Below are 56,771 nucleotides of genomic sequence, written 5' to 3'. Positions count from 1 at the left end.
CGTATTCTGCCCCTGAAGGGTTGTGTCAGGCGTGTTCATTTGCGTGCTCCTTTGGGAGAAACGAGATTGCGAATCTTCGTTTTACTCCAGGGGCTTGCCTCCGCGGCCCTTCATAGTATCTCTCTCCACTCCCGACAATCCGGTGGCGCCAAGACGCATTGCTCGGCGCACGCGAGGCCACGGAACCGGGCCCATCGTACGGCTGATGAGCCCATCCGATCTTGGCCAGACTTTGAAGCCTTTCGTGTTTCTCGACATCTTTGATGCGAGCAAGGCGACCATCCGTACCATGAGCAACATGCCCCTCCATCCGCATTCGGGCATTGCCACCGTGACCGTCATCACCGAGGGCAGGATGCGCTACAACGATCCGGCGATCGGATCCGGGACAATCGGTTACGGGGGCGTCGAGTGGATGCGGGCAGGTGGTGGCGTCTGGCACGGCAAGGAAATGTCCGCGGACGACGTACCCCGCATCCAGGGCTTCCAGCTCTGGCTCGCGCTGCCGCCCGAGCTGGAAAACAACGAGCCGGTAAGCCGCTACATCGAAGCCGAGGACATGGCGCACAGCGGGCCGGCCCATGTCATCGTCGGCAGCTATGAGGGCGTGCAAAGCCCAGTCCCGGCTCCGGAAGGCATCAACTATCTGCTCGTCACGCTGCGGCCAGGGGAACGCTGGACCTACCGTCCGCCTGCCGGCCACACCGTTGGGTGGCTCGCGCTCGCGAAGGGCTTGCTCCATGCCGGTGCTCCCGTCGATGCCGGTGAAATGGTGAGCTTCGCGCAAGGCGAAACACCAATTGTTCTCGAGGCGCTGACGCAGGAAGACGCGGTATTTGTCGTGGGGTCCGCGGTTCCACATCCGCATCCCTTACATCTGGGCTATTACTCGGTCCATACTTCGGCGCAGGCACTTGAGGCCGGAGAACGGCGCATCGCTGAGCTGGGTAGAAATCTGGGGGATGCCGAAGCGCGGCGTACGGCCTCCGGGACCATACCCGTATTGCGCTGACGAACGAATCGCCGGCGTGGCCACACTGGCTAGTGTGTCGAAGAGCTTGGCCCGACGATCAAGGCCGGCACCACGGAAGAAGCGGCCGCCGCAGACATCGTCTTCATCGCCATCCGGTGGGTGAATTTGAAGCATGTCCTTGGCGGGCTACCCGCATGGAACGGCCGCATCGTCGTCGACGGCACCAACCCCGTCGAATGGTTCGACCCCGGTTCTCCGGACGCGAATGACTCAACCAACCCGCTGGCCACCTATGGCATCAGGGCGGTCGATCTCGATGGGCGCCATTCAAGTAGCGTGGTCCGCGAGCTTGTCCCTGGCGCGCGTCTCGTCAAGGCATTCAATCACCTCGATGTGAGCGTCCTGGATGAGCCGGAAGTGTCTGGCGGACGTCGGGTGCTTTTCCATTCGGGCGACGACATGGACGCCAAAGCGACTGTGCGCTCGTTGATCGAGAAGGCGGGCTTCTTTGCAGTCGATCTCGGCACACTGGATGTTGGCGGCCCATTGGCGTCGTTGCCGTTCGGTCCTCTGGGCGGAGCAAGCCTCATCAGAGTCTGAGGCGGCGAATCTTCTCCACGTACCTCGGCGGCGTGGCCGCATCCACAGGAGCGGCCTGCCCATCGAGCCGTGTCGAATCCCAGGCGCCTCATCCCTGGCTCGCCGCGCTGGTACTTCAAGGCACCATTTGTCATTCTATGCATGGCAACGATGCCTTTCAATTCAGGATGTATGCAAATAATCGTTGCTCAAATAGCATCCCCCTAAGCCTGACACCGTCACCATTTCGGGGCGGTCGTTGATGGCAACCGGCCCATTCCGGCCGGCGGAACATGGAGATGGGGATGCTCTTACACCGGCGTTGGCAATCACTGGACGAAGCGGATCTTGGCTGGCTCCACGCGAAATATCATTTCCAGGTCAATGCCGCCGGCAACCCGGCGCATCAGGCACTGGGCTCCCTGGTCGTCTGGAACGACGATGAGATCGCCGTTGGCCGCGGATTTCCCCTGCATGGGCACCGCGACATGGAGATCCTCACCTACGTCCGCCAGGGTGTACTCGGGCATCGCGACACCCTGGGTTCCGAAGGGACGATCCACGCGGGCGATGTTCAGGTGATGAGTGCAGGCGCGGGCATCCGCCACGCCGAATTCAACGTGGGCGAAGTGCCGCTCAAGGTGTACCAGATCTGGCTGCTGCCCCGCGAGACCGGTGGCGAGCCCCGCTGGGGCACAAAACCCTTTCCAAAGAGCGATCGCTCGGGACGCTTTGCGGTGCTGGCCAGCGGCTTCGCCGACGATCGCGAAGCCCTGCCGATTCGCGCGAATGCACGCCTGCTCGGGGCAACGCTGAAGGCCGGGGAACGCATTCGACAGCAGCTCAGCCCGTCGCGCAGCGCCTACCTCGTCGTTGCCTCGGGCCGGATCGAGATTGATGGCGAGCCCATGGGGCCGCTGGACGGGGCCGCAATCACGAACGCGACCGCGGCCGAGATCATGGCGCTCGAGGACTCGGAACTGGTGATGGTGGAAACCAGCTGAGATTCACCTTCCCTATCCTGGGACATGCCTTGCGCAGTCCCAGTGCGCCGGGGATTGCCTGATCGGTCGAGACGGCCTGGGGGGCCGTCGGAGAAGAACGTGTCACGATCCGGCGCGTTGAATCGCGCTTGCGGTTCTACGGTTGGGCGCGAGCGACTGCCGACACGGCCCGTGTCCGGTCAAGCATGTAGGCATTGACCACCCACACCAGCGAGGTCTTGCTGAAGCCGAGGTCCGCGGCGATCGACGGCAAGGCAACATTCACGATCGTCGTATCGAGCACGATCATGAGCACGCCGAGGCACTAAACGATCAGCGCCAGCCAGCGTTTGTCGCCGTCGATGGAATGGGTCACAAGGTTTCCACGCCCATGCGGTGGACCGGCTGCAGTACAGCGAATCGCTCTACAGCCTGGTGCGCGCGGGGCTCGCGGTCGGTCTGTTGTCCCGGCTATACGCCCATGGCATCAACGATGCGGCGCTGCGCGCCGTGCCCCTGGGCAGCCCCAGCTTCAAGCGCCGCGTGGCGCTGATGATGCGCAAGGAACCGGCGCCCCGGATGCCGGCGGCCGCCGGGTGCTTCCGCTTCCTGTCCGGCGTGATCCGGTGCTGACGACGCTCGCGCTATCGGTCATTTGGCTGGGAATCTGCGAGCCTTCTACCAAAGTAAGCGGACGATCGGGTAAGTCAGTGGATGCCTGGGCAGCCATCGGAACGCGAATTTCGTACAACATCGAGTGCCACGAAACTTGGAGAAACGAGCGTGCACACGGTTGTAACATTTGAGTCCGACGGGCTTCGCCTGGCCGGAGCCCTGCATCTACCCCCCAATCTTGCCGCCGGCGAGCGACGTCCCGCAATCGCGGTGCTGCACGGTTTCGGCAGCAACAAGGACGACGGTATGGTGCAGCTGGCGACACGCCTGTTTTCGTCGCTGGGCTATGTCGTCCTGCGCTTCGACATGCGGGGCTGCGGCAGCAGCGAAGGCGAGCTCGGCAAGGTACTGTGCGAGGACCAGGTGAGCGACACCCGCAACGCGGTCGGCTACCTGCAGAGCCTGCCCGAAGTGGACCCCGCGAAGATTGCTGTGATGGGCCACAGCTTCGGTGCGGCGGTGGCAGTCTATGCGGCTGGCGTTGACCCTCGCATCGTGGCCTGCATCTCATCGGCCGGATGGGGCGATGGGGAAGTCAAGCTGCGTCAGCAGCATGCCGGTTCGGCCGCATGGCAACGCTTCGAGGCAATGGTGGAGGAAGGCCGTACCCGGTTGGCCAGGGGCCAGTCAATGCAGGTCTCGCGCTTTGACATCGTGCCCATTCCCCCCGAGATGCGCAGCAATCTGCCTGCGGGAAGCTTCATGGAGTTCCCGTTCGAGGTGGTCGAAAGCATGCTCCGCTTTCGGCCGAACGCAGTGGTCGGCAACATTGCCCCGCGTCCGCTCCTGCTGCTGCATCCGGCGGACGATTCGGTCACCCCTACGGAACAGTCGATCGGACTGTTCCGCAACGCCAGGATGCCGGCCGAACTGCACCTGTTCTCGGGAATCGATCATTTCATCTTCTCCGATGACAACCGGGCCGTCCTGAACCTGGTCACGGACTGGCTGCACAAGTTCTTCCCGGCCCGGCAGGCGCCCTTGGAGGCCGCATGACCGCGCGCCCCCCGACCATGATCAGCGCAGCCCGGCTGCAGGCCTTTGCGCAGGCACTACTTGCCTCGGCCGGGCTGGACGAACCTGGCGCCTCACTGGTGGCGGAGAGCCTGGTGTGGGCGGACCTGCGCGGTTCGCCCGGACATGGGGTTTCGCGCATCCCGCAGTACGCTGCGTGGCTGGAGTCGGGCGACATGAATGGTCGGGCGCAACCGCGCGCGGGGCTCAGCCTGCCAGCCCTGACCGTGGTCGAGGGCGATCGCTGCGCCGGTGCGCTGGGCATGCGAATCGCCGCCGGGCAAGCTATCGCCGGAGCGCGCCTGGCCGGGGCGAGCCTGGTGCTCTTGCGGGAGACAACGCATACTGGCGCGCTCGGCTTTCACACCGCTCATGTGGCCAAAGCGGGAATGTTCGCCATGGCGATGGCCGCTTCGGCACCGCTGATGGCCTACCATGGCGCCTCGGCGGCGGGGGTCTCAACGGCTCCGCTGTCCATGGCCTGCCCGGGGCTCGGCGAGCCGATCGTTTTCGACATGGCTTCGGGCGCCGTCGCCTTCGGCAAGCTGATGCAGGCTCGGGTCGCCGGCCGGCCGCTCGAGCCGGGCTGGGCCATCGATGCCATGGGCAATGCCACCACGGACGCGCGCCAGGCGACAACGCCACTGCCACTGGGCGGCCCGAAAGGCTCGGGCCTCGCCCTGATGGCCGAGATCGCCTGCAGCCTGCTGACCAACCATCCGATCTTGGCACCCGCGCTGCTGGCCCCCGCTGCCGTCCATCGCCACACACAGAACGCGTGGATGCTCGTGATCGATATCGCGCAGGTGCTGGGCCCGTCCCTGTTTCAAGCGCAGTTGACCGAGCTCGCGGCGGCCATCCACAACCTGCCGGCCTCTGCCGAAGGTCCTCCGCGGCTGCCGGGAGAACGCGGCTACGCCGAAGCCCGCGAGCGCGGCACGAGCGGGATTGCCTTGGCGCCTGCGACGGCTGATGCGCTGGAAGCACTTGCCAGCCAGGCGGGCATCCGTGCCCCCTGGGCGTAGCGGGGGCTGATTATCACTTTCAATCGAGCCCCGACGATGGCCGACAGGCCACTTTACCCAGGTCAGGCATAGGCGCCGTCGAGATAGGGATCGACACTGCGCGCGGGTTCAGCCGAGACGCCGGTGCGGTCCCTACCGGCTACGGTGCGGGCACCATCGGTGTAAGGATCGACGCTGCGCGCCGGGTCCGCGGAAACGCCCGTGCGATCCAGGCCGGCCAGCGTGCGTGCGCCATCGGTGAACGGGCTGCGCGGTTCCAGTACCGAACGCGCGCCATCGTTGTACAGGTCGCGCGCATCTTGTACCGAGCGGGCACCGTCGGTGAACGGGTCGCGTGCGCCCACATGGGAGAACCCGGCGGCTTGCGCGCCGGCAGCGGCGGCAGCGAGAGCGACGGTGAAAACAAAACGCTTGGCGATATTGGTAGACATGATTCGGTTCCTTGAATGTTTGCGTGAGGTACTGGCTGGCGGGGCCACTTCGCTGTGTCGTTCCCGCCCGGCCACGGAACGTATTTAAGGAGACCGATGTATCGCTCACGTAGCGAATGCAGGCCCTCTTTGTAAGGTCACATAGCGATGCAGCCGCCTGATACAAACGCATACAAAGAGCGTGCTGACAGGGATCAGGAGGCGGCTTGCTGACTGTCAGTGCGCCTGGTGCAATGGCCTTATGCGCCCCAAATGCCAGCCCCGGCAGCCTCACGGGCGCAGTCGGAAAAGTCGCGGGCGCGCCGTCAGTCAGATAGCCCGACCCTCGCATGCGCGCCCCAGTACCCCCACACACAATTTGTTACGCATCCACGCTTTCCATGACACCGTTCGGACATGGACGGTCGATAGCGTCTCCCAACTGCCCTGTGGCAGTCATCCGAGGAGATATCGTGCGCGTACCTAAAAGGCTTACCCTTGCCGTGACGCTGTCGCTGGCGTGCGGACTGACAGCGTTTGCACATGCGGACGACGACGCCCGTCGACCGCATGCGCAGCATGTCCTGCTGGTTTCTGTCGACGGCCTGCATCAGGCCGACCTGGACTGGTTCGTCAACGCCTATCCGAATTCCGCCCTTGCGCTACTGGCCCGTCATGGCGTTGCCTATACCAATGCGCAAACGCCTTTCCCGTCGGACTCGTTCCCCGGGATGGTCAGCCAGGTCACTGGCGGCAACCCCAGGACCACGGGCATCTACTACGATGACGCCTACAGCCGCAGCCTGCTGCCGCAGGGCACCACCGCGGCCAACTGCCACAGCACCAGGCCAGGCGCTGAAGTGTTTTACGCCGAAGTCATCGCCAGGGATCTGAACCGGCTGGACAGCGGACAAAACATCCCGGGCCTGTACGCCGACTTCTCCAGGATTTTCCAGCTGACCGGGCACCCGCAGGACCTGATCAATCCGGCTTTCCTGCCGGTATCTCCGGTGACCTGCCAGCCGGTTTACCCGCACCAGTACCTCAAGGTGAACACGATCTTCGAGGTCGCGAAAAAGCACGGGCTGCACACTGCCTGGGCGGACAAGCACGCCGCCTATGAAATTCTCAACGGGCCGTCCGGTCAGGGCATCGACGACCTGTTTGCCCCCGAGATCAACAGCTCGGTAACCGACCCATCGCTGCCTGCCGGCCCGGGCGACGACTGGACCAAGGACAACACCAACACACAACGCTACGATAGCTTCAAGGTAAAGGCCGTCCTCAACTGGATCAAGGGCCTCGACCATGCTGGCAACGGCACGCCGGGGACTCCCGCCATATTCGGCATGAACTTCCAGTCCGTGTCGACCGCTCAGAAGCTCAACAAATCGGCCTACTACCCGGATCCGGCCAACACCGGCACCAAGGTGTCCGGCGGCCTGGGCGGCTACACGGCGAACGGCACCACGCCCGGCGTGGTGCTGCAAAGCGCGCTGAACTTCGTCAACAACCAGCTGGCCATGATGGTGAGCGCGCTTGACCAGACCAATACCGTCGTCATCCTGTCGGCGAAACACGGTCAGTCGCCGCTGAACCGCGCCGATCTCACCATCGTCAACGATGGCGACATGATCGATGCGCTCAACTGCGCCTGGGAGAAGTTCGCCGCCACGTGCAAGGACCCGTCCAAATCGCATCTCGTCGCGCACGCGATCGACGATGACGGCATCCTGATGTGGTTCAACGACCGCTCCCCCGCCGCCCTCCGCTTTGCCAAGAATTTCCTGCTTGGCTATTCCGGCAACGGCCTGGGCTCGGACGCAACCGGCACCGCGATCACCAAGACTTTCAGCCAGGCTGGAGCGAGCAAGATCTACGCCGGTGAAGAAGTCGTCGACCTCTTTGGCGTCGGCAGCAACGACGATCGCGTGCCGGACCTCGTCGGCATCGCGCAGCAGGGTACGGTCTATGGCGGCGCAAAGCTGTCGAAGATCGCCGAGCACGGCGGCGGCGCGAGGCAGGACCGTCACGTGCCCATCGTTGTGTGGGGGGCTGGCATTGACCAGAATATCGTCGACGACCCGGTCCAGACCAACCAGATAGCGCCTACCATCCTGGCCTTGCTTGGACTCAGGCCGCACGAGCTGCAGGCGGTGCAGGCCGAGCACACCAAGGTGCTGCCGCATCTGCGTTGAGCCGGGCCGGGACAGCGGGAATCACCGCATGTCCCGGCACGAAGCCCCTGTCAGGACTTACCCGGAGGCCCCCGGCCCAGTATTTCGCTGTGCGGAATACTGGGCCGCTTTCCTTGACGATGCCGCAAGGCGTATGCAACAGTCGGTGAAAACGAACGATCGTGCGGGAACGTACTCCGACACATCGTCACCGGGTGTCAGCGCCACTGTCCATGTCGACCAGGGCACCACCCGGCGAGCCGGGCGGCCGTTGCGCCGCATCGCACAGGAGACAGTCATGCAGCATCTGCAACACGCGTTTGCACACAGGTACCGTGATCCGTCCGGTGTCCCGTCTGGTGACCCTTCCAGCGCCTCGTCGGCAACGGCAGCTCGCGCACGCGCGCCGGAGCTGCCGCTCGCCTGAGTCCCCTTCCCTTTGTTGGCACGGCAGCGCCATGCACTGCCGGCGCCGGTCCACGCACGGCCTTGCGCCGGCGCGTGCCTGGTTTCACGAACCGCACGAGGTACCCCTGTGGCATTGTTCCTTCAACAGTTCCTGAACGGCCTGACGCTGGGCGGCGTCTACAGCCTGGTGGCGCTTGGCATGACGCTGGTCTACGGCATCCTGCACGTGCCCAACTTCGCGCACGGCGCGTTCTACATGGCCGGCGCCTACGTGTCGTACTACCTGATGACATCGCTGGGCGTGAACTACTGGCTGGCGATGCTGGGCGCGGCGTTGGCCGTCGCCGTGCTGTCGATGCTTGCCGACCGGCTGGTGTTCCACCCGCTGCGCAACTCGCCCGAGCTGCACGACATGATCGCCGCCATCGGCATCCTGCTGTTCCTGGAGGCCGGCGCGCAGGCGCTGTGGGGCGCTGACTTCCACCGCATGCCCACGCCCTACGGCCAGATCGTCGACGTGTTCGGGCTGACCGCGCCGCTGCAGCGCCTGCTCATCATCGGCGCGGCCTTTGCGCTGATGGTGCTGCTGCACCTGTTCCTGACGCGCACCATGACCGGCGCCACCATCATGGCGATGGCGCAGAACCGCGAAGGCGCCGCGCTGGTCGGCATCGACGCCACCCGCGTGACGCTGCTGGTGTTCGCCATCTCCGGCGCGCTGGCCGCGATCGCCGCCACGCTCTACGCCCCGATCAACCTAGTCTACCCCAGCATGGGCAACCTGGTGATCACCAAGGCCTTTGTCATCATCATCCTGGGCGGCATGGGCAGCATCCCGGGCGCCATCGTCGGCGGGCTGATCATCGGCATGGCCGAGAGCTTCGGCGGCTTCTACGTATCCACCGACTACAAGGACATCATCGCCTTCGTGCTGCTGGTGGTGATCCTGTCGATCCGGCCGCAGGGCCTGTTTGCCGGCAAGGCAGCCTGAGGAGACTCCAGATGAACGCACTGCAAGGAAAAACCGGCTGGACGCTGCTGCTGGCGCTCGCCATCGCCTTCCCGCTGATCACGCCCAACAGCTACTACCTGACCGTGATGACGCTGGCCTTCATCTATGCCATCGCCACGCTCGGGCTGAACCTGATCACCGGCTACACCGGGCAGCTCAACCTGGCCCACGGCGGGTTCATGGCGATCGGCGCCTATACGCTGGGCATCCTGACGGTGGACCACCAGGTGCCGTTCTGGCTGGCCTTCGTGCTGTCCGGCGTGATCTGCATGGTGGTGGGCTATGTGATCGGAGTGGTGTCGCTGCGCCTGAAGGGCCATTACTTCTCGATCTTCACCATGTGCGTGGGCTACATCATCTACCTGCTGATCGAGAAGTGGGAAAGCCTGACGCACGGCACGGTGGGCCTGATCGGCATCCCGGTGCCGGCCGCGATCGGACCGCTCAGCTTTGACAGCGTGCAGGCGCAGTACTACCTGGTGCTGTTCTTCCTCGCGGTCGGCACCTTCGTGATGCACCGCATTGTCAGCTCGTTGCTGGGCCGCAGCTTCCTGGCCGTGCGCAACAGCGACGCCCTGGCCGAGGCGCTGGGCATCAACCTGATGCGCACCAAGGTGCTGTCGTTCGTGCTGTCGGTGGGCTACGCCGGCTTTGCCGGTGCGCTCTACGCCGGCCAGGTGCGTTTCCTGGGGCCGGACATCGCGCGCACCGACCTGACCTTCGACATGGTGATGTCGATGCTGGTGGGTGGCATCGGCACCATCTTCGGGCCGCTGCTGGGCGCGGTGCTGGTGCCGTGGATCACGCAGTCGCTGCAGTTCATGCAGGACTACCGCATGCTGGTGTTCGGCCCGGTGCTGATCCTGCTGATCATTTTCGTGCCGGACGGCATCGTGGGTTCCTTCCTGAAGAAGCAGGCGCGCAAAGCCGCCGCCGAGCGCCGCGGCAAGCTGGCTGCGCAGTCCGCGGCGCGAGTCGCTGCGCAAGCCGCCACCCCTGTCCCGACCACCCGCGCCGGAGCCGACCATGCTTGAGATCCGCAACCTGACCAAGAAATTCGGCGGCCTGACCGCGGTGCACGATGTCTCCGTGACCTTCGAGCAAGGCCATATCAACGCCATCATCGGTCCCAACGGCGCCGGCAAGACCACCTTCTTCAACCTGATCGCGGGCACGCATGCGCCCAGTTCCGGCCAGATCCTGTTCAAGGGCCAGGACGTGGCCGGCCTGCGCGCCGACCAGATCGCGCGCCTGGGCGTGGCCCGCACCTTCCAGGCCACGGCGCTGTTCGACCGCGCCACGGTGCTCGACAACCTGATCGTCGGCCACCGCCTGCGCACCCGCTCGGGCCTGGGCGACGTGCTGTTCAACACCCGCCGCCTGCGCGAGGAAGAGCGCCTGTGCCGCGACAAGGCCGAAGCGGCGCTGGATTTCGTCGGCCTGTCGCACCTGGCGCACGAGGTCGCTGCCGATATCACGCAGGAGGCACGCAAGCGCGTGGCCTTTGCGCTGGCGCTGGCGACGGATCCGGAACTGCTGCTGCTAGACGAACCGGCCGGCGGCGTGAACCCGGAAGAGACCGTGGGCCTGGCCGAGCTGATCCGCAAGATGGTGCGCCATGGCAAGACCGTCTGCCTGATCGAACACAAGATGGACATGATCATGCGCCTGGCCGACAAGATCATGGTGCTGAACTACGGCGAGAAGATTGCCGAAGGCACGCCCGCGCAGATCCAGCAGGATCCGCATGTCATCGAGGCCTACCTGGGAGCCGACCATGTTGCAGCTTGAACGCGTCTCGCTGTCGTACGGCAGCTTCCGCGCCCTGGACAACATCACCCTGCACGCCGGCGCCGGCGAGCTGGTGGTGCTGCTGGGCGCCAACGGTGCCGGCAAGAGCTCGATCTTCCTGGCGATGAGCGCGATCCACCGCATCAGCGGCGGCAGCATGCGCTTTGACGGGCGCGAGCTGTCGGGCATGAAGCCGTCGCAGATCGTGCAGGCGGGGCTGGTGCACTGCCCGGAGGGCCGCAAGCTGTTTCCGGCGATGAGCGTGGAGAAGAACCTGGTGCTGGGCGCCTATGTGCACCGGCGCGATGGCGCGGGCATCCGCAAGACGCTGGAAGAGGTCTACGAACTGTTCCCGATCCTGCGGCAGAAGAAGGACCACCCGGCCGGCTCGCTGTCCGGCGGGCAGCAGCAGATGGTGGCGCTGGGCCGCGCGCTGATGAGCCGCCCGCGCGCGTTGCTGCTGGATGAGCCGTCGCTGGGGCTGGCGCCGCTGGTGGTCAGGCAGATGTTCGAGATCATCCAGCGCATCAACCGCGCCGGCACCACGGTGCTGCTGGCCGAGCAGAACGCCTACGCGGCGCTGGGCATCGCGCATCGCGCCTACGTGATCGAGAGCGGGCGCATCGTGATGGAGGGGGACCGGGATACGTTGCTGAAGGATGAGGGGATTCGGAAGGCGTATATCGGGGGGTAGTAGACACAGGCATGACGCGGGGGCTTGCCTTGCCGCAAGCATGCTCCCTCTCCCGCTTGCGGGAGAGGGGAGAAAACCGAGGGGTCATTGAAGACAGTCAGACCTAACAAGCGCAGTACTTTCAGGAGACATAGCAATGCTAAGCAAGATCATGCGCCGTATCTTCCCGCTGGCCGCCACCGCCATGGCTGCCATGCTGGCCTCGGGCGCCGCGCTGGCGCAGGAAGTGGTCAAGATCGGCTATACCGGCCCGCTGTCCGGTGGCGCCGCGCTGTATGGCAAGAACGTGCTGTCCGGCGTGCAGATGGCCGTGGACGAGATCAACGCCGCGGGCCTGGAAGTCAAGGGCAAGAAGGTCAAGCTGGAAGTGGTGGCGCTGGACGACAAGTACTCGCCCGCCGAGGCCGCCATCAACGGGCGTCGCCTGGTACAGCAGTACAAGACCCCGGCCGTGTTCGTGCCGCATTCGGGCGGCATCTTCGCGCTGCAGGCCTTCAACGAGCAAGAGAAGTTCCTGGTGATGGCCTACTCGAGCGTGCCGCGCATCACCGATGCCGGCAACCAGCTGACCATCCGCATCCCGCCGGCCTACACCGGCTATATCGAGCCCTTCATCAAGGCGCAGATGAAGCGCTACGGCAAGAACGTGGCACTGGCCCCGGCGGACCATGACTACGCCAAGGCGTGGGTGCAGGCGTTCAAGCCGGCGTGGGAAGCGGCGGGCGGCAAGGTGGTGGCCAACAACCCCATGTCGTACACTAAGGCCACCGACTTCTACAGCGGCGTGTCGCGTGCGATCAGCGAGAAACCGGACGTGATGTTCGTTGGCGGCCCGTCCGAGCCGACCGCGCTGGTGGTCAAGCAGGCGCGCGAACTGGGCTTCAAAGGCGGCTTTATCGTGATGGACCAGGCCAAGATGGATGAGATGGCCAAGGTCACCAATGGCCTCGGCATGCTGGAAGGTTCGATCGGCGTGCTGCCGCTGGTCAACGACAGCCGCCCCGCCACGCAGAACTTCAACGCCAAATACAAGAAGCTGCATGACGGGCGCGATGCCACCACCGAGATGTCGCTGAACTACACCATGGTCTATGCGCTGGCCGGTGCGATGAAGCTCGCCGGCACCACCAGCGACGCCGCGGCAATCCGGGCAAAGATGCCGGATGCGGTCAAGGGCCTGGCCAAGGAGGCCAACCCGAACGAGATCGAAGGCATCGATGCCAAGGGCGGGTCGGTGGCCGACACCGTGGTCGGCTGGGTGCAGAACGGCAAGATCTCGCAGGTGCGCTTGTCGGAACTGGCAAAGTAAGCCTGGCTGAGGCGCCGCCCCACGCGGCGCCGCGCAAACACAAACCCCGGCAGGCCGCGAGGCTTCTTGCCGGGGTTCTTCGTTGTTGCGGGACCGCCGCGGCTACTGCCGGTGATCGCTGTCCCGTCCCTGGCGCGCCTCCATCTGGCTGCGGTCATGCTGCGCGCGTTGCTGTTGCTGTTGCTGCTGTTGCTGCTGTTGCTGCTGGCGCTGCTGGTCTTGCTGGTGACGCTGCTGCTCCTGCATCTGCCGTTGCTGGTCCTGCTGGTGACGCTGCTGCTCCTGCATCGCGCGTTGCTGTTCCTGCGCGGCACGCTGCTGCTCCTGCATGTGGCGCTGCTGCTGTTCCGCCTGCTGGCGCTGCATGGCCTGCTGCCGTTGCTGCTCCTGCATTTGCCGTTGCTGCTCCTGCATTTGCCGCTGCTGCTCCTGCATCTGGCGCTGCTGCGCCATCTGCTGGCGCTGGGCTGCTTCGGCCTGGCGCTGCTGGGCTTCCTGCATTTGCCGCTGTTGCTCCATGCGCTGGCGCTGCATCTCCTGGCCCTGGCGCTGCTGGTCGGCCATCTGGCGCTGTTGATCCACCTGCTGGCGCTGCTGGTCGGCGGACTGCCGCTGCTGCGCCTCGGCCTGGCGCTGCTGGGCCTCCTGCATCTGCCGCTGCTGCTCGAAGCGCTGGCGCTGCATCTCCTGGCCCTGCCGCGGCTGGTCGGCCATCTGGCGCTGGCGATCCACCTGCTGGCGCTGCTGGTCGGCGGACTGCCGCTGCTGGGCTTCGGCCTGGCGCTGCTGAGCCTCCTGCATCTGCCGCTGCTGCTCAAAACGCTGGCGCTGCATTTCCTGCGACTGCAGGCCCGGATCAGGACGCTGCTGCGCTTCGCGTTGCTGGGCTTCCTGCTGTTGCCGCTGCAGCGCCGGCCCCTGCCGCTGCTGCTCGCGCAGTGCGCGCTGCTGTTCCATCTGCTGGCGCTGCAGCGCCTGCTGCTGGTCGTGCTGCATGGCCTGTGACTGCCGTTGCGCGTCGGCCGGTCCGCCCGGCTGGCCCGGCTGGCCAACAAATCCGCGGGCCTCGTCGGGCCGGGCGCTCTGGCCGCGGCCGTTGCCGCGCCAAGGCTCACCCGGGGCGTTGGATATGTTGCGGTCCCCACGATCCGCGCGCGGCTGCGCGGCGATGGCCGCCTGGCTCATGCGCACATCGGGTACCGGCCGCGCGTCGCGTCCGGGCCTGTGTTCGTTGCCGCCGCGCCAGGCAGGGCCCGCGCCCGGCACGACCCCACCCTCGCGCGCAAAGCGGCGGGCCAGGTCGTCCGTGGCCGGCCGGCCCGGCGGGCGGGCGGCGATGGCCTGGCGCTCGAAGCCCTGGCGGGCCTGCGGCGGCAGCGGCCGCATCGGGGCCGATCCCACCAGGCTGCCCTTGACCGGCGCCACCGGCGGCGCACCCCGGGCCTCGCCAGCCGGCAGGTTGCGCCATTCGTCGCGATGCATGCCGCGCGCGGGCCGGCCTTCGACAAAATTGCGTGCGGGCATGCCCGTGATGGCGCCCGGCACGTTGCGGTTGGCATAAGGCGGCGGCCGGCGGTCGCCCATCACGATGTTGTTGACGGTGACCCGGTTGATGCGGGCGACATAGGTCGGGCTGGCCCGGTAGACCGGGCGGTACGTGTCGCGCGGCCCCAGCGGATACCAGGCCACGCCCGGGCCGCCGCCCACGCGCACGTTCCAGTTCGGCCCGCCGGCGCCGACAAAAGCCACCACCGCGGGGGCGTAGCACGGGCGCACGCGCGGCCCGGGCACCCAGCCCCAGCGCGATCCCACATAGGCCCAGCGGCCGTAGTGCGAAGGCGCAAAGCCCCACGGCGCATCATCGATCCAGGTCCAGCCCCACGGTGCGATCCAGGCCCAGTGCCCGGCGCTGTACGGGGCCCAGCCGGCGCTGACCACGCGCGGGAACCAGACCGCGCCGTAGCCGGGGTCTTCCTGCCAGTCGCCGTAGCCGTCCAGCGCGGCATAGCCCGGCATCTCGCGCGGCACATACTGGGCCGACGGTGAAGCGTCTTCGCGCGCGTCGCGCGCCGCGGTCCAGCGGTCGAAGGCGTCCTCCGGCGCGCCGCCGCCGCCGGCATCGGCCAGGTCGGTCCCAGCAAAGCGCATGCGGTCGCCGCGCTGCAGCTCGACCGAGCGGCTGTCGCCGTAGACCACCGCGCTGCCATGGCGCATGGTCACGGTGGTAGTGCTGCCGTCCGGCGCGACGTCCAGCCGGTAATCGCCCGGCTCGCGCGGCACAAAGGCCAGGTTGGGGGTGTCGACTTCCACCGTCTGGCCCGGCGGCAGCGCGCGCACGCGCAACTGCATCGTGCCCTGGGTCAGCTTGACCTGCGTAGCGCTGTCGCCCAGGTTCAGGATGCTGGCGGCGGTGGCGCCGCCCAGCCGCATTGCCACCGTGCCGGCATGCAGTTCGGCGCGCCCGCCCTGGTCCAGCCAGAGCCGGTCGCCGGTGGTCACCGGCCGGTTCAGGCCCGTCGCGGCCCATTCGTCCGACCCGGCGGGCGCAAAGCTGAGGTTGCCGTCGACGGCGGTCAGCGTGGCGATGCGCGAGGAAGGATCGGCTTGCTGGTACTGGCCGTCAGCCGCCGGCGCATCAAGATAAGCCTGGCCGGGGGGGCCGGCGGGAACCTGGGCTAGTGCAGCAGCCGCCACAGCCAGGCCCGCCGCAGCGGCCAGCGCCGTCAGCGCCAGCCGGCTGCGGGGCAGGCCACGAGCGCGGCCGGCGGATTGGGAAGGATCGAACATGGAAGTCAGGATCGGAACTCGGTGCATATCGCGCATAACGCTTCGGGATCGCCCGCCGATGTCAGCGGCTACCCTGATGTCACCATACATGGCCCCGGATGCCGCGGCACGCCTGGCGCCGCAGACTTTGTAAGCACGTATTTCGCCATGTGGCATCGCCATGCAGGCCGGATGGGGATCCCAGGCAGGCTGCGGGCGGGCGGCGGATCAGCGGGCGCTGCGCGCCGGCCGGGTCGCCGTCAAAGGTGGAAACAACTTCGGCAACCGGGCAGGGCCGTGGGAGGGGAACGGACGGTGCAGAGGCGGCTCAGCCGCCGGACTGCCGGCGCAGCATTTCAGTCAGGCGCTCGGCCGGCATCGGGCGGCCGTACAGGTAGCCCTGCGCCTCGTGGCAGCCATTGGCGAGCAGGAAGTCGCGCTGCTCAGTGGTTTCCACGCCTTCGGCCACCACGCCGATGTGCAGGCTGGCACCCACGCTGATCACCGAGCGCACGATGGCCGCGTCGACCGGGTCTTCGGTCACGTTGCGGATAAAGGACTGGTCGATCTTGAGCCGGTCCACCGGGAACGACTTCAGGAAGCTGAGCGACGCGTAGCCCGTGCCGAAGTCATCGCAGGTCAGCGTCACGCCGTCGCGGCGCAGCGCCTGCAGCTGGTCCGCGACCTCGTCGCCCTGCTGCAGCGCGATGGTCTCGGTGATCTCGATCTCCAGGCAGTCGGGCGCCAGCTCCAGCGCGCGCAGCACGTGGCGCACCTCGGTCAGCAGGCGGCTTTCGGCGAGCTGGGCCGCGAACAGGTTGATGGCCACGCGCGGCGGCTGCGCAAACGCCAGCGACCACGCGCGCGCCTGTGCACAGGCCGTCTGCAGCAGCCACATGCCGACATCGCTGGCGATGCTGCTGCCTGCCAGCGCGTCGATAAAGGCGGCGGGCGGCAGCAGGCCGCGGGTCGGATGGCGCCAGCGCATCAGCGCTTCGGCGCCGTGGACGCGGCCGTCGCGCAGGTCGACCTGGGGCTGGTAGAGCAGCTCGAACTGGCGCTGGGCATAGGCTTCGTGCAGCGCCTGCACCAGCGACAGCCGGGTGGTCACGTCCGAGCGCATCTGCGGCTTGAAGAAGCGGATGGTGCGGCCGCCGTCGTGCTTGGCACGGGCCAGCGCCAGGCTGGCGGCGGCCAGCACGTCGGAGCCCTGCTCGCCGGCGGCGGGTGTCACGCAGGCGCCGATGCTGGCCAGCACATGGTGGCGGCGCCCGGCGTGCTCATGCGGGGAGGACAGCATCGACAGGATGGCCGCGCTGACATGGCGCACCAGGGTGGGATCGGCAATGGAAGGCAGCAGCACGCCGAATTCGTCGCTGCCGATGCGGCCGATGGCGGCATCGCGTGGCGAAGCGTCGCGCAGGCGGCGGGCCACGCGCTGCAGGACGATGTCGCCCTCGGCATGGCCATGCATGTCGTTGAAGGCGCGGAAATCGTCGATACCGATCAGCAGCAAAGCAAAGCGGGGCACCGCCTCGCTTTGCAGGCGTGCCTCCAGCCGCTTCAGAAACCCCTGGCGATTGTCAACGCCGGTCAGCGGATCGAGATCCGAGCCTGGCGAGGCGCCAGCCGACTTCGCCCCCGACTTGGCAACCATCCCTGCCCCATCTGTAATTGTCGACATTGTTACCCGCTAGCAATTTAGCAAGTGTGACGAAAACTTGGAAAAAATCAAGCAGTTCCGATATTGGCCCAAACCCCTAGGCGCCGGCGCAACGCCGGTCATCCTGGTGTCGCATTGCGCGTTGAATCGGCTACCGGCTTACAGTACCCTACCGCGCATCGGGCCGTCCCTGCCGCCCTGGCGCCCCTGATTGCCCCCCGAGCGGCGCCCCAGAGGCGGCTTTGCAGGGTAGCGGCCGCTCCTGAACAAGAACATCACCGGGACCTCACCGTGAACGAATGGACCATCCGCACGCGCATTTTGGCAAGCTTCTCGCTGATCCTGCTTGTCATGGCACTGATGGGCGTGGTCGCCTATACCCGGCTGACCGCGATTGAACGCGGAACCACGCTGATGCTGAAGGATGCGCTGCCCGGGCTGAACTACAGCACCGGCATCCGCGGGGTCTGGGGCGAGCGCTACGTGCTGTCGTGGCAGACCGTCAATGCCGCCAACGAGGCCGAGCGCCGCAGCTTCCAGCAACAGAGCCAGGAGGCCGCCAGCCGCCTCGACAAGCTCGAGGAGCAGTACGAGACCTCGATCACGCGCGACGAGGACCGCATCGCCTTCAAGGGCTATCGCGACGTGCGTGCGCGCTACGAACAGGCCGCCCAGGTCCTGACCCGCGAGGGCGAGTGGAATGCCGCCGCCGCCGCGGCGGCGCTGCGCGGCGAAGCGCATGACCGCTGGGTCGAGGCGCGCAAGGCGGTCCAGCACCTGGTGGACGACAACAGCGCGGTCAATGCGCGCGCGGCGCGCGGCATCGACGAAGCCGTCAGCGCGGCCAAGATCGGCATCGAGGCGGCGCTGGTCTTGGCCCTGGTGGTCGCCGTGGTCTGCGGCTACCTGCTGCTGCGCGCGATCACCGTGCCGATGCGGTCGATCGTCAGCCTGCTGACCGGCATTCGCGGCGGCGACCTGCGCCTGCGCATGGCACTGCGCCGCAAGGACGAGTTCCAGGAAGTGGAGGAAGGTTTCAACCAGATGACAGGCGAGCTGACCTCGCTGGTGGGCCAGGCGCAGCGCACCGCGATCCAGGTCACCACCTCGGTCAACGAGATCGCCGCCACGGCGCGCCAGCAGCAGGCCACGGCCACCGAGACCGCGGCCACCACCACGCAGATCGGCGCGACCTCGCGCGAGATCTCGGCCACCGCGCGCGACCTGGTGCGCACCATCCATGAAGTCTCCAGCGCCGCCGAGCAGGCCGCCGGGCTGGCCGGCACCGGGCAGGTAGGCCTGTCGCGCATGGAAGGCACCATGCAGCATGTGATGGATGCCGCCGGCTCGGTCAATGCCAAGCTGGCCACGCTCAACGAGAAGGCCGGCAATATCAACCAGGTGGTGACCACCATCGCCAAGGTGGCCGACCAGACCAACCTGCTGTCGCTGAACGCCGCGATCGAGGCCGAGAAGGCCGGCGAATACGGCCGCGGCTTCGCCGTGGTGGCGACCGAGATCCGGCGCCTGGCCGACCAGACCGCGGTGGCCACCTACGACATCGAGCAGATGGTGCGCGAGATCCAGTCGGCGGTGTCGGCCGGCGTGATGGGCATGGACAAGTTCTCGGAGGAAGTGCGCCGCGGCATGTCCGACGTCACGCAGGTGGGCGACCAGCTGTCGCAGATCATCGCCCAGGTGCAGTCGCTGGCGCCGCGCGTGCTGATGGTCAATGAAGGCATGCAGGCCCAGGCCGGCGGCGCCGAGCAGATCAACCAGGCGCTGATGCAGCTGTCCGAGGCCGCGCAGCAGACGGTGGAGTCGCTGCGCCAGTCGGGCCAGGCCATCGACGAGCTGACGCTGGTCGCCAACGACCTGCGCAGCGGCGTGTCGCGCTTCAAGGTCTAGGCCCCGCCACCAGGGCCTGCACACCGCCGCCATGAAACTCTTCCTGCTGTTCCGCCTCGGCGCTGACCACTACGCGCTCGATGCCGCCGAGGTGGCCGAGGTGCTGCCGCTCACGCGCCTGAAGCAGATTCCCGGCGCGCCGGCGTGGGTGGCGGGCCTGATGGAACGGCGCGGCCAGCCGGTGCCGGTGATCGACCTGCCCGCGCTGGCCACCGGCGTGCCGGCGGCGCTGCGCACCAGCACGCGCACGGTGCTGGTCCACTACCGGCGCCATGGCGGCGAGCCCGGCCGGCTGCTCGGCCTGCGCCTGGAATCCGCCACGCAGACGCTGCGTTGCCCGCCAGAGTCGTTCGTCGACGGCGGCATCGCCGGCGCCAGCCCGCGCTACCTGGGGCCCGTGCGCAACGACGCGCGCGGCCTGGTGCAATGGGTCCGGGTCGAGGCCCTGCTGCCGGACGAGGTCCATGCCATGCTGTTCGCCGACACCGCCGCGGAGGCCGCGCCATGAGCACTGCCGAGCACATCGAGGCCCTGCTGAAGGCGCGCATCGGCCTGGATGCCGGCGCCATCGGCACCGGCGCGGTGGCGCGCGCCGTGCGCGAACGCCAGCAGGCACGGCAGGCGCCCGACACCCAGGCGTACTGGGACCTGCTGCAAGGCACCGCCGACGAATTCCAGGCGCTGATCGAGGCCGTGGTGGTGCCGGAGACCTGGTTCTTCCGTCATCGCGAAGCCTTGCTGGCGCTGGGCCGCTTTGCCGCCGAGCGTGCCTTTGCCGACAGCCGGCGCACGCTGCGCCTGCTGAGCCTGCCCTGCTCCACCGGCGAAGAGCCTTATTCGATCGCCATGGCGCTGCTCGATGCCGGCGTGCCACCCGGGCGCTTCTATATCGACGCGGTGGACATCAGCGCCCGCGCGCTGGCCCGCGCGCGCCAGGGCGAATACGGCGCCAATGCCTTCCGCAGCGCACCGCTCGATTTCCGCGACCGCTATTTCACCGCCACGCCCACCGGCTACGTGCTGGATGCGCGCGTGCGCGCGCAGGTGCGGCTGCTGCAGGGCAACCTGGTCGAGCCCGGCCTGCTGGCGGGCGAGCCGCCCTATGACTTTGTGTTCTGCCGCAACCTGCTGATCTACTTCGACGCACCCGGGCAACGGCAAGCGGTGCAGACGCTGGCGCGCCTGACCCTGGCCGACGGCCTGCTCTTCGTCGGACCTGCCGAGGCCAGCGTGCTGAGCGCGCAAGGACTGGAGCCGGTCGGCATGCCGCTGACCTTTGCCTTTCGCAAGCCGGCCCCCTCGGCACCGCGAGCAGGCGCCCCGGCCTGTCCCCCTGTGCATACCACGCAGCCGCCCCGCATGGCAGCCCCGCCGCGGCTGCCCATGCCACCGGCCTCGTTGCGCCGTGCCGCCGTGCGTGCGCCCACGGCAGCGGCACGCCCGGCCGCGGCCGATGCGCGCCGCGAGGCGCTGGCCGGCATCGCGGCCCTGGCCGACCGCGGCGAACTGGAGGCGGCCACCGCCGCGTGCCTGGCGCTGCTCGACCGGGCCGCGCCGGATGTCGCTGCCGATGCCGACGCCTATTGCATGCTCGGCGTGCTGCACGACGCCGCCGGCCGCGCCGCGCAGGCGCACGCCGCCTACCGCAAGGCGCTGTACCTGGACCCGGCGCACCAGGAAAGCCTGTATCACCTGGCCGCGCTGCTCGATACCGAAGGCGACCATGACGGCGCCACGCGCCTGCGCCAGCGCGCGCAGCGCCACACCCGCAAGCACCATGGCTGAGATCCAGGCCCCTCTTTTAGCCACCCCTTCAGCTACCACTCCGGCCACCCTTGTGCGCACGCAAGGCATCGACGACTGCTGGCGGCGCATCGGCGTGCGCGGCGACGGCACCTGCCCGGCGCTGGCCGAGCATGCCCACTGCCGCAACTGCCCGACCTATGCGCAGGCCGCCGCCATGCTGCTGGACGCCCAACAGCTGGAACAGGCGCTGCAGGAACTGCCGGAGGCGGCCAGCCTCAGTCGTGACGACCAGGAGGCAGCCGCGGAACGCGGCGCCGCGCTGGCCTGCCTGGTATTCCGTATCGGCGATGAATGGCTGGCGCTGCCGACCGCCGCGTTGGGCGAAGTCACCGCACCCTGCCTGGTCCATTCGCTGCCGCACCGGCGCGATGCCGCCATGCTGGGGCTGGCCGCGGTGCGCGGCAACCTGCTGGCCTGCCTGTCGCTGGCACGGCTGTTCGCGGTCGACGCGGCCCACGGCGACGGCAATGCCAGCGGCAGCCGCTTCCTGATCCTCGGCCAGGGCCGCGCCGCGATCGCGCTGCCGGTGGCCGAGGTGGCCGGCATCGCCCGCGTGCCCAGGGCCGCGCTGCTGCCGCTGCCCGCCACCATGGCGCGTGCCTCGGCGCGCTATACGCAGGCGCTGTTTCTCGACCAGGGCCGCAGCGTCGGGCTGCTCGACGCCGCGCAGGTGCGCCAGGCGCTGGCACGGAGCCTGGCATGAATCCCGAGCAATTGCGCGACGCCTCGCTGCTCGAGCTGTTCGCGCTCGAAGCCGATTCCCAGGTCGAAATCCTCAATGCCGGGCTGCTGGCGCTGGAGCGCAACCCGGGCGCGCCCGAGCAGCTGGAGGCATGCATGCGCGCGGCCCACTCGCTCAAGGGCGCTGCCCGCATCGTCGGGCTCGATGGCGGCGTGCGGGTGGCGCATGCGATGGAGGACTGCCTGGTCGCGGCCCAGGGCGGCATGCCGCTGAGCGCCGCGCATATCGATGCGCTGCTGCAAGGCACGGACCTGCTGCTGCGCATCGGCCATCCGCCCGGCGGCGACCCGGGCTGGGCCGACCACGCCGGCCGCGCCCAGATCGATGCGGTGATACAGCGGCTGGGCTCGCTCGATGGTGGCGCTGCGCCCCCCGAGACACCCATGGCGCCAGCGCCCGAGCCAGCACCGGCCCTGGCGCCGGACGCCGAGCCCGCGGCGCCAGCCCCGCTGGCCAGGCAGGCCGAGGACCCCCACGAGCGCATGCTGCGCGTCAATGCCGATGCGCTCGACCAGTTGCTGGCGCTGTCGGGCGAGGCCATGGTCGAATCGCACTGGCTGCGCCCCTTCGGCAAGTCGCTGCAGAAGGCCCGGCGGCAGCAGGCACGCGCGCTGCGCGCCACCGACACGCTGCAGCAGACCCTGCACGATGCGCTGGATGGCAATGGCGTGGGTGCGGCACAGGCGGCACAGGCCGCGCTGGCCGAGCTGCGCCAGTTGCTGGACGATGGCCAGCAACAGCTGGCCGCACGGCTGGAGGAATTCGACCAGTACGACCATCGCGCCACGCGGCTGGCACGCCGGCTCTATGACAGCGCGCTGGCCTCGCGCATGCGCCCGCTGTCCGATGGGCTGACCGGCTACGCGCGCATGGTGCGCGACCTCGGCCGCTCCCTGGGCAAGCCGGTGCACCTGGAACTGGCCGGCGCCGGCACGCAGGTCGACCGCGACATCCTGGAAGCCCTGGACGCGCCGCTGGCGCACCTGCTGCGCAACGCGGTCGACCACGGCATCGAACCGCCCGAAGTGCGCCTGGCGCAGGGCAAGCCGGTGGAGGGCTGCGTCACGCTGCAGGCGCGCCACAACGCGGGCCGGCTGCTGATCGAGATCTTTGACGACGGCGCGGGCGTCGACCTGGAAGCGCTGCGGCGCGCCATCGTGCGGCGGCGGCTGGCCTCGGAAGATACCGCGGCGCGAATGTCGCAGGCCGAGTTGCTCGACTTCCTGCTGCTGCCGGGTTTCAGCATGCGCGACACCGTCTCCGAGGTCTCCGGGCGTGGCGTTGGCCTCGATGCCGTGCAGGAGATGGTGCGCCGCGTGCGCGGCAGCCTGCGCCTGACGCAGCAGCCGGGGCAAGGCCTGCACTTCTGGCTGGAGCTGCCACTGACCTTGTCGGTGGTACGCACGCTGCTGGTGGAGGTCGCGGGCGAGGCCTATGCCTTCCCGCTGGGCCGCGTGCTGCGTGCAACCTCGGTGGCGCGCAGCGAGATCGAACAGACCGAGGGCCACCAGCATTTCCGCCACGAAGGCCGCGCCATCGGGCTGGTCAGCGCGGCGCAGGTGCTGCAGCGCCCCGAGACCGACGCCGCCAGTGAGCGCGAGCAAGTGCCGGTGGTGGTCATCGGCGAGGCCGAGCGCATCTATGGCCTTGCCGTCGACCGCATGCTGGGCGAGCGCCTGCTGGTGGTGCAGCCGCTGCCCGCGGCGCTGGGCAAGGTCCGCGACATCGCCGCCGGCAGCCTGACCGACGATGGCACGCCGGTGCTGATCTTCGATGTCGAGGACGTGATCCGCTCGGTGGAGAAGCTGGTGTCCGAAGGCCGCATCGAAGGTGTGCGCCAGGTGGCCGCGGCCAGCGTGCAGGCGCGCGCGCGGCGGGTGCTGGTGGTGGATGACTCGCTCACCGTGCGCGAGCTGCAGCGCAAGCTGCTGGCCGGGCGCGGCTATGATGTGGCGGTGGCGGTCGACGGCATGGACGGCTGGAACGTGCTGCGCGCCGAGCCCTTCGACCTGGTCATCACCGACATCGACATGCCGCGCATGGACGGCATCGAGCTGGTGCGCAGGATCCGGCAGGACGCCGCGCTGCGGCAGCTGCCGGTGATGGTGGTGTCGTACAAGGACCGCGAACAGGACCGCCAGCGCGGCCTGGAGGCCGGCGCGGACTATTATCTGGCCAAGGGCAGTTTCCACGACGCCGCGTTGCTCGACGCGGTCCAGGACCTGATCGGCGAGGCACGTCCATGAAAATCGGCATCGTCAACGACTCGCCGCTTGCGGTAGCCGCACTGCGCCGCGCGCTTGCGCTGGATCCGTCGTTCGAGATCGCATGGGTCGCCGGCGACGGCGAACAGGCGGTGCAGATGGCCGCGCGCCAGACCCCGGACCTGATCCTGATGGACCTGCTGATGCCGGTCATGGACGGGGTCGAGGCCACGCGCCGGATCATGGCCGCCACCCCCTGCGCGATCGTGGTGGTGACCATGGACCTGGGCCGCAATGCCTCGCAGGTCTTCGACGCCATGGGCCATGGCGCCATTGACGCGGTCGACACCCCCACGCTGGCCGAAGCCGATGCGCAGCTTGCCGCCGGGCCGCTGCTGCGCAAGCTGCGCAATATCGGCCGCCTGCTGTCCGGCCGGTTGACCCCCCAGCACACGCTGACGGCGGCCCCGCGCGCCGTCGCCGCGCCGCGGCTGGTGGCGATCGGCGCCTCCGCCGGCGGCCCGGCCGCGCTGGCCGCCCTGCTGGGCGCGCTGCCGGCGGACTTCGGTGCCGCGGTGGTCGCCGTGCAGCATGTGGACGAGGCCTTTGCCGCCGGCATGGCCGACTGGCTCGACGGACAATGCGCGCTGCCGGTGCGCGTTGCCCGCGCCGGCGACACGCCCAAGGCCGGCACCGTCCTGCTGGCGGGCACCAACGACCACCTGCGCCTGGCCAGCCCCACGCGCATGGCCTACACCGAGCAGCCCAGCGACTACCTGTACCGCCCCTCCATCGACGTGTTCTTCGAAAGCGTGGTGGAGCACTGGCGCGGCGACGTGGTCGGCGTGCTGCTCACCGGCATGGGCCGCGACGGCGCGCTGGGCCTGAAGGCGATGCGCGATCGCGGCTTCCTGACCATCGCCCAGGACCGCGCCACCAGCGCCGTGTACGGCATGCCCAAGGCCGCCGCTGCCATGGGCGCGGCCGCGGAGATCCTGCCGCTGCCGCGCATCGCCCCACGGCTGGTGCAGGCATGCGGCCACGCGGCACTGTCCTGAGCCAGCCCGACAGAATGCAATGGGTCCCGGCCGGCACGGGACCGTCACACCCAGGAACTGAACATGCAACCCGAATCCCCCAACCAACCCGCAGCGCCTGCTCCGGTGCCGGCCCCCGACAGGCAAGACTACCTCGCCATGGTGCTGCTGGTGGACGACCAGGCCATGGTCGGAGAAGCCGTGCGCCGCGCGCTCTCCACCGAGTCCGATATCGATTTCCACTACTGCTCGCAGCCCGACGAAGCGGTGGCGGTGGCGCAGCGCACCAAGCCCACCGTGATCCTGCAGGACCTGGTGATGCCGGGCGTGGACGGCCTGACGCTGGTGCGGCGCTATCGCGATAACCCCGCCACGCGCGATATCCCGATCATCGTGCTGTCGACCAAGGAAGAAGCCGCGACCAAGGGCGCGGCGTTTGCCGCTGGCGCCAACGACTACCTGGTCAAGCTGCCCGACAGCATCGAGCTGATTGCGCGCATCCGCTACCACTCGCGCTCGTACCTGAACCAGCTGCAGCGCGACGAAGCCTACCGCGCGCTGCGGCAAAGCCAGCAGCAACTGCTCGAAACCAACCTGGAGTTGCAGCGGCTGACCAACTCGGACGGCCTGACCAGCTTGTCCAACCGGCGTTATTTCGATGAATACCTCGGCGCGGAATGGCGCCGTGCGCTGCGCGAGCGAACCCAGCTGGCGCTGCTGATGATCGACGTCGATGCGTTCAAGGCCTACAACGACACCTACGGCCACGTCGCCGGTGACGAGGTGCTGCGCCGCGTGGCCTCGGTGATTCGCGACAATTGCACGCGTGCCACCGACCTGCCCGCGCGCTTCGGCGGCGAGGAATTCGCCATGGTGCTGCCCTTGACCTCACCGGGCGGCGTGCGCCTGCTGGCCGAGAAGGTCCGGCGTGCCGTGCAGGCGCTGGCCATCACGCACAGCGGTTCGCTCACCGCCGACTGCGTCACGGTCAGCATCGGCGGTGCCGTGCTGGTGCCCCAGCCCGACGAGCCCTCGAGCCGGCTGGTGGAAGCGGCCGATACCGGCCTCTACCAGGCCAAGCGCAATGGCCGCAACCAGGTCGTGATGGTCTAGATACTATGAAGGGCCGCGGAGGTAAGCCCCCTGGAGTAAAACGAAGATTCCAAGTCTCGTTTCTCGAGGAGCACGCAAATGGACGCGCCTGACACAGCCCTTCACGGGCAGAATACGACGATCACTGGCTGGCTGTACATAGCCTTCGAACTGGGCGACAAGAGCTGGAAGCTGTCGCTGGGCGACGGCGTGCGCGGGCCGAGCCGATGCTCGGTGGCGGCCGGTGACATGACATCGGTCCTGACAGCAATTGCCAAGGCCAAAGCCCGGTGTCATCTGCCCGCCGATGCGCCGGTGCGCTCCTGCTATGAAGCCGGCCGCGACGGTTTTTGGCTGCACCGCTGGCTCAGCACACACGGCATCGTCAATCTGGTGGTCGATTCCGCCAGTATCGAAGTGAACCGGCGGGCGCGCCGTGCGAAGACCGACCGGCTCGACAGCGACAAGCTGTTGTCGATGCTGATGCGTTACTACGCGGGCGAGCGGCGGGTGTGGGCAGTCGCGCGGGTCCCAACCGAAGAGCAGGAAGATGAGCGGCGCGTGCATCGCGAGCTCGGGCGCCTGCGCCAGGAGCGCACCGCCCACAGCAACCGGATCCGCTCGCTACTGGTCTTGCACAACCTGCGGCCCGAGCACATCGGTGGGCGCTCGTGGGCATGCTGGTGGGCCCAGCATGCTGCGCAGCTCTTGCCAAGTTTGCGCGCCGAGATTGAACGCGAGTTCGAGCGGCTGTTACTCGTCGCCAAGCAGATCAGGACACTGGAGACGCTCCAGAACCACCAAGTTCACGGCGGTACACAACCCGCGATCGCTGTGCTGACACGGCTTGCAGGTATCGGCACTGGCAGTGCATGGACCCTGGTCAAGGAACTGTTTGGCTGGCGGCAGTTCCACAATCGCCGTGAACTCGCCGGCTGCCTGGGCCTGGCGCCGACCCCTTACGCAAGCGGCACCAGCGAAGTCGAACAGGGCATCAGCAAGGCGGGCAACAAACGGGTGCGCTGGCTGCTGGTGGAACTCGCGTGGAGCTGGTTGCGCTTTCAGCCGGCGAGCCAGTTGAGCCAATGGTTTAGGCAACGATTTGCCGGTGCCGGGAAGCGAGCGCGACGCATCGGCATTGTCGCGCTCGCTCGCCGCCTGGCGATCGTACTGTGGCGCTACCTGGAGTATGGCGAGATTCCGCTCGGGGCAAGGCTCAAGTCGCTCCGCAGCAACGCCGTCGTGAGCTGAGTGAACTGAGGAGTGAGCTGAGTGAGCGTCAGTCGACGAACGGTTTGAAGGTTAGCGCGCCCGGACAGTAAGAGGGTTACCCCACGGATAACCGTAGTTTTAGATGGGGCGCGTCGGTAAGGGAGTGTTCCAGCGCTTCGGCGCATGCGGTATGTGGTGACCGGCCCCGGCGCCGGCACGGATAGAAGTTGGACCGGGCAACTGCCCCGGTATCAGACACTCCGACCTCCATCCCGTTGCAGTCACGGGATATTGAAAGGACACCAAACTGAGACCACGTGCCTTTGCTGGGCAAGTTACCCACCGCTGGTCCAGCGTCGTGGTCGTGACGGGCGACCCGCTGACCAGCCGTGGATAACTTGCAGCACGTCTCAACAGGAGATAACTGCCCAACGAAAAACACAGCAGTAGGTGCTTGACTTTCAACGCCCCATAGAAGGGTCTGTTCCTGATTCCCCGCCATCAGGACAGCGCGGCGCCAGCCGCGCCACCCCTCACACGTCACTTCTGTCGGAATCGTCCGACATCGGATTCGGATGCAGGCACCTGCCTGCTCCCGGCCTTACTACCTATCGTTGCATCACAGCGAGCGTATTTGCCGCACCTCTAAGGCATGCGCCGCCGCATCTGAACTCTGCCCCCGCAACCATGCCGCGCAGTGCGCGGCGGCGCGCCGGCAAGTCCAAACACCAACGAACAGAGGTGACACATGTTCCGATCCAAGACCAGTCTTATCTTCGGCCTGGCGCTGGCCGCTGCCACCGTCCTGTCGGCCTGTGGCGGCGGAGACGACAGCATCGGTGCCCGCATCGGCGTCAGCGAGCCCACCGTGCGGGTGATTCATGCCATTACCGGCGGGCCCAATGTGGATGTGCTGCAGAACGGCGCCAGGACAAGCCTGCTGAACGAGCCCTACAAGTTTGTCTCGAAGTACTTCAACGTGGACGAGGGTAGCCAGACGTTTTCGTTCAACGTTGCCAACACGGCAACCGAACTCGGCAGGACCACGGTCAGCACGCACACCGGCCACAAGTACACGGTGGTGGCCCTGCCTGGTGCAACGGCGGCAGACGTGCTACAGATCGACGATCCGTTCGAAAAGGGCCTGCTCTCGGACAAGGCGCGCGTGCGCAGCCTGAACGCATCGTTCAATGCGCAGAATGTCGATATCTACCTGACCGTCCCGGCCGCTGACCTGGCCGCGGCAACGCCCACCTTTGCCGCAGTTGCGTACAAGTCCGCGGTACCTGCATCGGGCAGCGACTCGATCAACGTGAACGGCGGCACCTATCGCCTGCGCATCACCACGGCCGGCACCAAGACCGTCATCTTTGACTCGGGCGCGCTGACGCTGGCCGATAATGCAGACTGGCTGATCACTACCATCCCGGTCGACGGCATTGGCGCAGCGATACCTAACAAGATCAAGGTGCTGGTTGCCCGCGGCGACGACGAGTCGCAAGCTGGTCTTGAGCTCGTGACGCAATAACAGCGTGCTTGCATCTGCCTGCGGCAGGCGGGCAGCGTGCAAGAGGCCGGTCCGAAGGACCGGCCTCTTTTTGTTTGGGGCGAGGCGGCTGACCGCCTCTACTTTTCTTGCTCCGGCTCCAGCTCCGCCTTCAGCACAGCCAGCTGGGCCATATAGGCCTCCAGCTCCGCCCGCCCTTGCTCAGTGATGCAATACACGCGGCCGCTGCCCTCGACCAGTTCGGCCGTGATGGCCCGCGCGATCATCAGGCTGCGCAGGATCGGCCGCAGCGAGCGGATATTCTTGTCGATGCCGCGCTCGCGCAAGCGGTCGACGAGGCTCAGGACGGTGGACGGGCTCGACTGGACGAGCTTGAGCACATAGATACGTGAGAAAAACCGGTCAAAGGTAGGCGGTTTCATGGGCGCTGTCGGCGCACCCGATGGTGCGGGAATCGTGATCATCATGCGCAGCCCATGACTGCTGCCGCAGTCGGGCACTCTCTGTCGTCAGAAGAAAAACGGGGTGCACGAAGGCACCCCGAATGCTTGCGTTGTGTGCGCCGTTGCTGACGGCGCAATTGCGGGGCCTCCGGCCGCTATTCTTCCTGGAACGCTTCTTCGCGCTTGGCCTTGATCGAAGGCAGAGCCACCACCGCCACCAGTGCCGCGGCTGCAATCAGCAGGCCCATCGACAGCGGACGCGTCACGAACACGGTGAAGTCACCACGCGACAGCAACAGCGAGCGGCGGAAGTTCTCTTCCATCATCGGCCCCAGCACGAAGCCGAGCAGCAGCGGTGCGGGTTCGCACTTGAGCTTCAGGAACAGGTAGCCGATGATGCCGAAGCCAGCCGCCATGAACACGTCGAAGGTCTGGTTGTTGACCGAGTACACGCCAATGCCGCAGAACACGAGAATGGCCGGATACAGGAAGCGGTACGGCACGGTCAGCAGCTTCACCCACACGCCGATCATCGGCAGGTTCAGGATGATGAGCATCAGGTTGCCGATCCACATCGAGGCGATCAGGCCCCAGAACAGCGCCGGGTTGCTGGTCATCACCTGCGGGCCGGGCTGGATGTTGTGGATGGTCATCGCACCCACCATCAGCGCCATCACCGCGTTGGGCGGAATGCCCAGCGTCAGCAGCGGGATGAAGGAGGTCTGCGCCGCGGCGTTGTTGGCCGATTCCGGACCCGCCACGCCTTCAATTGCGCCCTTGCCGAACTCATGCGAGTACTTCGAGGTCTTCTTTTCCAGCGAGTAGGCCGCGAACGACGCCAGCGCCGCACCGCCGCCCGGCAGGATGCCCAGCGCCGAACCCAGGAACGTGCCGCGCAGCACGGCCGGGATCATGCGCTTGAAGTCTTCCTTGGTTGGCCACAGGTTCGTCACGCTGTCGGTGAACGTCTCACGGGCTTCCTTCTGCTCCAGGTTCGCGATGATTTCCGCGAAGCCGAACATGCCCATGGCCAGCGCCACGAAGTCGATGCCGTCGGTCAGTTCCGGCACGTCGAACGAGAAGCGCGCGGCGCCCGAGTTCACGTCGGTGCCGATGAGCCCCATCAGCAGGCCCAGCACGATCATCGCCACGGCCTTCGGCAGCGAGCCGGAAGCCAGCACCACGGCTCCGATCAGGCCCAGCACCATCAGCGAGAAGTACTCGGAAGGGCCGAACTTGAATGCCAGTTCCGACAGCGGCGTGGCAAAGGCGGCCAGGATCAGCGTAGCCACGCAGCCGGCAAAGAACGAACCGAGACCGGCAGTGGCCAGTGCCACGCCCGCTCGCCCTCGCCTTGCCATCTGGTAGCCGTCAATGGTTGTCACCACCGACGACGATTCGCCCGGCAGGTTCACCAGGATGGCGGTGGTCGAGCCGCCATACTGTGCGCCGTAGTAAATGCCGGCCAGCATGATCAGCGCGGCCACCGGCGGCAGCGTATAGGTCACCGGCAGCAGCATGGCGATGGTGGCCAGCGGCCCCAGGCCCGGCAGCACGCCGATCAGGGTACCCAGCACGCAGCCCAGGAAGGCGTAGGCAAGGTTTTGCAGCGACAGCGCCGTGGAGAATCCCAGCGCGAGGTGATCAAGCAATTCCATTCTTGCTGCTCCTTAACCGGTGATGAATGCAGGCCACACCGGCATCTGCAGGTTGATGCCGTAGACGAACGCACCCAGGCTGATCAGCACGAGCACCACGCTGTTGAGCAGCGCGCCCTTCCAGCTGAACTCATGGCTGGCCATGGACGACACCAGCACCAGCACGAACACCGACAACACCATGCCGAGCGGCTTGAGCAACAGGCCGAACAGCACCACGGAACCCAGGATCCAGAGCAGGGTCTTCAGGTCCCAGCGCGCGAGATGGTCTTCTTCGCCCTTGGACGACAACGAACCGATCAGCACCAGCACACCAAGCAGTGCCAGCACCAGTCCGAGCAGGAATGGGAAGTATCCGGGTCCCATCTTCGCGGCCGTTCCCATGGAATAGCCGCGTGCGACCCAGGAAAAGCCGAATCCGACCAGGACGAACATCAGGCCGGAGGCAAAGTCCTTTTGGCTGCGTATGCGCAAAATGATTCTCCTCAAAGTTCACGAAATGCCGTGCCGGGGGGCGCACTGGCTCGGGCGCGGCAAAACATGCGCAACGCATGCTCCCCGACGGTTGATCCGAACCTTAAAGACGGGAACTTTCAGGTGCCTTTCATTTGTCTTGGTTTAGGGGTATTCACCGATACCCCATAAACCTAGGCAAATCCGGCCGACGTGTGCGGACAAATACATCATGACGCGATGTATTCAACGTGAAGAAGAAGGCGGGGGAAGGTCGACAGGAAGGTCTGACGCACAAGACGGCTCGCGCACTTGCGTCAGGGCAAGGCGCGGCCGGAAAGACGCGCGCGCCTGCTCTGGCTGCCAGGCCACGCGTGCGCTGGGAGGGAGTGCCAGCGACGACACAATGACATATCGATCTTTCGAATGGCTTTCAGTGCAGCCAGCGCGACGACGGGCCGCAGCCGTCACCGCGCGGCTGCGGGTTCTGGCGTTGCCGCATCCGTCTCCTCGACGACCTCGCCCGCGTCCTCGCAGGGCGTGCCCATGCTGGTATCGGGCGCCTGCCCCATGGCCTGCGCCGGATGCGGCGCCGTGGGCAGGATATGGCTGCGGCGCCAGTTGCCGAAGCGGTAGTAGCCGATCGCCAGCCCCAGCGACACCACCGAACCCAGCGGGAAGCTCCACCAGATCGCTTCGGCGCCGATGCGCGGGCCCAGCGCCCACGCAAACGGCAGCCGGATCACCCACATCGACAGGAACAGGATCACCAGCGGCGCCATCACCGCGCCGGTGGCGCGCACCGTGCCGAAGATGACGATGGTGAAGCCGAACAGGATGAACGACCACAGCACCACCACGTTGATATGCTGGGCGATGCCGATGGCCACGCCGTCAGTACCGAGGAAGAGCCCGAGCGAATGCCGGTTGAACACGTAGATCAGCGCGACCAGCGCGCCGGTCATGGCCACGTTGAACAGGAGCCCCACGCGCGTGATGCGCGACACACGCTGCCACAGCCCCGCGCCGACGTTCTGCGCCACCATCGACGACACGCTCGCGCCGACCGCCAGCGCGGGCATCTGCACATAGGTCCAAAGCTGCGAAGCCACGCCATAGGCCGCGGTCGTCTGCGAGCCGTAGGCGTTGACCATCGCCATCATCACGATGGCGGACGACGAGATCACCACCATCTGCAGCCCCATCGGCAGGCCCTTGACCACCAGCGCGCGCAGGATCGCCGGGTCTGGCCTCAGCAGCGCCAGCTGGCCGCGATGCAGCAGCAGGAAATGCCGGCGCCGGTACAGCAGCACCATCATCGCCGCCAGGCTCACCAGCTGCGCGATCAGCGTGGCCAGCGCCGAGCCCGCGATGCCCAGCGGCGGGATCGGGCCCACGCCGAAGATCAGCACCGGGTTGAGCACCACGTCCAGCGCCACGGACAACAACATGAACCAGAACGGCGTGCGCGAATCGCCGGCGCCACGCAGCGTCATCATCACGAAGTTGTAGAAGTACATGAACGGCAGCGCCAGGAAGATGATGCGCAGGTAGGCCACCGCCAGCGGCGCGGCATCTTCCGGGGTGTGCATCGCGGCCAGGATGTCCGGCGTGTAGAAGTAGCCCAGCGCCGAGGCCAGCACCGACAGCCCGACGAAGAAGGTGGTGCTGGTGCCGACCACGCGGCGCGCCTCGTCCAGGTCACGCGCGCCGACCGCCTGGCCGATCATGATGGTATTGGCCATGCTGATGCCGAAGACCACGCCCAGCAGGAAGAACAGGATGATGTTGGCATTGGAGGTTGCCGTCAGCGCGGCCTCGCCCAGGAACCGGCCGACCCAGATCGAGTTGATCGAGGCGTTCAGCGACTGCAGGATGTTGCTGCCAAGCACCGGCAACGAGAACAGCAGCAGGGTCCGGCCGATCGGGCCGGTGGTCAGTCTGGCGTCTGGCTTCATGGGGTGTCGCGCATGGGAAATCCGCCCAGTCTATTCCTGCCCCGAGGTGCCTACAAGCACGCATGGCAACTCCCGGTCGGGGCTGTAACGCGCGCCTGGCCCGATTCTGCCCCGCTTTTTACCTGAATGAGTTATTCCCCGGCGATTGCGGCCGATCGCATACTCGGCGCGGGACCACCGCGTCCCAGGCCGGCTGCCGGACGGGGTCATCTGTATTTTCCGGCGTGCGCGTGCTCCCTTCGGTCGCAGTCATAACGAGGAGGTGGGGTCATGTTTGTCGGTTTCCAGCCTGTTTCCGGCGCCCTGGTGCCGTTTGCCTATGACTGGCCGATGGTGGGCCTGTCGTTCCTGATCTCCGTCTGCGGCGCCTACGTGGGCCTGCGCTGGTCGCGCCGGGTGCGCCTGCCGGACGGGCGCCTGGACGTGGACCGGCTGCTCTGCGCCAGCGTGGCGCTGGGCGGCGGCGCGGTCTGGTCGATGCATTTCATCGGCATGGTGGCCTATGAGACCCCGACCCACCGCGAGTTCGGCCTGTTCCTGACGCTGGCCTCGCTGCTGGTCGTGATGGTGCTGGCCGGCGCGGGGCTGGCAGTGGCCTCGCGCCCGCGCGGCAGCCGCACCGACAACGTGGTCAAGGGCGGCGTGCTGACCGGGCTGGGCGTGGTGGCAATGCACTACACCGGCATGGCGGCGATCCGCTCCAACACCCGCTTCGACTGGGACCTGGCCATCATCGGGCTGTCGGTGGTGATCGCGGTGGTGGTGTCGGTGGTGGCGTTGTGGCTTGCCACCACGGTGAAGACCCGCGGCAAGCAGCTGGCGGCGGCCGTGGTCATGGGCGTTGCCGTCTGCGGCATGCACTACACCGGCATGTCGGCGGGGACGATGGTCTGCACCAGCCCGACCTACGCGCCCAGTCTGTTCGCCATCGAGGGCGACAGCATCGGCTACGCGGTGTTCGGCCTGACGCTGATCACCCTGATGGTGATCCTGGTGGTGGAAGCCACCCGCACCGGCGCTGAAGCCGCAAGCGTGGCCCGGGCGCGCGATACCGCCTGAACCGCCTGCTCCGCCTGAACGGGCCGCGGGGACATTCCCCCACATTCGTGCGGGCAATGCGCCCGGCGCGCTGCATGAACGCGGCAGCCGGGTTAAGCTTGCGGTTTCACCGCCCACCAGGAGAACACGCATGTACCAGGATCTCGCCCTCTACATCGACGGAGAATTCATCAAGGGAGGGGACCGGCGCGAGCAGGACGTCATCAACCCGGCCACGCAGGAAGTGCTGGGCAAGCTGCCGCACGCCAGCCGGGCCGACCTGGACCGCGCGCTGGCCGCCGCGCAGCGTGCCTTTGAAACCTGGAAGAAGACCTCGCCGCTGGAGCGCGCCGGGATCCTGCGCCGCGTGGGCGAGCTCACGCGCGAGCGCGCCAAGTCAATCGGCCGCAATATCACGCTGGACCAGGGCAAGCCGCTGGCCGAGGCCATCGGCGAAGTCATGGTCTGCTCCGAGCATGCCGACTGGCACGCCGAGGAATGCCGCCGCATCTACGGCCGCGTGATCCCGCCGCGCCAGCCCAATGTGCGCCAGATCGTGGTGCGCGAGCCGATCGGCGTGTGCGCCGCCTTCACGCCGTGGAACTTCCCGTTCAACCAGGCCATCCGCAAGATCGTGTCGGCGCTGGGCGCCGGCTGCACGCTGATCCTGAAGGGTCCCGAGGACTCGCCCAGCGCGGTGGTGGCGCTGGCGCAGCTGTTCCACGATGCCGGCCTGCCGCCGGGCGTGCTCAACATCGTCTGGGGCGTGCCCAGCGAGATCTCGACCTACCTGATCGAATCGCCGATCGTGCGCAAGATCTCGTTCACCGGCTCGGTGCCGGTGGGCAAGCAGCTGGCGGCGCTGGCCGGCGCGCATATGAAGCGCATGACCATGGAGCTGGGCGGCCATTCGCCGGTGCTGGTGTTCGACGATGCCGACATCGACCCCGCCGCCGAGATGCTGGCGCGCTTCAAGCTGCGCAACGCCGGCCAGGTGTGCGTGTCGCCGACGCGCTTCTATGTCCAGGAGAAGGCCTACGACCGCTTCCTGGCGCGCTTTACCGAGGTGATCGGCTCGATCAAGGTGGGCAACGGCCTGGAGGCCGGCACCCAGATGGGCCCGCTGGCGCACGAGCGCCGCGTGCTGTCGATGGAGCAGTTCCTGGACGATGCCAGCCAGCGCGGCGGCAAGGTCGTGACCGGCGGCGCGCGCGTGGGCGACAAGGGCTACTTCTTCGCCCCCACCGTGGTCACCGACCTGCCCGATGACTCGCGCCTGATGACCGACGAGCCGTTCGGCCCGGTCGCGCCGGTCACGCGCTTCAAGGACACCGCCGAGGCGCTGCGCCGCGCCAACAGCCTGCCCTACGGCCTGGCGTCGTATGTGTTCACCAACTCGCTGAAGACCGCGACCGAAGTGTCCAACGGACTCGAAGCCGGCATGGTCAACATCAATCACTTCGGCATGGCGCTGGCCGAGACCCCGTTCGGCGGCATCAAGGACTCGGGCATCGGCAGCGAAGGCGGCCAGGAGACCTTCGATGGCTACCTGGTGACCAAGTTCATCACCCAGGCCTGAGCGCCCTCACCAGAACGCCCTCGTCGCAGAGCCGTCATTGAGCCGTTCACGCTTGCGTGAACGGCTCAATTTTTTCCGCTCACTGGTCTCCCCTCGCCTTGCGGTAATCCTCCGCATACGCCTTCCATTGCGCCATCGACACCGCGCAGCCATGCCGCGCCAGCCGCAGCACGCCGCTGCGCCAGCGGGTGCCGGCGGCAAACGCCTGCAACTGCTCGATCCGGTCCGCGGCATGGTGCCCGCAGCCGCGCAGGTGCGCCCACGCCGCGGCATGCGCCATGGTGACCAGCACCTCGCGCAGCTGCGCAAACCCTTTGCATTGGGCCAGGTCGACCCGGTCATTGGTTGGCTGCAGGCTCTTCACCTGGTAGGATGCCTTGCCCATGTCGACCGCGGACAGCAGCGCCGGCGACGCCGCCTGCATGATCTGCTGCGCGGCCACCACGCGCTTTGCATCGCTGCCCCAGCGCGGCTGCGGGCGATTGGGCAGGTCCTGCCACGCGCTGGGCGCCGCGCGCTTGACGTCGATCAGGCGCTGCATGCCGCCCAACTCGTCGCGGGCCAGCACCACATAGCGCTCCAGGCCGAGGCTGCCGATGCCGGCCACGCGCCGCGCCGCGTCGTCGGCGGTGAAGCGGTGGCCGTGGTGACTCTGCCTGGAATAGGCGGCAAGGATGGCGCGCGCGTGCTCGCGGCCGGCCTTGTCCGCAGGCAGTGCGTGGCGGCCGTCGCAGAGCAGGCGCCGCCTGCCCTTGCGCAGGGTGGTGCGCTCGGCCAGCAGTTCGCCCCGCCTGCGGCGCTTGACCCGGGTCAGCAGCGTGGCCACCATGCCGATCGCCGTGGCACGTTCGAGCCAGCGCGCCTTGCCCGTCTGCAGCACGGCGGCGTAGGTCGAAAGCATTTCCTCGCACGCGCGCGTGGCATTCGCCTCGGACAGACCCAGCTGGCCCGCGGCGACCAGCACGCTGGACAGCACCCGGATCAAGTCCACGGTAAGCGGTGCGACCAGCGCGTCGTCAAAGTCGTTCAGGTCGAAATAGACCAGCCCGTTGTCGCCCTTGAAGCTGCCGAAATTCTCCAGGTGCAGATCGCCGCAGACGTAGGTGGCGGGCGCATCGTGCAATGGCGCCTCATCGCGCAGCGATGCGGCATAGAGGTGGTTGGTGCCGCGAAAGAAGGCGAACGGGTCTGCCGCGATGGTCGCAAGCTTGCGGGTCAGCCGCTCGGGATCGCGGCCATGGTTGAAGGTGAGGATTGCCTGCGTGGCGGCGTGCATAGGCTCTGCTTCCGTTCAGGGTTGAAATCCGGCAGCGGCGCGGCCGGCCGGCACGCGCTCCGGGTTCCGGACCTGGTTCAGCGGAAGAACAGGCCGCGCGTGAGGAAAGTGTGGTTGGCTTCTTCGGCCATCAGCCCGACCAGCACCAGCAGGCATAGTGGCGGAATCAGGATAGCGCAGATCAGCGCCATGCGCTCCCATGCCATGTGCATGAACACCGCCACGATCAGTCCGGCCTTCAGCGCCATGAACAGCAGGATCAGCGTCCAGCGCAGGTAGCCGGTGAAGTGGAAGTAGTCGACCAGGTACGACATGGTCGACAGCACGAACAGCAGCAGCCAGATCTTCAGGTACAGCCCGATGGGATGCTGCTGGCCGGAGTGCGCGGCATGCCCGGCATCCAGGCCGGTGCCATGCGGCGTGCCCTGCGCGGGCGTTGCGGGAGTTGCCGGATTCGATGCCATGGCCGCCCTCACCAGAGATAGAACAACGCAAAGATGAATACCCAGACCAGGTCGACGAAGTGCCAGTACAGGCCCGCGATCTCGACGATCTGGTAGTTGCCGGTGGCCTCGTAGCGCCCGCGCAGCACGCGCGTGGCCACGATCAGCAGGTACACCACGCCGCACGACACGTGCAGGCCGTGGAAGCCGGTGATCATGAAGAAGGTCGAGCCGAACTGCGCCGCGCCCATGGGGTTGCCCCACGGCCGCACACCCTCGTCCAGGATCAGCTTGGTCCATTCGAAGGCCTGCATGCTGACGAACATCACGCCGAACAGCGCGGTCACCAGCATCAGCAGCGCGCACTCGCGGCGCGCGCGCCGGTAGGCAAAGTTGACCGCCATCGCCATGGTGCCGCTGCTGGTGATCAGCACGAAGGTCATGATGGCGATCAGCAGCAGCGGGATGTCGGCGCCGCCCACGTGCAGCGCAAACACCTCGCTGGGGTTGGGCCATGGCACCGTGGTCGACATGCGCACGGTCATGTAGCCGGTCAGGAAGCAGCTGAAGACGAAGGTGTCGGACAGCAGGAAGATCCACATCATCGCCTTGCCCCACGACACCTTGAAGGCCTGCTGGTCCGACGACCAGTCGGCCAGCAGGCCGCGCAGGCCGCCCACCGGGGGCGCAGGCGCCACGCCGGGTGTGGCCGATGGTGAAGACAGTTGCGTTGACATGCCGGTTCTCCTTGCCGCCGCCGCTAGGCCGTGCCGCAGATGTAGCGCACCAGTTCGGGCGTGAGCCACCCCAGCGCGGCCAGCAGCACCAGCCACACCGCCAGCAGGAAATGCCAGTAGCGCGCGCACAGCCGCATGCGCAGCACCGCGGCCTCGCCGCTGCCGCGCGACGACATGGCAACGCCCCAGCCGGCCAGGCCACCCAGCACGTGCAGGCCGTGCATCGCCGTCAGCAGGTAGAAGAAGCTGCCGGCCGGATTGCCGGCAGGCATCACCTGCATCGCGCCCAGCGCCTGCCAGGCCCACAACTGCGAGGCCACGAAGCCGGCCGCGCCCAGGCCGCCCAGGCGCAGCGCCTGCCGGGCCACGGCCATCTCGCCCCGGCCCGCGGCGTGCGACGCCACCGCCATGGCCACGCTGCCGGCCGCCAGCAGCGCGGTCGACAGCCACACCTGCCACGGCAGCCCGATGCGGTGCCAGTCCGGGCTGTCCATGCGCAGCGCATAGGCCGTCAGGAACAGCGCAAACAGCGAGGTGACCACGCCCATGAACACCCACAGGCCGATGCTCGCCGGGGCACGCCCGCGGGGACGGTGGTTGGCGGCGTTCTCGCCGGACGGGTTGCCGCCGAAATCGTCGCGGCTGACCTTGTACAGGGCTTCGGCATTCATGCGACGGCTCCGCGGCTGGCATGCGGCTCGGGCTCGGCCCCGCCCGCCTCGGGCGGCGCGTTCTGCGCGATGAAATCCTCGGGCGCGCCCGGCACGCTGTAGGCATAGGCCCAGCGATACACCACCGGCAGGTGCGGTCCCCAGTTGCCGTGCGCCGGCGGCGTCTGCGGCGTCTGCCATTCCAGCGACGCGGCCCGCCACGGGTTGGCGTCGGCCTTGCGGCCGCGCCACAGGCTCCACACCAGGTTGAAGACAAAGAGCAGCTGCGCCGTGGCGACGATGAACGCGGCCACCGAGATATACATGTTCATCACATGCGCCGATTCCGGGATAAAGGCGTAGTTCTGGTAGGCGTAGTAGCGGCGCGGCATGCCCAGCACGCCCAGGTAGTGCATCGGGAAGAAGATGGCGTAGGTGCCGACGAAGGTGACCCAGAAGTGGATGCGGCCCATGGTGTCGTTCAGCATCCTGCCGGTTACCTTCGGGTACCAGTGGTAGATGCCGCCGAACACCACCAGGATCGGCGATACGCCCATCACCATGTGGAAGTGCGCCACCACGAAGTAGGTATTGGACAGCGGGATATCCACGCTGACATTGCCCAGGAACAGCCCGGTCAGCCCGCCGATGACGAAGGTGCTGATAAAGGCGATCGCAAACAGCATCGGCACGGTGAAATGGATATCGCCGCGCCACAGCGTGATGACCCAGTTGTAGACCTTGATCGCGGTGGGGATGGCGATGATCAGCGTGGTGGTGGCAAAGAAGAAGCCGAAATACGGGTTCATGCCGCTGACGAACATATGGTGCGCCCACACCACCACCGACAGCACCCCGATCGCCAGGATCGCCCACACCATGGTGCGGTAGCCGAAGATGCTCTTGCGCGAATGCACGCTGACCAGGTCCGAGACGATGCCGAAGGCCGGCAGCGCGACGATATACACCTCGGGATGGCCGAAGAACCAGAACAGGTGCTGGAACAGCAGCGGGCTGCCGCCCTTGTACTGGAGCTGCTGGCCCATCGATACGATCGCCGGCATGAAGAAGCTGGTGCCCAGCGTGCGGTCCAGCAGCATCATCACGGCCGACACGAACAGCGCCGGGAACGCCAGCAGCGCCAGGATGGTGGCCATGAAGATGCCCCACACCGACAGCGGCATGCGCAGCAGCGTCATGCCCTCGGTGCGCGCCTGCAGCACCGTGGTGACGTAGTTCAGGCCGCCCATGGTGGCCGCGACGATAAAGATCGCCAGCGACACCAGCATCAGGATGATGCCCCACTCATAGCCTGGGGTGCCGGGCAGGATGGCCTGCGGCGGGTACAGCGTCCAGCCCGCCCCGGTAGGCCCGCCGGGCACGAAGAAGCTGGTCAGCAGCACGATCACCGACAGCAGGTAGACCCAGAAGCTGAGCATGTTGAGGAAGGGGAACACCATGTCGCGCGCGCCCACCATCAGCGGGATCAGGTAGTTGCCGAAGCCGCCCAGGAACAGCGCGGTCAGCAGGTAGATCACCATGATCATGCCGTGCATGGTGACGAACTGGTAGTAGCGGTTGGCGTCGATGAACTCGAAGCGCCCCGGAAAGCCGAGCTGCATGCGCATCAGGTTGGACAGCGCCACGCCCACCAGGCCCACCACGATCGCCACGATGGTGTACTGCACGGCGATCACCTTGTGGTCCTGGCTCCAGACATAGCGGGTCCAGAAGCTCTGCGGCGCGTGATGGGCGGCATCGTCGGCGTAAGCCATGCGGGTCTCCTCACTTCCTGGCGGGCGCGGGCGCCGCCGAGGGCGGCACGGCCACGGCCGTCGAAGTCGTATAGGTGCCGGACGCGGCCCCGGGCGTGGCTGCCGGCGCGGCCGGGCCGGCGGCTGCCGTGGCGGCGGCACTGGTGGCGGCAGCGGGGCCTGCGGGAATGTCCGCCGGCGCGACCGTGCCTGCCGCAGCGGCTTCGCTGCCGGCTGACTTGATATAGGCAATCAGCGCCGACACCTCGTCCTCGCTCACCGGCAGCGTCGGCATCAGCGGTCCGAAGCCCTTCACCAGCCGCGCCTGCGGATCGGTGATCTCCTCGTGCAGGAAGGCATCGTCCACCCTGGCGCTGCTGCCGTCGGCAAAGGTCTCGGTCTTGCCGTACAGGCCCTTCCAGGTCGGCCCGACGCCCGGATTGCCGTCGATGCTGTGGCAGCCGACGCAGCCCTTGCTCTGCGCCAGCGCGCGGCCCTTCTCGATGGTGCCGGCGTCGCCCGCGGCGCCGGGCGCGGCAGCCGCCATGGCCGCCGGCGGGGCCGCGGCCTTCGCCAGCGTCACGGCAAAGGTCTGCTGCCTAGCCAGCCAGGCTTCATAGGCGGCCGGCGCTTCCACCACCACCGTGCCGCGCATGTTGTAGTGCCCCACGCCGCACAGCTGCGCGCACAGGATCTCGAAGCGCCCCGCCTGCGTCGGCGTGAACCAGAACGATGTCACCATGCCCGGCACCATGTTCATGCGCGCGCGGAACGGCGGCACGTAGAAGTCATGCAGCACATCCTTGGAGCGCAGCAGCACCTTGACTGGCTTGTTCAGCGGCAGGTGCACCTCAGGCCCGACGATGACGATATTGTCCAGGCCGCGCGGATCGTCGGGGTCCAGCCCGAGCGGATTCGCCCCGGTGACGAAGCGCGGATCGGAAGCCCCCAACTGGCCGCTCTTGCCGGGGAAACGGAAGGCCCATGACCATTGCTGCCCCACCACTTCCATCACCATGGCATCGCGCGGCGGGCGCACGTAGTCGGCGTAGACGAACAGGCCCGGCGCCAGCAGTGCCACCACGCCCAGCGTGGTGCCGCCGATCAGCCACAGTTCGAGCTTGCTGTTCTCCGGGTGGTAGGAAGCGCGGTGCCCGGTGCCGCCATTGGGATGCGGCGCCTCATGGCGGTAGCGCCAGACGATGTAGCCGACAAACAGGTTGATGCCGATGAAGAAAATGCCGGTGATGACGAGGGTAATCGTCAACGTGTCGTCCATCTGCTTCCAGTTGGACGCCAGCGGGGTCGCCCACCACGGGCTCAGGAAATGGAAGAGCACCGAAGCGACGACCATGACTACGAGTGCGATGGCCAACGCCATATCCACCCTCCTCCTCGCGCGTGGCGAGGGATGCGCAAGTCACGCAGGTAGAGATAAGACTAGTGCATGTCGTCAGGTCACTGCAAGGCTACTTGGGGGGGCTTTCTGCTCATTGGGTTGGGTATGTAGGTCGGGGTCGATGTTGTCGTAGGTTTAAGCGCCTGGTTCCGCCCTGCTGGGCGGGTCACTTTTTGTCCGAGCGACAAAAAGTAACCAAAAAGCGCGTCGCCTCAGGCGGCTGGCCACCAATTTGGTGGTGTTGGTGGTTCGGGCGGCGGTGCTTGCCATTTGGCGTGGTTGGCCGTTCGACCCTGCTACGCACCCTGTCTGTGCCCACATCAACGGACTATTGGACGAACCCGACTTTAGGTTATTGGCAGCCTGCTAAGCACCGCGTCGGTGGGACGCCTTCGGCTGCGCTGCGCGCCGGCCCTAACGTGGCAGAGATGCGGACCACGTCCTGATTTGCGCTTTTTGGCCCGGCATCACGAGAACGCCGTGCGAGCGCAGCGACGCACTCCGGCCAGTGCCTTCGACCTACGATACTGCGTGCGCGCAGCGCAGCCGTAGGCGTCCTACCGATGACCTCGTTAGCAGGCTGCCAATAGCCTAAAGTCGGGTTCGTCCAATAATCCGTCGACGTAGGCACCGGACAGGGTGCGTAGCAGGGTCGAACGGCCAACCACGCCAAACGGCAAGCACCGTCGCCCGAACCACCAACACCACCAAATTGGTGGCCAGCCGCCAGAGGCGACGCGTTTTTTGGTTACTTTTTGTCGCTCGGACAAAAAGTGACCCGCCCAGCAGGGCGGAACCAGGCCGGCAAATCAGCCCCCTCAATGCCTCACATCCTTACTCTCCAACTTCCAATAGCACCCCGCCGCAGCCACACCAAAGATCAGGTGCCCGATGAACGTATGCCAACCCCGCACCTCGACAAACCAGGGGAAGGCCCGCGTCATCGCATGGAAATTGAAGAAGTACACCACCAACCCGAACACCGCTCCCGCCACCATGGCCATGCCGAGGCTCGAATCCAGCGTGAACGGTGCAATGATGGCCGCCAGGATCATCCCCAGCACGGCGCCCAGCACGAAGTGGATCACCAGTGCCGCGGCCACGGTGCCGACGCTGAACAGCGAGGTCTGCAATACATCCGGCCCCATCACGATCGCCGCGATCATGCGCGTGGCCACCCAGGGGTTGACGCCCGACACCATCGACGACCAGAACAGTTCCAGCACCAGCAGCAACGCGCCCGCCGCCAGCCCCGAAACCGCTGCCGCGGTCCAGTCCGGCAGTCGTCGCACGTAGTGGTGCGATTGCATGTGAAGTTCCATAGCCACCTCCGTCTCTCATTCGGTCGGCGGGGCATCGGACTTGAGTGGGAACAGGCCCCGCGTCTCTGCTCAGCATAGGACACGGGTTTCCCGCTTCGGGGCCAAAAGGGTGAAAAAGGTGTGGCATGCGTACGCGGCGCAACGCCCGGCTCACCATATGTGCGGGCATCGGTACCTGTGCGCCATCTGCCCGGCACCGATTGGGGACAATCCCGATGCGAGCGGACGTGCATCCGGCACACACTGCCTATACTGGAATCACAAAAGAGAGACAGGAGACCGCCATGCACATCACCGCGCATGATCTAGTGTTCCTGATTCCGATGGCGCTGGTAGGCGTGATCGCCATGGGCTCGATCCCGGTGACCGCCAAGTTCCTGCGCATCAGTTGCCGGACCATGGGTGCCCTGATCGGCGCGCTGGTCGCGGTGTTGGTGCTTGAAGCGTTACCGCTGCTGATCTGACTCCGCAGGAGTCGGACAGGCGGTGTCAGGGAGGAGGGCCGCTATGTCGATCGGCCTGCTCGCCGCCGTGATGGCGGCGCTACTGTTCATTACCGTGCTGCGGGCGATCTGGCGGTGCAGCCATCCGTATCGGATGCGCTATCGGCGCTGCGCTGCACAACGCCAGCGTGCGGGGTTGTGCCGGCATGCGGAGCGAAGGCACGGCTAGAAACCATCAGGCCCGCTTGCCCCATGGCCCCAATGCCTCGTTGCGCTAGCCGCGCAACGGGCCAACACGCCGTCGGCGCGCGCAACGCCGCCAGCGGCGCGTTCACGGACTCCCCCAGCCGCTCCATCAGCGAATATCGCGCCACGTAGTGCCGGAAGTGTTCGAGGAATGCCGCCTCGGCCGGCGTCTGGCGCCGCTCCGGATTCCACAGCAGGTACATGTCGATATCGGCCACGCCCTCTTCGGGCGGCAGGCGCCACAGCCGCTGCTGCGCGACGTCGTCGGCCACGATATGTTCCGGCAGACAGCCAATGCCATAGGCTGCGAACACCAGCCGCCGGATTTCATCGAAGCTGGGCGAGGTCGCAACGATGCGGCCCGAAAAACCGTGCTGGTCGCGGAATACGGCCAATGGCGCCAGCACATCGCCAAGCTGGTCGCTGCTGAATGACACGAAGTTCTCGGCCAGCAGGTCGGCAATGGCAAGGCCGGTGCGGCCGAACAAGCGGTGATGGCGCCCGCAAAAGATGGCGTAGCGCTGGCGCAGGAAGAGCATGTGCGCGAGCTTGTCGCCAGACTGCCGGTACAGGCTCAGGCCCACACCGCCCGCCTTCTGCGCGAGGGCGTCTGCGATCTCCGTGCTGCGCATCACGTCCACCTGCAGCGTCACGCGCGGATGCTGGCGATGGAAGGCGGCCAGGCATTCGTCGTAGACGCCGGAATGGATCCAGGCCCGAGCAACTCGAGGCGGGCGCCAATGTGCTGCTCGCGGCAATGCTGGCGCAGGCCCAGGGCTGAGCCCGCCAGGATCAGACAGACCGGGAAGTGCCTGCGGCGTTACAGCTCGATCATTGCGAATTCGGCCTTGCCGACGTCGCATTCGGGGCAACGCCAGTCATCGGGGATGTCTTCCCAGCGCGTGCCGGGGGCGATGCCGTCTTCCGGCCAGCCCTGTTCTTCGTCGTAGACCCAGCCGCAGATCACGCATACCCAGGTCTTGAAGGCCACGGCGGCTTCGATTTGGTCCTGCTGCAAAACTCACTCCTGATTCGGCTATGGAACGGATTGTCCGGGCCGAATCATACCGGTTTTCCGGGCAGGGCCTGTGGCGGTGCCGCGCCAGGCGGCACCGCACTCCGGCCTAGCCGCGGATGGAAAAGTCCACGCGGTTGGGCGCGCCCTTGTCCTTGATGCCCTCGGCACTGAGCTTGGGCGCAGTCAGGAACAGCCGGCTTTCCGGCACCTTGCCCTCGCGCTCGAGCGACTGCTTGACCACCAGCGCGCGTTGCTCGGCCAGGCGTTTCAGGTCGGCATCGGTGACGGTGGCGTTGGCCATCAGCAGCTTTTCCATTTCCTCCGGCGGCAGGGACTTGGCGAAGCCGACGAAGTTGCGCGGCTTCTTCATCGAGGTGCGCTTGTAGACCTGCTCCAGGTACTTCGGGTACTCCGCCTTCGAGACCTTGACCTCGGCGCCCTGCTCGCCGGCTTCGTCCTCGCCGGCCTCGCCGCCCGCCTGCGCGCTGGCGCGCTGCTCGCGCCGCTTCTGCTCGGCCACACGCGCATCCAGCCACGCGCGGCGCGCGCCGGCCTCGTCGGTGGCCGGATCGATGCGGCCGCTGATTTCCAGCCGCAGCGACGGGCGGTCATTGAGCGCCTGGCCCAGCTTGGCGATCTTGTCCTTTGCCACCGGCGTCAGCGTCGCGGTGCCGGGCGCGAACTCGACATAGCCCAGTTCCTCGCCGCCGCCGCCAAAGGCCGAGGCAATCAGCGAGAACGGTGAAGTGATCGCCTTGGCCAGCAGGTTGACGATCACGCGCACGATCACGCCGCCGATGCTGAACTCGGGGTCCGACAGCGAGCCCGACACCGGCAGGTTCACGTCGATCACGCCGTTGCGGTCCTTGAGCAGCGACACCGCCAGCAGCACCGGCAGCTTGGTCGCATCCGGGCTGTCGACACGATCGCCGAAGGTCAGCTGGTCCAGGAACAGGTGATTGCGCGCATCGAGCTTGCCGTTCTCGATCTTGTAGGCCACGTCCACGGTCAGCTTGCCCTTGGTGATCGGGTAGCCGGCGTACTTGGCGGCGTAGGGCGTGAGCCGCGTCAGCTCCACGCCCGAGGCCTTGGCGGCAATGTCCAGGAACAGCTGCTCGCCCAGCGGATTGAGCTTGCCGCTGATATTGACCGGCGCGTCGTCGTCGATGCGGCCGTCCAGGACCAGGTCGGCCGGCGTGGGATCGCCCGACGACACCTTGGACACCGAGCCCTTCATGCCGGTCAGGTTGGCGGTGTAGTTCGGCTTGACGAAGAAATCAGAGAAATTGATGTTGCCCTTGTCGACCGAGATGCCGCCGATGCGCATCTGCGGCTTGGGCCCGCCCGGCTTCTGCTCGACCTGGGCCGTGCGCGTATCGCCGGCCTGCACTGGCGGCGTGGCCGGCGCCGAGGCCGGCTGGGCCTGCGTCAGGCTGGTGGACGGCGCGGCCTCGCCCTTCGCGGCGCCGCCGGCCATCACGTCCTGCAGGTTCAGGCGGCCGTTGGCGTTCAGGATGACGCGAGCATAGAAGTCCGACAGCGCGACATTGCCCAGGCTCACGCGCATCGGCCCCTTGCTCTCGTCCATCGCAAAGTCGATGCCCGACACCGCCAGCGAGCGCCAGCGCAGGAAATCATCGCCGGTGATGCGGTCCACCGTGCGCACATTGTCGGCCAGCACGTTGCCGTTGAATTGCGCGGCGATCGGCTTGCCGGTTGGCGCGTCGACATTGAGCTTGCCCTTGACGGTGAGCGTGCCGGTGCGCAGGGCGGCATTGAAGCGGTCAGCCATGTACGGCTGCAGCGGGCTGACCTCAACCTGGCGCAGGTCCAGCTGCAGCCGGCTGGCGGGGACCGCCGGCAACACCGTGCCATCGACGCCGATCACGCCACTGCGGCCGGATTCGGCATGCAACTTGAGCGACACCGGCGCCGGCGTCAGCGGCCAGGCGACGGCGCCGGTGGTCAGGGCGATATTGCGGAACTGGTGGATCACCGGGCGGCCGCGGTTGGCCTCGGCCGGCTGGTAGTCCGCCAGCCGGGCGCTGCCGCCTTCCACGACGACCTTGCCGATGTTGGCCTTCCAGCCGCCGCCCGCCGCGGGCGCGCCATTGGCGCTGGCCGCCGCCTTCGCCGGTGCCGGCTCCGCGCGCCGCGGCGTGCCGCGCGCCTGCTGCGCGGATTCGGTCGCCCATAGCCGCGCCATCTCGATCAGCTCGCCGCGATGGTCGCGCGTGGCCGCGATCTGCGGCTGCGCCAGCGTGACCTGGCTGGTGGCAAAGGTCTGTTTGGCGAGGTCGAACTGGATATCGTCGAGCACCAGCTTCTGGGCCTGCAGCAGGGGCAGGTTGGCGCCATCGCGGTCGGCGGCGCGCTCACGCGCACGGCGGCCGCCGCGCTGCGCGCCACGGCCGTTGTCCGCGGGCTGCGCATCGGCGTCGCTGCCGCTCGCGGCGGCGGCGGTCGGCATCACCACGGGATCGCGCGCGGCAACGTAGAGCGGCGCCAGTTCCAGGCGCGATTTTTCCAGCACAAACTGGAACTGCGGCGTGCCCCATGCCATGCGGTAATGCAGCTCGGCATTGACCGCGGTCGTGCCGAACTGGCTGCGCAGCGCGGGCGGCCACCAGGCGGCAAACCCCTGCGGCCGCAGCCCGGTGGTTTCCAGCGTGCCGGCCATCGAGCCCTCGCGCAGCAGCAGGTCGCCGGTGTGGTGCAGGGTCTGGCCATCGGCCACGGTCAGCGTGGCCTCGATGTGTGCCGGCTTGTCGCCTTCGGTGCCGGTAAAGCCCTTGACCTCGGCATCGAGCGGCCCGAGTGCGAGCTTGCCCGGGCCCGACGGCGCCAGCGCATCTTCAAACCCCAGCCTGGCCTGCTTGACGACAATGCGTTCGACCGCGTAGCGCCACGGCTCGTCCTTGGGCGCAGTCTTGGCGGGTGCGGCTTGCACGCCCGAGGCTGCCGCCGGGGCAGAGGCCGGCACCGCCGCGGGCGCCGGGGCCGGGGCCACGCCATCGGTGGATTTGCTCGCCGCCTGCGGCAGGAACGCCGTGGCCAGGTTCAGCGAGCCGTCCGCGCGGCGCGCGGCCTCCACCGCCAGCCCTTCGATCTCCACCCTGCGCAGTTGCGCGCGGTGGGCCAGCGGCTCGAGCTTGCCGATATCCACCGCCAGCCGGCCGCTCTTGACCAGCGGCTGCCCGGCGCGCGTGCGCATGTCGGCATCGCGCAGCGCGGCGGTGCCCATCACCACCATCTCCTGCGTGTCTTTCTGCTGGCGGAACGCCAGCGTCAGGCGCGTATCGAGCTTGCCGGACTTGACCTCGGCATCGCGCAGCGGCGGCGCGAACGCCATCAGGCGCGCCACCTCGAGTCCGTCCAGGTTGACGTTCAGGCGCGTCTGGCGTGAATCGGCAAAGGGCAGCACCTCGCCGTCCAGCGCCAGCGGCGTGCCGTTGACCTGCGCGCTCAGCGTGGGCCGCGTCACGATCTCGACGTCATGCGGCAGGTTGGACAGGAACGGCAGGGTCAGCGTCAGGTTGTCGACGCGCAGGCTGGAATTGAGCAGCTTGTCGTCATAGCTGAAGCTGCTGCCGGTGACCGCGATGTTATTGACCGAAAAGCGCGCCGGCTTGGCATCGGCGGGCTTGGGCGGCAGGGCCGCGAACTTGTCCTGGACATCGGCAAAGCTCATGCGGGCGTCGGCGCCGCGCACCACGTGCACGGCGAGCCGGTCGACATGCAGGTTGTCCACCACCGGCGCCAGGTGCCAGATCGAGGCCACCGAGGTATTGGCCTCGACCTCGCCCAGCGTCAGCGCCGGGGTCTTGCCGTCGCGCTCGTAGATGGTCAGGTCAGTGAGCGTGGCCGCCAGCTCGAACGGCCGCACATGGGCGTGGCCCAGCGTGACCTTGCGCCCGAGCGCCTCGGTCGCATTCTTTTCGACCAGGTATTTGAGCAGCGGCGGGCCGCCGAAATACCCCGCCAGCCCGAACACCGCGAGCGCCGCGACCACGCCGCCCGCGACACGCGTCGCCAGCCGGCCGCGTGGCGTGGCAGCCACTGCCAGGATGGATTGCTTGAAAGCCATGACGTTCCAGAAGATCTGACCCCGCACTCCGATGCTGCACGCTGCTTTGTGCCCCGGATTTCACATTTTTCGTCATTATGGCAACGGTTTTGGACAAAGCAAAGAAATCAGATTTGACCTCTCAACGGGCAGTGAGGCGATCTGGTATCTTTACGTCCTTTGCGAAGCGTTTCGTCGCAAGCCTGCGGCTTACCCGCCACATCGTGCCTGCCTCTCCTGCGCTGTACCCTCCGGCCACACCCATCACGTATTCCGTGCTGCGCGCTTCGCATGCGATCCCTTCCATGCGAGTCCCCTCATGTCTACCACTAGCAGTACCGCCGCGGGTGCCGGCACGCCGCGAGCCGGCGCGCGCGCGCTGACCGGCCAGGATTACAAGACCCTTTCCCTTGCCGCGCTGGGCGGCGCGCTCGAGTTCTACGACTTCATCATCTTCGTCTTTTTCGCGACGGTGATCGGCCAGCTGTTCTTCCCGCCGTCGGTGCCCGACTGGCTGCGCCAGCTGCAGACCTTCGGCATTTTCGCGGCCGGCTACCTGGCCCGACCGCTGGGCGGCATCATCATGGCGCACTTCGGCGACCTGCTCGGCCGCAAGAAGATGTTCACGCTGTCGATCCTGCTGATGTCGGTGCCCACGCTGCTGATGGGCCTGATGCCGACCTACCAGTCGATCGGGCTGGCCGCGCCGGTGCTGCTGCTGGTGCTGCGCATCCTGCAAGGCGCGGCCGTGGGCGGCGAAGTGCCCGGCGCCTGGGTGTTCGTGTCCGAGCACGTGCCGCCGCGCCATGTCGGCTATGCCTGCGGCACGCTGACCGCGGGCCTGACCGCCGGCATCCTGCTGGGTTCGCTGGTCGCCACCGGCATCAACAGCATCTTCACTCCGGCCGAGCTCACCGAGTACGGCTGGCGCGTGCCGTTCCTGATCGGCGGCGTGTTCGGCATCGCCTCGATGTACCTGCGGCGCTGGCTGCATGAAACGCCGGTCTTTGCCGAGCTGCAGAAGCGCAAGGCCCTGGCGGCGGAGATGCCGCTGAAGTCGGTGATGCGCGACCACGGCGGCGGCGTCGCGGTGTCGATGCTGCTGACCTGGATGCTGTCGGCCGGCATCGTGGTGGTGATCCTGATGACGCCAACCTTCCTGCAGAAGGTGTACGGCTTCGATGCGCGCACCGCGCTGGTTGCCAACAGCGTGGCCACGCTGTGCCTGACGGTCGGCTGCATCGTCGCGGGCGCGCTCGCCGACCGCATCGGCGCACGCCGCACGCTGTTCGTCGGCGGCCTGCTGCTGGCAATCTGCAGCTACGTTTTCTACACGACCATCTTCACCCGCCCCGACCTGCTGCTGCCGCTCTATGCGCTGGCCGGCTTCCTGGTCGGCACCATTGGCGCGGTGCCGTTCGTGCTGGTCAATGCCTTCCCCGCGCAGGTGCGCTTCTCGGGCCTGTCGTTCTCGTACAACGTGTCGTATGCGATCTTCGGCGGGCTCACGCCGATGGTCGTCACGCTGATGCTGAAAGAAGATCCGCTGGCGCCGGCCCACTATGTGGTGGCGCTGTGCGTGCTCGGCATGGTGACGGCGCTGTTCGTGAAGGACGGCTCGCGCGGCTGACGCGGCGGCTGCAACAACAAAGAAGGGAGGGCTGATGCCCTCCCTTCTTTTTTATGCGGTTTCCTGCTCGCCGCGCGTCAGCGCCGGTGCTGGCGGAAGAATTGCCACATCATCCTGCTGGCATCGGGGCCGATTTCGCTGTGGTAGCCGTAGCTGGCATCGCCCCCGCTCCAGGCGTGGTCCAGGCCCTCCACTTCCACCAGCGTCACCAGGTCGCGGCGCCAGCGGCCGAAGCGGTATTCATGGGACCGGCCCGGCGTTTCGCCGTCCGGGTCGGGTGGCGTGGGCGTACCGGCGAGCCGGTCTTCGAGGCCGTTGTAGGCCAGGAACTGCCGCGCCAGCAGGCGGCCATTGACCGGATGCACCGCGTCGTCGGCCAGGCCGTGGATCACCAGCGCCGGCATCTCGGGTCCGCCCGGCGTCGCGCCGGCGGCATCGAGCAGCCAGGACGGCTCGGACGCCGACCCCTGCTGCATCGCGCGCAAGCCGGCGCGTGGATTGTCGGCCGCGCCGATGACCACCCCCGAATGCAGGGCCACGGCCGCGACCTTGCCCGGGTAGCGCAGCGCCACCACCGCGGCCATGGCCGCACCGGCGGACATGCCGGCCAGGTAGATCTCGCGTTCGCGCACGTCGTGGCGCGCCGCCAGCGCATCGATCAGCATGGCCACCGCCTGCGCCTCGCGCCCGCCTTCGGCAGCGCCCAGGTCGAACCACTGCCAGCAGCGCTGCACCTGCCGGCGCAATGGCTGTTGCGGGTAGGCCACGATAAATCCCTCGCGTTCGGCCAGCGCGTTCATGCGCGTACCCGCGGACAGCTCATCGGGCGTCTGGCGGCAGCCATGCAGCATCACCACCACCGGCAACGGACCGCGATGGGCCTTGGACGGGATGTACAGGTGATACGAAAGTTGCGGTACCAGCTCACCGGGCTGCGGCGCCAGCCGCAGCCGGTGTGCCTGCCAGGTTCCGGGCAGGCCGCCCGGCGCGGAGGCCGGCCGAGGTGCCCGGGCTCGGCCGGGCGGGCCATCCGGGCGCGCCGGCGTGAGCGGATTCAGCGAATCCATGCGGTCCAGCCAGGATCTCACCTGGGCTTCCGTGCGGGCCTGCACACGGCTCAGTCGCCGGATCTGCGCATGCCAGTCAGCGGCAAGACTTTTGGTCATGAGGACTCCTATGTGACGGAATCTCCCCCTGTGCCTTTATTGTTGCATTGCAGCATACCACACTCGGGAGGCGTCCTCCCGCTCTGCCCGGTAACAGGGCGTAAGCGTCGCCATGGTCTTTTCGCCCGACACGAAATTACTAAAGCAGCCATACGAAAGTACGCAGATCGCGGTGAGATAGCTTGCGTTGCCGGCGTTTTGTACTTTGTCATCACTTTTTGGGAAAAACCACAACCATGCCGGACAGCGGCGCACCAGCCTGCTCGCTCTGCCTCTTTCGCCATGTCTGCAACGGCGCCGGCAAGGACCCGCGGCGGCCGCTGGCGTTGCATCCGGACCGCGTGGAAGTACGGGTGCTGCTGGTGGCGGTGGGATCGATGCGGGCGACGCAGCGGCTGGCCATGCGGCGCGCTTTGCCGCGGTCGGGCTGATCTCGGTGCGCCAGCGGCACCTGCGGATCATCGACCGCGATGGGCTGGCCTCGGTCAATGCCGACCTGGACCAGGCCCCGCGCCGGGACGAGGTGGCAAATCTAGCCGAGTACGGCGCGGCGCCAGGCGAGCGGCGGCTGGCCTAGACGGCGGCCAGCCGGCGGGTCAGCGATCAGCCACTCGCTTCCAGCCGTCCGGCGAGAAGCTGCGGATGGCAGTGGCGCGGGATGCGGTGCCGGGCCCGAGGTCGCGCTCATAGAACACACGGTCGCTGCCAAGCATGAAGGTGTGCACGCCAGTATCGCCATAGCGGGCGGGCCAGGCAATCAGCCCATATTTGGCGTCACTGCCCTTGCCCGGCGGCAGGATCCGATAGTGGTAGCCGTAGAAGGCATCCGCGGCGGGCGTATCGGGGCCCATCGCCAGCGCATCCGGGCCGACCGGGCTGGCGTCCTGCTCGCTGGCGGCGGGCCAGTACAGCCCGTTGGTCTTGCCCGGCGAGCTGATCAGCCGGGCGGCGTAGCGCCCCTGCCCGACCTGGTCCGCGTAGCGCTGCTGGGCATCGGCCAGTTGCAGCAGCGTTTCCATGGTCACCAGCTCATTGCGCCCGAGACGGCGGCGGTGCACTTCCTGCTTGCCGGCGCGCAGGTCGAACTGCCAGCCGTCCTTCTGCTTTGCCAGCGGCACGGGGAAGGTCCATCCGCTCTGCCCGACCGCAATCAGCGCGCGGCGCTCGCCATCGGGCTGCACGGCATGGTGGCGCGCCCAGGCGCCGAGAAACGCATAGACATCATCCCGGTCGATGGTGCCCTGCGGCACCAGCGACTGGTATTGCTTGCCCAGCACCCGCTGCAGCGCGTCGCCGTCGCTGCGCGCAATGGCATCGCCCAGCGCCTCGGCGGCCGCGTCGGGGCTGGGGAAGACCTGCTGGGCCATCGCCGGCAGCCCCAGCGACAGGACCGCGGCGGCCACCAGCGCGCGCACCCCGGTTGCGGAGAAAGCGGCAGAGAAGGGATTGCCCGTCATGCGCATCATGATTTACCTCCGACCATGGCCGAAATGTTCGCCGCCGCCCAGCCGGCCACCACCACCACCACCACCCAGCCCGCCACCCTGGTTGAGCCCGGCCGGGCGCGCTTGCGGCGCCTCCCGCTGCGACAACCCTGCGCGCTGCGTCTGCTAGTGCACCCGCTCGCCGTTGCCGGCATCGCGCAGCGCACTGTCGCGGTTGGCATTGTGGGCACGGTCACGTGCCGCTGCCTGGTCCGCGCGCTGGCGGTCAGCGCCGGCCGGCCGCGGATTCTGCACGCCACCACCGGCCGCACCCGGCCGCGAGCGCTCCGCCGCGCCGCCCGCATGGCCCGGTATGGATTGCCCGGTGCGGCCTTCGAACGACTGGGCCGCGCGTTCGCGCGCCTGGTCACGCTGGGAAGGCTCACGCTGCACCCCGCCGGCGCCACCCACGCGCTGCCCCGGCTGCGCGCCCGCCGGACGGCTGGCCAGACCGGCCTGGCGCTGCTGGTCGTAGCGCCCGCGCACCGCCGCGTTGTTGTAGGGCACGTTGCCGCGGTGGGCGGGATTGTGCTGCCAGTTCACATTGGCGCGGTTGACGTCCAGGCGCTGGTTGACGTTGATGTTGTTGTAGCGGTTCACATTGATGTTGACGTCGTGGTCATGCCAGTTGAACCCGCCCCACATCGCATCGACCGCTGCCACGCCAAGCCCGAAGCCGATGCCCGCTACCATCGCCGTGGCAAACGCCGAGCCAGGCGGCGGCGGATAATAGGCCGGCGGATAGGCCGGGTACGCCCAGGTACCGTAGACCGTGGTCGGGTTGTAGGTCGGCACGTACACCACCTGCGGGTTGGCCGGCTCGATCTGCACGACGGTGGTGCCGCCGGAGCTCTGCGTGACAACCTTCTGCTGCTCGGTCGTCTACAGCGTGCCCGCGTTGTGCGCCTGCACGCGCAAGCGCTGCACCGAATCCATCACATCGTTGGGCTGGGCCAGGAAGGCATCGCCGATCGACTGCACCCACTGCGGCTGGCGCCCCATCATGTCGAGCACCGAAGGAAATGCCGCCAGCGATTGCACGCTGGGGTCCCAGGACTGGCTGGCCACCGCCTTGGTCGCGGCATCGCCAGACAGGCTGGGATTGGCCTTGGACCACTGCGCCGCAGCGGCGACGTCGGCCGGATAGGTGGCCGCCATCAGCACCTGCGACAGCAGCGCATCCGGATACAGCGCGACCGGCGCGGCAAGCTGGTCAAGCTGCGCATTGCTCAGCTTGGATTGCGCCAGCGCTGGCCCCAGGGGCGCCATCAGCATCAGTGCCAGGCACCATGCGCAGAGATGTTTGAAACGATGCATGTCGACGCTCCACAAGTACGCAAGTCACGGCACTGCTGCCCCGGGCGCGACCCTCAGCGGCGCTCCTGCGCGCACTGCTGGCGATACGCTTCTTCCAGGCGCTTGCGATCCGCCTGGCGCTCCAGTGTCGGGTATGTGCGCCCGTCGGCGGTGGTGACCGACGATTTGCCGGTGGACCACTGCGAACCGCCGGGCTGTGCGTTGATCTGGTCCAGCAACGACTGGCAGTGCTGCCGCTGCGACGCGGACAGCGTGCCGTCAGGTCCTTCCACGACAGCCGTGGCCTCGTCCAGCATCCGCGGCGGCGGCGGGGCCACCATTGGCGTGCCGGCCGCTGCCGCTGCCGCTGCCGAGGCTGCCGAGGCATTGCCGGCTGCCCACAGCGGGGCTGCCACCATGGCGGCGCATGCCAGCATGCCCGCCTTGATCAGAAACTTCGTCAATCCAATACTCCAGAGCCGTCCGCGGGCATCCATCCGGCGCCGCGGCGGGTTGCAGGAACCGTCCGCCGCTAGCGATCCTTGCCACCGCCATTGCGACGGCCGGTACGGTTGCGCATCAGCTCAAGCTTGAGCAGCGCGTCCGCAAGCATACTCTTCAGCCTGGCGTTCTCTTCCTGCAGCTCGCGCAGCTTGCGCCCGTCACGCGCATCGCCGTGACTGGGCTGGCCGTAGCGGGCGCGCCATCCGTAGAACGATGCATCGCTGAAGCCATAGCGCGCGCACAACTCGCGCACCGGCACACCGCTGGCTGCTTCGGCCAGGTAGCCGCGGATCTGTTCTTCCGAATACCGTCTGTTCACGAATCTCTCCGCTTGCCAACGGCAGGCCACAAAACGGCGGGCCACAAGCAGCGCACAGCCGCGCCGCCAACCGTGCCGACTCTGGGCGTACGTTAGCCCAGGGCTACCGCAAAAGGCAATTCAGTGTCTTCGGTGCCCGAGTTAAGAAAATTATCTCGGCGTGCGTTGCTGCGGCGCCGGGCACGCATTGCCAGATTTCGTTATTCCAATTTGGAATCTGCTTAGACTGATTGCCGTCGTATTTCACCCAGGCGGGGGATGTAAGCCGATATTTAGCATGCTTGTGATGCCGGGAATTACCCGGAAACCTTGATTTCAAGCCATGTACGGGGGTCAATACAAAGCCGCGGAAAACAAAATTAGAAGTCTGTCATCAATTCAAGTTTCTATCACTTTTCTTTAGCTTGTATTAAGCTTCCTCGGCACAACTAAATTTCGCGCATCTTCGCTCGGCGGCCCTCGCGGCGCCGGCAGAGGCGCGGCCCGGCAGCCCGCACCAGCCAGCATGCAGTCCAGTAGTGGGGTAATCCGGTGCGCCATCGCGCACCCTGCGCGCCTTGTCTGGCGCACTACTGCAGGCATCGGACAAACAATAAAAAGAGAAACAGAGTCATGAATCGGGAGAAGTCGGAATGCGTCACGTCAGCACGAAGTTGTTGCATGTCTTTGTCCTCGTCATGGAGTACCGCGACCTGAGTGCTGTCGCGGCCTGCACCCAGGGACGCGTGCCCACGGTGGCCTACAGCCTCGCGCGCTTGCGCGAGATCACCGGCGACCAGTTGTTCGTCAAGCGCAACGGCATGCTCGAGCCCACGCCGCATGCGCTGCGCCTCGAGCAGACAGCGCGCCAGATCCTGGCCAAATGGAACCAGCTGGTGCGCCCCGGCGAGCCGGGCCTGAGC

At 67.2% G+C, this 56,771-nt stretch carries 47 protein-coding genes and 4 pseudogenes (1 of these 51 only partly in view); 28 read left to right on the top strand and 23 right to left on the bottom strand.

What is annotated here, in order from left to right:
• Positions 1-205 precede the first annotated feature (205 nt).
• From DN412_RS18390 to DN412_RS18380, 3 genes and pseudogenes are all read left to right on the top strand, one after another.
• Positions 206-1,012 (top strand): pirin family protein, encoded by an 807-nt coding sequence (locus DN412_RS18390; protein ID WP_115212908.1) that lies wholly within the window; start codon positions 206-208, stop codon positions 1,010-1,012.
• Positions 1,013-1,063: 51 nt separating this feature from the next.
• Positions 1,064-1,573 (top strand): annotated as a pseudogene (locus tag DN412_RS18385) (NADPH-dependent F420 reductase); the annotation flags it as partial.
• Positions 1,574-1,857: 284 nt separating this feature from the next.
• A complete protein-coding gene (locus DN412_RS18380; RefSeq protein WP_115212906.1) occupies positions 1,858-2,556 on the top strand; it encodes a pirin family protein in 699 nt (232 codons plus the stop codon).
• A 181-nt stretch (positions 2,557-2,737) separates the two neighbouring features.
• Here DN412_RS18380 and DN412_RS18375 read toward each other — a convergent pair.
• Positions 2,738-2,911, bottom strand: a pseudogene (locus tag DN412_RS18375) (MFS transporter); the annotation flags it as partial.
• Positions 2,912-2,931: 20 nt separating this feature from the next.
• On the opposite strand from DN412_RS18375, the gene DN412_RS18370 reads away from it, so the two are divergent.
• The 3 genes from DN412_RS18370 (at position 2,932) to DN412_RS18360 (ending at position 5,249) form a co-directional block, all read left to right on the top strand.
• The gene (locus DN412_RS18370) at positions 2,932-3,168 is read left to right on the top strand and encodes a LysR substrate-binding domain-containing protein (RefSeq protein WP_115212905.1); all 237 of its coding nucleotides are present in this window, start codon (positions 2,932-2,934) and stop codon (positions 3,166-3,168) included.
• A gap of 81 nt (positions 3,169-3,249) precedes the next feature.
• The gene (locus DN412_RS18365; protein ID WP_115212904.1) at positions 3,250-4,206 is read left to right on the top strand and encodes an alpha/beta hydrolase; all 957 of its coding nucleotides are present in this window, start codon (positions 3,250-3,252) and stop codon (positions 4,204-4,206) included.
• On the top strand, positions 4,203-5,249 hold the full coding sequence (locus tag DN412_RS18360; RefSeq protein ID WP_115212903.1) for an Ldh family oxidoreductase: 1,047 nt from the start codon (positions 4,203-4,205) through the stop codon (positions 5,247-5,249). Before DN412_RS18365 ends, DN412_RS18360 begins: the two co-directional genes overlap by 4 nt.
• A 62-nt stretch (positions 5,250-5,311) precedes the next feature.
• Here DN412_RS18360 and DN412_RS18355 read toward each other — a convergent pair whose 3' ends face one another.
• Positions 5,312-5,680: a hydroxyquinol 1,2-dioxygenase gene (locus DN412_RS18355; RefSeq protein WP_115212902.1), complete on the bottom strand. Its 369-nt coding sequence runs from the start codon at positions 5,678-5,680 to the stop codon at positions 5,312-5,314.
• 452 nt (positions 5,681-6,132) lie between these two features.
• Between DN412_RS18355 and DN412_RS18350 the strand changes: the two genes are divergently transcribed.
• The 6 genes from DN412_RS18350 to DN412_RS18325 all read left to right on the top strand — a co-directional run bounded on the left by DN412_RS18350 (position 6,133) and on the right by DN412_RS18325 (position 13,050).
• The gene (locus tag DN412_RS18350) at positions 6,133-7,857 is read left to right on the top strand and encodes an alkaline phosphatase family protein (RefSeq protein WP_115212901.1); all 1,725 of its coding nucleotides are present in this window, start codon (positions 6,133-6,135) and stop codon (positions 7,855-7,857) included.
• A 514-nt stretch (positions 7,858-8,371) separates the two neighbouring features.
• Entirely contained in the window at positions 8,372-9,235 is an 864-nt protein-coding gene (locus tag DN412_RS18345; RefSeq protein ID WP_115212900.1) for a branched-chain amino acid ABC transporter permease, read from the top strand.
• A gap of 11 nt (positions 9,236-9,246) precedes the next feature.
• Entirely contained in the window at positions 9,247-10,290 is a 1,044-nt protein-coding gene (locus DN412_RS18340) for a branched-chain amino acid ABC transporter permease (RefSeq protein WP_078200863.1), read from the top strand.
• The gene (locus DN412_RS18335) at positions 10,283-11,047 is read left to right on the top strand and encodes an ABC transporter ATP-binding protein (RefSeq protein ID WP_115212899.1); all 765 of its coding nucleotides are present in this window, start codon (positions 10,283-10,285) and stop codon (positions 11,045-11,047) included. The genes DN412_RS18340 and DN412_RS18335 overlap by 8 nt, the downstream gene beginning before the upstream one ends.
• A complete protein-coding gene (locus DN412_RS18330; RefSeq protein ID WP_115212898.1) occupies positions 11,034-11,741 on the top strand; it encodes an ABC transporter ATP-binding protein in 708 nt (235 codons plus the stop codon). The genes DN412_RS18335 and DN412_RS18330 overlap by 14 nt, the downstream gene beginning before the upstream one ends.
• A 136-nt stretch (positions 11,742-11,877) precedes the next feature.
• Positions 11,878-13,050, top strand: a complete 1,173-nt coding sequence (locus DN412_RS18325) for an ABC transporter substrate-binding protein (protein ID WP_115212897.1) — start codon at positions 11,878-11,880, stop codon at positions 13,048-13,050.
• 102 nt (positions 13,051-13,152) lie between these two features.
• Here DN412_RS18325 and DN412_RS18320 read toward each other — a convergent pair whose 3' ends face one another.
• Positions 13,153-15,837: a DUF6600 domain-containing protein gene (locus DN412_RS18320; RefSeq protein WP_115212917.1), complete on the bottom strand. Its 2,685-nt coding sequence runs from the start codon at positions 15,835-15,837 to the stop codon at positions 13,153-13,155.
• A gap of 307 nt (positions 15,838-16,144) precedes the next feature.
• The gene (locus DN412_RS18315; protein ID WP_115212896.1) at positions 16,145-17,473 is read right to left on the bottom strand and encodes a putative bifunctional diguanylate cyclase/phosphodiesterase; all 1,329 of its coding nucleotides are present in this window, start codon (positions 17,471-17,473) and stop codon (positions 16,145-16,147) included.
• 297 nt (positions 17,474-17,770) lie between these two features.
• Between DN412_RS18315 and DN412_RS18310 the strand changes: the two genes are divergently transcribed.
• The 9 genes from DN412_RS18310 to DN412_RS18270 all read left to right on the top strand — a co-directional run bounded on the left by DN412_RS18310 (position 17,771) and on the right by DN412_RS18270 (position 29,008).
• Positions 17,771-19,387: a methyl-accepting chemotaxis protein gene (locus DN412_RS18310; RefSeq protein ID WP_115212895.1), complete on the top strand. Its 1,617-nt coding sequence runs from the start codon at positions 17,771-17,773 to the stop codon at positions 19,385-19,387.
• 31 nt (positions 19,388-19,418) lie between these two features.
• Positions 19,419-19,895: a chemotaxis protein CheW gene (locus DN412_RS18305; RefSeq protein ID WP_115212894.1), complete on the top strand. Its 477-nt coding sequence runs from the start codon at positions 19,419-19,421 to the stop codon at positions 19,893-19,895.
• A complete protein-coding gene (locus tag DN412_RS18300) occupies positions 19,892-21,172 on the top strand; it encodes a CheR family methyltransferase (protein ID WP_115212893.1) in 1,281 nt (426 codons plus the stop codon). The genes DN412_RS18305 and DN412_RS18300 overlap by 4 nt, the downstream gene beginning before the upstream one ends.
• Positions 21,165-21,896, top strand: a complete 732-nt coding sequence (locus DN412_RS18295; RefSeq protein ID WP_115212916.1) for a chemotaxis protein CheW — start codon at positions 21,165-21,167, stop codon at positions 21,894-21,896. Before DN412_RS18300 ends, DN412_RS18295 begins: the two co-directional genes overlap by 8 nt.
• Positions 21,893-24,181 (top strand): hybrid sensor histidine kinase/response regulator, encoded by a 2,289-nt coding sequence (locus tag DN412_RS18290; protein ID WP_115212892.1) that lies wholly within the window; start codon positions 21,893-21,895, stop codon positions 24,179-24,181. The genes DN412_RS18295 and DN412_RS18290 overlap by 4 nt, the downstream gene beginning before the upstream one ends.
• Positions 24,178-25,197, top strand: coding sequence for a chemotaxis response regulator protein-glutamate methylesterase (gene cheB, locus DN412_RS18285; protein WP_115212891.1), 1,020 nt, complete (start codon positions 24,178-24,180; stop codon positions 25,195-25,197). The genes DN412_RS18290 and cheB overlap by 4 nt, the downstream gene beginning before the upstream one ends.
• 63 nt (positions 25,198-25,260) lie before the next feature.
• Positions 25,261-26,289, top strand: coding sequence for a diguanylate cyclase (locus tag DN412_RS18280; RefSeq protein WP_279635207.1), 1,029 nt, complete (start codon positions 25,261-25,263; stop codon positions 26,287-26,289).
• A 78-nt stretch (positions 26,290-26,367) separates the two neighbouring features.
• Positions 26,368-27,519 carry an IS110 family RNA-guided transposase gene (locus DN412_RS18275; RefSeq protein WP_115212889.1) on the top strand — a complete coding sequence of 384 codons (1,152 nt, stop codon included), beginning with the start codon at positions 26,368-26,370 and terminating at the stop codon, positions 27,517-27,519.
• A 709-nt stretch (positions 27,520-28,228) separates the two neighbouring features.
• Entirely contained in the window at positions 28,229-29,008 is a 780-nt protein-coding gene (locus DN412_RS18270; protein ID WP_115212888.1) for a DUF4397 domain-containing protein, read from the top strand.
• 98 nt (positions 29,009-29,106) lie between these two features.
• On the opposite strand, the gene DN412_RS18265 is transcribed toward DN412_RS18270, so the two are convergent.
• The 4 genes from DN412_RS18265 to DN412_RS18250 form a co-directional block, all read right to left on the bottom strand.
• The gene (locus DN412_RS18265) at positions 29,107-29,409 is read right to left on the bottom strand and encodes a helix-turn-helix transcriptional regulator (protein WP_115212887.1); all 303 of its coding nucleotides are present in this window, start codon (positions 29,407-29,409) and stop codon (positions 29,107-29,109) included.
• Positions 29,410-29,585: 176 nt separating this feature from the next.
• Positions 29,586-31,088 (bottom strand): tripartite tricarboxylate transporter permease, encoded by a 1,503-nt coding sequence (locus tag DN412_RS18260; protein ID WP_115212886.1) that lies wholly within the window; start codon positions 31,086-31,088, stop codon positions 29,586-29,588.
• A gap of 12 nt (positions 31,089-31,100) precedes the next feature.
• Positions 31,101-31,562 (bottom strand): tripartite tricarboxylate transporter TctB family protein, encoded by a 462-nt coding sequence (locus tag DN412_RS18255; RefSeq protein WP_115212885.1) that lies wholly within the window; start codon positions 31,560-31,562, stop codon positions 31,101-31,103.
• Between the two features lie 446 nt (positions 31,563-32,008).
• Positions 32,009-33,499 (bottom strand): MATE family efflux transporter, encoded by a 1,491-nt coding sequence (locus DN412_RS18250; RefSeq protein WP_115212884.1) that lies wholly within the window; start codon positions 33,497-33,499, stop codon positions 32,009-32,011.
• A gap of 270 nt (positions 33,500-33,769) precedes the next feature.
• Between DN412_RS18250 and DN412_RS18245 the strand changes: the two genes are divergently transcribed.
• Together DN412_RS18245 and DN412_RS18240 are read left to right on the top strand one after the other, a co-directional pair.
• Positions 33,770-34,558: an MHYT domain-containing protein gene (locus tag DN412_RS18245; protein WP_115212883.1), complete on the top strand. Its 789-nt coding sequence runs from the start codon at positions 33,770-33,772 to the stop codon at positions 34,556-34,558.
• A 130-nt stretch (positions 34,559-34,688) separates the two neighbouring features.
• The gene (locus DN412_RS18240; RefSeq protein ID WP_115212882.1) at positions 34,689-36,116 is read left to right on the top strand and encodes an NAD-dependent succinate-semialdehyde dehydrogenase; all 1,428 of its coding nucleotides are present in this window, start codon (positions 34,689-34,691) and stop codon (positions 36,114-36,116) included.
• A 79-nt stretch (positions 36,117-36,195) separates the two neighbouring features.
• Here DN412_RS18240 and DN412_RS18235 read toward each other — a convergent pair whose 3' ends face one another.
• The 7 genes from DN412_RS18235 to DN412_RS18205 all read right to left on the bottom strand — a co-directional run bounded on the left by DN412_RS18235 (position 36,196) and on the right by DN412_RS18205 (position 43,697).
• Positions 36,196-37,392, bottom strand: a complete 1,197-nt coding sequence (locus DN412_RS18235; protein ID WP_115212881.1) for a DUF2252 domain-containing protein — start codon at positions 37,390-37,392, stop codon at positions 36,196-36,198.
• A gap of 77 nt (positions 37,393-37,469) precedes the next feature.
• Positions 37,470-37,856 (bottom strand): cytochrome C oxidase subunit IV family protein, encoded by a 387-nt coding sequence (locus DN412_RS18230; protein WP_115212880.1) that lies wholly within the window; start codon positions 37,854-37,856, stop codon positions 37,470-37,472.
• 8 nt (positions 37,857-37,864) lie between these two features.
• Positions 37,865-38,572 carry a heme-copper oxidase subunit III family protein gene (locus tag DN412_RS18225; RefSeq protein WP_115212879.1) on the bottom strand — a complete coding sequence of 236 codons (708 nt, stop codon included), beginning with the start codon at positions 38,570-38,572 and terminating at the stop codon, positions 37,865-37,867.
• Between the two features lie 23 nt (positions 38,573-38,595).
• Positions 38,596-39,243, bottom strand: a complete 648-nt coding sequence (locus tag DN412_RS18220) for a cytochrome c oxidase subunit 3 (protein WP_115212878.1) — start codon at positions 39,241-39,243, stop codon at positions 38,596-38,598.
• Entirely contained in the window at positions 39,240-40,997 is a 1,758-nt protein-coding gene (ctaD, locus tag DN412_RS18215) for a cytochrome c oxidase subunit I (protein ID WP_078200884.1), read from the bottom strand. The genes DN412_RS18220 and ctaD overlap by 4 nt, the downstream gene beginning before the upstream one ends.
• 10 nt (positions 40,998-41,007) lie before the next feature.
• Complete coding sequence (locus tag DN412_RS18210) at positions 41,008-42,357, bottom strand: cytochrome c oxidase subunit II (RefSeq protein WP_115212877.1); 1,350 nt, start codon at positions 42,355-42,357, stop codon at positions 41,008-41,010.
• Positions 42,358-43,193: 836 nt separating this feature from the next.
• A complete protein-coding gene (locus DN412_RS18205; RefSeq protein ID WP_078200886.1) occupies positions 43,194-43,697 on the bottom strand; it encodes a hypothetical protein in 504 nt (167 codons plus the stop codon).
• Positions 43,698-43,981: 284 nt separating this feature from the next.
• Between DN412_RS18205 and DN412_RS18200 the strand changes: the two genes are divergently transcribed.
• Positions 43,982-44,161 (top strand): hypothetical protein, encoded by a 180-nt coding sequence (locus tag DN412_RS18200; RefSeq protein WP_115212876.1) that lies wholly within the window; start codon positions 43,982-43,984, stop codon positions 44,159-44,161.
• Between the two features lie 320 nt (positions 44,162-44,481).
• Here DN412_RS18200 and DN412_RS18195 read toward each other — a convergent pair.
• The 3 genes and pseudogenes from DN412_RS18195 to DN412_RS18185 form a co-directional block, all read right to left on the bottom strand.
• Positions 44,482-45,096: pseudogene (locus DN412_RS18195) on the bottom strand (substrate-binding domain-containing protein); the annotation flags it as partial.
• Positions 45,097-45,206: 110 nt separating this feature from the next.
• Positions 45,207-45,404, bottom strand: coding sequence for a rubredoxin (locus tag DN412_RS18190; RefSeq protein ID WP_078200892.1), 198 nt, complete (start codon positions 45,402-45,404; stop codon positions 45,207-45,209).
• Between the two features lie 106 nt (positions 45,405-45,510).
• The gene (locus DN412_RS18185) at positions 45,511-49,491 is read right to left on the bottom strand and encodes a DUF748 domain-containing protein (RefSeq protein WP_167471102.1); all 3,981 of its coding nucleotides are present in this window, start codon (positions 49,489-49,491) and stop codon (positions 45,511-45,513) included.
• Between the two features lie 298 nt (positions 49,492-49,789).
• Here DN412_RS18185 and DN412_RS18180 point away from each other — a divergent pair, with 298 nt between their 5' ends.
• Positions 49,790-51,100 (top strand): MFS transporter, encoded by a 1,311-nt coding sequence (locus DN412_RS18180; RefSeq protein ID WP_115212874.1) that lies wholly within the window; start codon positions 49,790-49,792, stop codon positions 51,098-51,100.
• A gap of 77 nt (positions 51,101-51,177) precedes the next feature.
• Here the strand turns inward: DN412_RS18180 and DN412_RS18175 are convergent, their stop codons facing one another.
• Positions 51,178-52,266 (bottom strand): extracellular catalytic domain type 1 short-chain-length polyhydroxyalkanoate depolymerase, encoded by a 1,089-nt coding sequence (locus DN412_RS18175; RefSeq protein ID WP_115212873.1) that lies wholly within the window; start codon positions 52,264-52,266, stop codon positions 51,178-51,180.
• 236 nt (positions 52,267-52,502) lie between these two features.
• On the opposite strand from DN412_RS18175, the gene DN412_RS44565 reads away from it, so the two are divergent.
• Entirely contained in the window at positions 52,503-52,697 is a 195-nt protein-coding gene (locus DN412_RS44565; RefSeq protein WP_244222690.1) for a hypothetical protein, read from the top strand.
• Positions 52,698-52,702: 5 nt separating this feature from the next.
• Positions 52,703-52,843, top strand: coding sequence for a hypothetical protein (locus DN412_RS44560; RefSeq protein ID WP_244222689.1), 141 nt, complete (start codon positions 52,703-52,705; stop codon positions 52,841-52,843).
• Positions 52,844-52,862: 19 nt separating this feature from the next.
• Here the strand turns inward: DN412_RS44560 and DN412_RS18165 are convergent, their stop codons facing one another.
• From DN412_RS18165 to DN412_RS18150, 4 genes and pseudogenes are all read right to left on the bottom strand, one after another.
• Complete coding sequence (locus DN412_RS18165; protein WP_115212872.1) at positions 52,863-53,732, bottom strand: DUF2950 domain-containing protein; 870 nt, start codon at positions 53,730-53,732, stop codon at positions 52,863-52,865.
• 3 nt (positions 53,733-53,735) lie between these two features.
• Positions 53,736-55,067 (bottom strand): annotated as a pseudogene (locus tag DN412_RS18160) (DUF3300 domain-containing protein).
• A gap of 53 nt (positions 55,068-55,120) precedes the next feature.
• Positions 55,121-55,510: a hypothetical protein gene (locus DN412_RS18155; protein ID WP_115212871.1), complete on the bottom strand. Its 390-nt coding sequence runs from the start codon at positions 55,508-55,510 to the stop codon at positions 55,121-55,123.
• A gap of 68 nt (positions 55,511-55,578) precedes the next feature.
• Positions 55,579-55,869, bottom strand: a complete 291-nt coding sequence (locus DN412_RS18150) for a transposase (protein ID WP_161564013.1) — start codon at positions 55,867-55,869, stop codon at positions 55,579-55,581.
• Between the two features lie 632 nt (positions 55,870-56,501).
• Between DN412_RS18150 and DN412_RS18145 the strand changes: the two genes are divergently transcribed.
• Positions 56,502-56,771, top strand: the beginning of a protein-coding gene (locus DN412_RS18145) for a LysR family transcriptional regulator (RefSeq protein ID WP_115212869.1). Its footprint extends 690 nt past the window's final position; only the first 270 of its 960 coding nucleotides appear in the window; it begins with the start codon at positions 56,502-56,504; the stop codon falls past the right edge of the window.

This window comes from Cupriavidus lacunae, from assembly GCF_003353055.1.
In the GTDB taxonomy this organism is placed as follows: Bacteria; Pseudomonadota; Gammaproteobacteria; order Burkholderiales; family Burkholderiaceae; genus Cupriavidus; species Cupriavidus lacunae.
This window is presented reverse-complemented; position numbering and strand designations above follow the sequence as displayed.

Excerpts from the sequence above, each read along its gene's own strand:
- DN412_RS18390 (WP_115212908.1), top strand. The coding sequence starts at position 206 with ATGAGCCCATCCGATCTTGGCCAGACTTTGAAGCCTTTCGTGTTTCTC.
- DN412_RS18380 (WP_115212906.1), top strand. The coding sequence starts at position 1,858 with ATGCTCTTACACCGGCGTTGGCAATCACTGGACGAAGCGGATCTTGGC.
- DN412_RS18365 (WP_115212904.1), top strand. The coding sequence starts at position 3,250 with ATGCCTGGGCAGCCATCGGAACGCGAATTTCGTACAACATCGAGTGCC.
- DN412_RS18360 (WP_115212903.1), top strand. The coding sequence starts at position 4,203 with ATGACCGCGCGCCCCCCGACCATGATCAGCGCAGCCCGGCTGCAGGCC.
- DN412_RS18355 (WP_115212902.1), bottom strand. The coding sequence starts at position 5,680 with ATGTCTACCAATATCGCCAAGCGTTTTGTTTTCACCGTCGCTCTCGCT.
- DN412_RS18340 (WP_078200863.1), top strand. The coding sequence starts at position 9,247 with ATGAACGCACTGCAAGGAAAAACCGGCTGGACGCTGCTGCTGGCGCTC.
- DN412_RS18335 (WP_115212899.1), top strand. The coding sequence starts at position 10,283 with ATGCTTGAGATCCGCAACCTGACCAAGAAATTCGGCGGCCTGACCGCG.
- DN412_RS18330 (WP_115212898.1), top strand. The coding sequence starts at position 11,034 with ATGTTGCAGCTTGAACGCGTCTCGCTGTCGTACGGCAGCTTCCGCGCC.
- DN412_RS18325 (WP_115212897.1), top strand. The coding sequence starts at position 11,878 with ATGCTAAGCAAGATCATGCGCCGTATCTTCCCGCTGGCCGCCACCGCC.
- DN412_RS18320 (WP_115212917.1), bottom strand. The coding sequence starts at position 15,837 with ATGTTCGATCCTTCCCAATCCGCCGGCCGCGCTCGTGGCCTGCCCCGC.
- DN412_RS18315 (WP_115212896.1), bottom strand. The coding sequence starts at position 17,473 with ATGGTTGCCAAGTCGGGGGCGAAGTCGGCTGGCGCCTCGCCAGGCTCG.
- DN412_RS18305 (WP_115212894.1), top strand. The coding sequence starts at position 19,419 with ATGAAACTCTTCCTGCTGTTCCGCCTCGGCGCTGACCACTACGCGCTC.
- DN412_RS18300 (WP_115212893.1), top strand. The coding sequence starts at position 19,892 with ATGAGCACTGCCGAGCACATCGAGGCCCTGCTGAAGGCGCGCATCGGC.
- DN412_RS18295 (WP_115212916.1), top strand. The coding sequence starts at position 21,165 with ATGGCTGAGATCCAGGCCCCTCTTTTAGCCACCCCTTCAGCTACCACT.
- DN412_RS18290 (WP_115212892.1), top strand. The coding sequence starts at position 21,893 with ATGAATCCCGAGCAATTGCGCGACGCCTCGCTGCTCGAGCTGTTCGCG.
- cheB (WP_115212891.1), top strand. The coding sequence starts at position 24,178 with ATGAAAATCGGCATCGTCAACGACTCGCCGCTTGCGGTAGCCGCACTG.
- DN412_RS18280 (WP_279635207.1), top strand. The coding sequence starts at position 25,261 with ATGCAACCCGAATCCCCCAACCAACCCGCAGCGCCTGCTCCGGTGCCG.
- DN412_RS18275 (WP_115212889.1), top strand. The coding sequence starts at position 26,368 with ATGGACGCGCCTGACACAGCCCTTCACGGGCAGAATACGACGATCACT.
- DN412_RS18270 (WP_115212888.1), top strand. The coding sequence starts at position 28,229 with ATGTTCCGATCCAAGACCAGTCTTATCTTCGGCCTGGCGCTGGCCGCT.
- DN412_RS18265 (WP_115212887.1), bottom strand. The coding sequence starts at position 29,409 with ATGAAACCGCCTACCTTTGACCGGTTTTTCTCACGTATCTATGTGCTC.
- DN412_RS18260 (WP_115212886.1), bottom strand. The coding sequence starts at position 31,088 with ATGGAATTGCTTGATCACCTCGCGCTGGGATTCTCCACGGCGCTGTCG.
- DN412_RS18250 (WP_115212884.1), bottom strand. The coding sequence starts at position 33,499 with ATGAAGCCAGACGCCAGACTGACCACCGGCCCGATCGGCCGGACCCTG.
- DN412_RS18245 (WP_115212883.1), top strand. The coding sequence starts at position 33,770 with ATGTTTGTCGGTTTCCAGCCTGTTTCCGGCGCCCTGGTGCCGTTTGCC.
- DN412_RS18240 (WP_115212882.1), top strand. The coding sequence starts at position 34,689 with ATGTACCAGGATCTCGCCCTCTACATCGACGGAGAATTCATCAAGGGA.
- DN412_RS18235 (WP_115212881.1), bottom strand. The coding sequence starts at position 37,392 with ATGCACGCCGCCACGCAGGCAATCCTCACCTTCAACCATGGCCGCGAT.
- DN412_RS18230 (WP_115212880.1), bottom strand. The coding sequence starts at position 37,856 with ATGGCATCGAATCCGGCAACTCCCGCAACGCCCGCGCAGGGCACGCCG.
- DN412_RS18225 (WP_115212879.1), bottom strand. The coding sequence starts at position 38,572 with ATGTCAACGCAACTGTCTTCACCATCGGCCACACCCGGCGTGGCGCCT.
- DN412_RS18220 (WP_115212878.1), bottom strand. The coding sequence starts at position 39,243 with ATGAATGCCGAAGCCCTGTACAAGGTCAGCCGCGACGATTTCGGCGGC.
- ctaD (WP_078200884.1), bottom strand. The coding sequence starts at position 40,997 with ATGGCTTACGCCGACGATGCCGCCCATCACGCGCCGCAGAGCTTCTGG.
- DN412_RS18210 (WP_115212877.1), bottom strand. The coding sequence starts at position 42,357 with ATGGCGTTGGCCATCGCACTCGTAGTCATGGTCGTCGCTTCGGTGCTC.
- DN412_RS18205 (WP_078200886.1), bottom strand. The coding sequence starts at position 43,697 with ATGGAACTTCACATGCAATCGCACCACTACGTGCGACGACTGCCGGAC.
- DN412_RS18200 (WP_115212876.1), top strand. The coding sequence starts at position 43,982 with ATGCACATCACCGCGCATGATCTAGTGTTCCTGATTCCGATGGCGCTG.
- DN412_RS18185 (WP_167471102.1), bottom strand. The coding sequence starts at position 49,491 with ATGGCTTTCAAGCAATCCATCCTGGCAGTGGCTGCCACGCCACGCGGC.
- DN412_RS18180 (WP_115212874.1), top strand. The coding sequence starts at position 49,790 with ATGTCTACCACTAGCAGTACCGCCGCGGGTGCCGGCACGCCGCGAGCC.
- DN412_RS18175 (WP_115212873.1), bottom strand. The coding sequence starts at position 52,266 with ATGACCAAAAGTCTTGCCGCTGACTGGCATGCGCAGATCCGGCGACTG.
- DN412_RS44565 (WP_244222690.1), top strand. The coding sequence starts at position 52,503 with ATGCCGGACAGCGGCGCACCAGCCTGCTCGCTCTGCCTCTTTCGCCAT.
- DN412_RS18165 (WP_115212872.1), bottom strand. The coding sequence starts at position 53,732 with ATGATGCGCATGACGGGCAATCCCTTCTCTGCCGCTTTCTCCGCAACC.